Here is a 42,395-nt window from a genome sequence, read left to right as displayed (position 1 = left end):
GTGGTGGTTGTGTCGTCCCATGTCGGTTTCCTCCCCGACCTACTCGCTCACTCCGTTCGCTCCTTGAGGTCGGGGGCTCCACCTCGAAAATGCTGAAGACTGCGTCTCGGTCACCCGCTCGGGAGAACATAAAATAGTGACCGCTCCAAATCACCTGTATGGCTGTGCCACGCCTCGTTTACGACGATGAGTGCGGTTTCTGTATGTACATGATTCGGTGGTTGGTGCGGTTTGGCAGGTTCGATCCCGTGGGGTTCAGCGAACTCACGGCGGATCAGAAGGCCCGGCTTCCGGACGGATACGAGACCTGTATGCACCTGTTGACCGACGAAGCCGTGTACTCCTGCGGTCGAGCGCTTGAAGAGTGTGTCAGCCGCTGTGGGATCGTCGGTCGATATCTCGTTCACACGGCGCGTCTGCTTCCGTATTCGGGATGGATTCGAGAACGTGGCTACCGATTCGTCGCCGACCGCCGATCGATCTGGGGACGGTTTCGGTCCTGCGAGCACGTCGAGGGGAGTCTTTCCAGTTCTCGATCCGAATGAAAAGCCGTTCTGCCCCGTACACCTCCGGAGCTCACACGCGGTTTCTGACATGACGTGGATCGGTCGGTGTTCTCCTGCGGGGTTCAACTAAAGCGGTAGCGCGGAGTCCCCTTCCTCAAGGAGCGACTATCGGGAGCGAGTAGGGAGGGGAGGAGCGCGTTCGTATTGCTTACAACCATCACCAAAGCCGAGGCGGCATATTTCGAGACGGTGAGCGGTGCGAGGGCGACTGGCGACCGCGGCCCGGACCGATGGAGCACTTTTTATCGGTCCCGCGAGAGCCCTTGCCCATGGTTCTGGCTCCGATCGCGAGGTCGAAAGACGATGACAGCGGGGGCGGAACGAGGTATCCGCGACGATGACGCTCGACAGGTTTCGAACGATATCGAACCGGGCGATCACGCCGTTCGTCTCCGTCGCCGACCGCCTCGGACTGTCGCCGAACGCGGTGACCGTCGCGTCCATGGGGGTCGCCGTCGCCGCCGCAGTCGTCCTGGCGATCGCCGGAGGCGACCCGTCGTGGTACCTGCTGGGCGGTGTGTTGGTGTTGTTCAACGGCTTTCTGGATATGCTCGACGGAGCCCTCGCCCGCCAAACCGACAGCGCGACGCCGGAAGGGGATTTCCTAGATCACCTGGTCGACCGCTACGCCGACGTGGTGATACTCGGCGGGCTCGTAGCGGGGATCGGACGCTTCGACATCGGCTTCGTCGCGATCGTCGGGATCCTGTTGAACGCCTACGTCGGCACGCAGGCGCAGGCCGTCGGGCTCGGTCGGATGTACGAGGGGCTCATCACGCGGGTCGAGGTACTGCTCCTCGTCGGCGGCGTGAGCATCGCCGCCGTGTGGATCCGGGCGGAGTACCTCGGATTGACGATCGTCGGATGGCTGATCGTCTTCTTCATGATCGCGAGCAACGCCACCGCGCTCCAGCGGGCGGTTCTCTCGTGGCAGCAGCTTCGAGACCGGGAGTGATGTGGTCCACAACGCCGACGTGGCTTCGACTCTGTTCCGGCGTTCGGCGGGTTCCCCGTCGATCCATTCGAACCGATGTAGGCGATACAGCTCACGTCAGTTACCCACGACTGAGGTCGTGGGCTTCCTCTCCGTGAGCGAACCGATCGACGAGGCGGTCGCCGGCAGTTTGATTACCCAACCGGCAAAACCGTCCGGTAGAACGGACTGGATCGAGGGGCGCGGTGGCCCGAGGAGGCTCGCGAATCGCGTCTTCGTGGGGTGCCGTGCCCGTCGATCGGTGATGACACATGAACCCTCGAACCGCACTCACCTTCGCACGGGCGGCGGTCCGCTCCGTACAGTACCTCCTCACCGGCCGTGTCCGGTTCCCCGGTGATCGGATCGGACACGTCCTCGAGACGCCGGACGGTGACTCGTTCGTCGTCTATCGCGAGACGGAACTCGACCGTCCCGACGGGGACGCAGTGGACGACGGCGTGATCCTCGTCTTCGAGGTCGACGTGCCGAACCGGGCGAAGGGTGTGGCGCTCCGCGAGGTGCTTTTCGACCCCTTCGCGAACGTGGCGACCCCCTTCTTTACCGGCATGCCGGGGTTCAGACGGAAACTCTGGCTCGCGGGCGACCGACCCGGCGAGTTCCTCGAGCTGTACGAGTGGGCGACCGCCGAGGACGCGGAGCTGTTCGCGGACGTGCTCGGGTCGCTGCTCGAACCGTTCGCCTTCGCGGGACGGGCGTCGTTCGAGGTCGTCGCGGACGACTCCATCGACGAGTACGTCGCCACCCGGGCGACGACGTGGCGCGACGGGAGGACGGACCTCGACCCGGAGGCTGGTTCGGACGTCGACGGGGACGAACCCAGACGCTCGAGGACGTGGCGTGCGGTCGGCGGCGGTCTGCTGTTCTTGGCGCTCGTCGTCGTGGTCGTTTACCTCGCGGTACGCCGCGCGGACGAGAGGGATCGATAACCGTCCCCAAGGAATGGGGGTTTAAGAGCTTTATATCCGTATATGCGGCCATGCGTGTTACTGACTGGCTCACCAAGACGGACTGGCTGTGGACGGTCATCGGGGGGTTCTACCTGGTGGCGTACCTGTTCTGGTACATCCCGGTATTGAAGGGTCTCCCCGACAGCGTCGGCGACCCGCCCGCGCCGTATCCGTGGCACTGGCCGCTGGACTTCGTCGCGACCGGACTGGCCGGTAGCGTCCTGTTGTTCCTGGGCTTCCGACGGGCGGCGGAGCTGACGTGGACGGCGAACGTCGAGACGATCACGCCCCTCGAGGCTCCCGGAACCGACGGAGCCGTCGCGAGCAAATGAGCCGCATCGGTCGCGTCCTGGCCCGGCTTCCGTGGACCCGTCTCCAGCACGGCTTCCAACATCGGATCCGTCGGCGATTCTTCCGTCTCGAGGGTGCCCCTCCGTACCAGCTCCTCGATTCGGATCGCCAGCACGTCAGGGAGGTGCTCGCCCGGAATCACTTCGCGACGTGGCACGTGATCTCGTACTACTACGTCCACGACGCGTTCGGCGAGGAGGTGCTCAATATGCGGCGCATCGAGTCGCTCGACCGTGAGGGGCGCTTCTGGCAGACCCACGTGCGCGGATTCTCGCACCCGGACGGGTTCGTCGTCTGCCCACACTTCGAGCTGTGTCCGGTCGAGCAGCCCGCCAGCCACCTCGACAAGGTCGGGCTCGACGTCCCCATCGGGATGCGAAAGGCGGCGGAGCTCTGGGAGGCGAACGGCATCGAGGTCCTCGAGGAGTCGACATCGGAGGGATCGACGTCCGGGGTGCTGGACTCGCCCCCGTGAACTCCGTCGCGAAAACCCCTTATCCGTCGTTTTCCGGCGTGTGACCCGACGTTCGACCGGTCGTCCGAAACAGCTATCAATTTGCTCATTGTTGACACACAACATGACTCGTGGTGGCGTCATCCATAGGGTGCGAACGTTCCTTACGGCGAAGGTGAGCTGGCTTCGCACGGTCGGCCGGCGCGTCCTCGGTCGCACGCACGGCGCCTCCTCGCCCGGGGATCTCCACGCGCGCGTGACGTTCCGTGCCTGCGTGGACGCCGTGATACCGACCACGCCGGAGTTGGCGGACGAGCTGGGTCCGGAGCACGTTCCCGGGGGCAACGACGTGGAGGTCGCGGAGTTCCTCGGCGTCTACGTCGACGATCGGGTACAGATCGGGTTGCCCAACATCCGTCGCGACGTGGACGTCGTGAAGCCGATCGCGAACGTCCTCGACTCGGCGGCGCTCAAGCTCATCGCGCGCGGCGACAACGAGGACGAGCCGAACGAGGAGCGTCCCGTGGCGTTCTTCGAGGGAACCGACGTCTCCGCCGATCGGATCCGGGACGTCGCCGGCCCCTTCGCCAGGCTGTCGCCGCGGGACCGGCTCCGGGCGATCCACGTGCTGGACGAGATCGAGGCGAAGATCACCCTTCCGGACGGCCGGTTCGTGGAGTTCGACGGGGGGCTGGTCGGTCAGCTCGTCGTCGGGTTTCCGAAGCTGATCTACTACAGCGAGTGGGACGGGTATCCGGATCCCGAACGCATGCCGTTCGGACAGGACCATCCGAACGACCCCGCGTCAGTTCAGGGGTGGCAACAGACCGGGTTCCCCGGGTTCACGAACGGCTACGCGTGTCTACGCGGGTACCTCGGGACGGAGGACGGGACGCTCGGTTCCGAGGACGTGTGGACGACGATCGACGACCACGACGGACCGCCAGTCGGCCTGTTCGCGTCGCCCGGCCGGTTTCGGGAGAACGAATACGACACCGACGGCTACGTCGAGCCGTACCCCGAGGGAGGTGCGTGAGATGGTCGACCCCGAGTACGACGTCGTCGTCGTGGGGGCGGGCGGGGACGGACCCGTCGCGGCTTGGAAGCTCGCTGAGGCGGGGCTGTCCGTCCTGATCCTGGAGGCCGGGCCGTTCCACGGCAACGAGAAGTGGCCCGACCCACACGGGGACCCGGGGGCCGAGGCTTCCTCGGACGTCGACGACCTGAGCGGCGAACTGCTCGACGAGCAGTTCACGACTCGCGAGTTCGAGATGGTAAACCAGCTCTTCTTCGGGCCCGCCGACGAGGATCGAGGCATCTGGACGCGGAAGTTCCCCGGCGACGGCGCGATCCTCCAGTGTGCCGGCGTCGGCGGCACGACACTCCACTACACCGGCTGTCACCCGCGGGCGTATCCCGCGGCCATCGACGAGCAGGGCCACTGGCCGATCGACTACGCGGACCTGCTACCGTACTACCGGGACGTAGAGGAACTGTGCGACGTACAGCCGGCCCCTGTCACCGCCAAAGAGGAGCTGTTCTTTCGGGGTGCGGCGGCCGCGGGATGGGAGCTCATCGACGAGATGAACGTCACGTCTCCCGGCTACCGACCCCAGCCCAACGCGATCAGGCGCCCGGACCAGCGCCTCCACGTCGACGGCGACTACGACGGGGAGTTCACGTATCCGGACGTGACGGGTCACACCCTCGGGCTCGGCGAGATCGCCGGAAATCCGCATCCACGGGGCGCACCCTTCGAGGAGAAGGCCAAACGCGCGAGCAACGTCAGTTTCGTCCCGGCCGCGATGCGTACCGGCAACGTCACCGTCCGCCCGAACGCGTTCGCCGTCGACGTGACGACCGAGACTCCCCTCGGCGACACCCCGACCGCCACGGGCGTGACGTTCCGGGACACCTGGTCGGGAGCGACGACGACCGTCGAGGCGGGGGTGGTCGTCCTCGCGGCCGGTGCCATCGAGACGCCACGGCTCTGGTTGAACGCCGACCTCCCGGACGAGGAGTGGGTCGGCCGCGGCCTGACGATCCACTTCGGGGACAACGTGATGGGGCTGTGGGACGCCGACGATCTGGAGACGACGCTCGGCAAGCCCACGGTCGACCAACACGAGGGACAGAACATCGCGGCCCGGTTCGACTATCCGGGGCTCGGCATGCTCCAGACGGTCGGAACGACGCCGGGCGTCGGTGCGATCCTCGGGTTCGGCGCCAGCGCGTCGGGGTTCGCCTTCCAGCACGACACCGAGGACGCGCCCTGGGACACGATGGGTCGGCTCGCCGGACCGGATCTCAAGCGACTCCTCTCGGACTACCGCCGGATGCTCCCGGTGCTCGTCGTCAGCGACGACCGTCCCCTGAAACGAAACGGCGTGACCGTCCAGAACGGCGCGGAGGACGAACACGGCCCCATCCCGCTCGTCAACTACACGCCGAGCGAGGCGGACCGAAAGCGACGCGACGAACTGGCGGAGATCGCGGCGGAGATCCTTCGCGAGGCGGGGGCGTCCCACGTCCACCGCGCCGATTCCCCGCCGACGGCGCTCCATCTCCACAGCACGATGCGGATGGGAAAGGTCGTCGACGAGGCGTGTGAGGCCTACGCGGTCGACCGCCTGTTCGTCGCGGACCACAGCGCCCTCGCCAACGGCGTCGGCGGGCCGAACCCGACCAACACGGGACAGGCGCTAGCAGCCCGGACCGCCGAGAGGATCGTGGAGCGCCACTTTTGATCGTCTCCGGGCGGTTCCCGTTTTGACGCGGATCCGTCCGTCCGTACACGTCACGTCTCGGTGACCCGCGTCGCGAACTGGCGAAGCTCCCGGTCGAACCGCTCCGGGTCCTCGAGGAACGGCGAGTGGCCGACCCCCTCGTAGACGGAGACCTCGCCGTCGGGTACGAGGTCGGCGTGCTGTCGGGCGGCCCGTGGACGGACGACCCGGTCGGCGGATCCGTGGACGAACAGCGCCGGGACGTCCAGTTCGCGGAGCGTCGCAGCGTTCGAACCGGTCCGGGCTTGCAGCGCCTCCCGAACCCGCGGCGGACACCGCGCGTTGTACCCGAGCATGAGGTGGTACTCGCGCGGCGGCACCGGTTCGGCGGTACAGATGTCGAGGAACCGGCCGAGCGCGTCCACGCTGGCCTCGGCGTCGCGGGTCTCGAGGTCGTCGAGCATCCCGGCGAACTCCTCGCCGGCGATCTCGGCTGCGGCGTCGGTCCCCTTCTCCGTGATCGCTCCCACGAAGACGACCCCGGCCACGTCGTCGGTCCCGTCGACGGCGAGATAGTCGGAGACGACCAGCCCGCCGTACGACCAGCCGACGAGGACCGGATCGTCGGTCGCCAGCTCGTCGATCACGGCGCGCAGGTCCGCAGCCCAGCGCTCCGGGTCGCGGTATCGGTCACTGCCGGCCGGCTTCCCCGAGTCGCCGTGACCGCGGAGGTCCGGCGCGAGCAGGCGGAACTCGTCGGCCAACGCCCCGTCGAACTGTTCGTACCAGCAGAGCCGCGACTGCGAGTAGCCGTGAACGAGCAGGATCGTCGGTGCCTCCGACTGTCCCGCGGCGTCGACGCGTAGCTCCGTCCCCCCGCCGCCGTCGACCGTGTGTGACTCCATGCCGATGGATGTGTGTACGGAGGGATATACGTTGGCGGCCGGCGGCCGCGCGGTCGGCCGCTACCGGCGACGGAGGACGTGTCCGAACAGCATCGGCGCGACGAGCAGGGTCACCGGGACGACGATCCACACCTGCCCCGCGAACACGTCGTACTGTCCGAGCGTCACCGAAACGGGCGTTCCCTCCACGTATCCGACGAGGAACTCGAAACCGACGGTCAGGACGGTCCAACAGACGCCGACGGCTACGAGTTCCTTCGGCCGGTAGTCGGTCGACGTCGACCGGAAGAAGCCGTACGCGACGAGGAGGATCACAGCGACGAGGAGAGCCGTGCTGAGGAGGTGTGCGACGCGATGGCCGAACCGAGACACGAGAACGGTCTCCCTGAAGCCGCCGTTGAGGACGGCGAGGATCGCCATGAGGACCCAGACGACGAGCGGGCGACGGAGCACGCGGAGCCGCACTCGATTCGGCCGATCGCCGCTCTCTCCCGTGGCTCGTGAACGCATTTCGGTCTCCGTTTCTCTGCGCAGGGAAAAAACGTGTCGAGGACGGTCGTCCGGGGCGAGAACGGGCTCGGAACCCGAGATCAGGCTGCCTCGACGGCCTCGAGCAACGCGTCGTAGTCGGGTTCGTTCGTCGGGTCGTCGGAAACCCACTCGTAGGTCACCGTCCCCTCCTCGTCGAGGACGTACACCGCCCGGTTGGCCACGCCGTAGAGGCCGAGGTCGGCGATGTCCAGCGAGAGCCCGTACGCCCCGATCGTGTCGCCGTCCATGTCGCTCACGAGATCAAACTCCAGGTCGTACTCCTCGGCGAAGGCCCCGAGCGAGAACGCGGAGTCGGCGCTGATCCCGAACAGAGTCGCGCCGGCCGACTCGAAGTCGTCGTACCGTTCCTGGAGCGCCACCATCTCGTTGCTACACGGCGGCGTGAACGCGCCGGGGAAGAACGCTAAGACGACAGGGCCGTCGCCGAGGTGATCCTCGAGGTCGAACGTCTCGTGGTCGGAACCCTTGTACGCCGCCGTGAACGTCGGTGCGGTGTCGCCGGTCGAGACCATACCCGATCGAAGGCCTGTGGCGTCCTAAAACCTGTCGCGGTCGTGGTCGGCCGGGGGGTCGACGGACCGATCAGCTGGAGGGTCGACGGACCGATCAGCCGGCCGGACAGTCGTGTTCGATCACGATCTGTCGGCCGGGATCCTCGTACTCCCCGTCGATCGGGCTCGACTGGTACACCTGGTAGACGGTCACGCTGTCGACTGGCGCGTCGTGGGACTCCTGGGCTCGCTCGCACACCCAGTCGGCGTAGCTCTCCGCGATGGACCCGTCCGGTCCGGAGCTGTCGACCGCCGACATGAATTTCCGGTGTCGGAAGTTCGGATACTCGGCGGCCGGGTCCGGCGGCCGGTCGAAGGTGAGCTCCCCACCGCCGAACGCGTTCGTCGTCGAGCCGTTCGCGAGGTACGCCCGCGAGGGGTACCAGCTGTACGACTCGCTGGGGTCTGGCGCGTACAGCCCCCACTTCTGTTGATCGAGGTGGTCGTAGTCGATCTCGGCGGGCACGTCGTAGTCGCCGACGGTGGCCGCGCTGAACACCAGCATCCAGACCAGCACGCAGAAGCCGATCACCGTCAACAGCGACCGACCGTACGCGATCGTGTAGTCGGACGCCTCCCCGTACCAGCCCTCCCGGTCGGGGTCGAGGACCCGACGCTCGATCGGGGGTCGCCCGAGCGGACCGAGTGCCGCCGCGACCGCCGACGTCGACGGGAGTCGCTCCGTCCACGCCGACGGCACGCGGCGGGAGCACGTCTCCCAGAAGACGGCCGGCATGAAGGGGAGCATCGACGTCATCAACAGTAACGGGAACAGCCCGACCGCCATCGTGAGCAACATCCCGACGAACGCGCTGGTGTACACGAGCGCGGCCACCATTCGGACGCGGCCGACGGTGGCCAAAAGGAACAGCGCGGAGCCGGACAGGAGCGTCACCCAGCCGTAGTTGAGGAGCGTCAGGAGCGTCGGGAAGTCGGCGAGGACCTTGCCGAGCGCGGTCGTCATCACCTCGTTGTGTAAGGCGATCGTGAGGCCGTCGCCGGCGTACCACTCCTCGCCGGCGTGTTTCGCGATCGCGTTCGAGGTGAACACGACCACCGGTTGGGCGAGAAGCGCTGCGGTCCCGAAGCTCGCGACGGCCGTCCGGGCCGACCCGCGCCGGAGCGCGTCGACGGACCACCGCTCGCCGAGCGGCGTGACGAGCGCGACGGCCAACAGGACACGGAACAGCCGGTCGCCGCCGTTGAGGAGTGCGGGGTTGCGCGCCTGAAGCGAGAACAACAACAGCAGCGAGACGACGCCGACCAGCCGCGTGCGGTAGCCGAGGAGGAACGCGACCGCGAACGCGCCGGCGACGACGAACAGGAGCCCTTGGAACCAGAGGTCGCCCGAGAGCGCGTGGAGCGACATCCCGGTGTACTGGCCGTACGTCGCCTCGTAGGCAGCCACCGGGTACACGCCCGCGTCGGTGTAGAACAGCGCGAGGTCCTGCGAGCGGTGGAGGAGGTCGAGCAGGATGACGAGTCCGAGCGCGATCCGGACGGCGGCGAGCGAACGGGTGTCGACCTCGAACCGCTTCCGAACCCGGTCGAGAACCGGCGACAGCCGTTCCCACGCGCGTTCGAGCCCGTTTCCTGAGGTGACGGTGGCCTCGTCGCTTCCGGCGGTGACGGCGTCGTCGCTGTCGACGAACCCTTCGGGCTCGTCGCCGGTCGATTCGACGTCGTCGCCGACGGCGGGCGCTTCCGGATCGGCGTCGCGGTCGTCGTCGGGTGCGGAGTCTCGTGACGGCATTCGGTGTGGGGTGGGGGACCCGTCGAGGGCCTCGACGGGATCCGCCCGACTGGCTGGAACGTGGCGTAGACGGTATGTATATTTGTTGGGACCGCAGTCGTGCGTTCCCGTCCCGTCAACCGGTCCGGTCGCCTCGCCGCGTCCGAACCCTTTTTCACCGGTCTTCGCCATCCGTTGTCATGGAACTCGAAGCGGTGACGGAGGCGGTCGAGGCCCGGCGAGACGAGCTCACGGACCTCGCACGCGACATCTGGGAACACCCGCAGACGGCGTTCGAGGAGACGTACGCGGCGGATCGACTGATCGGCGTCCTCGCCGAGCGCGGCTTCGACGTCGAGGTCGGCGTCGGCGACGTCGAGACCGGCTTCGTCGCCCGCTACGGCGAGGGCGACCCGGTCGTCGGCACGATGGGCGAGTTCGACGCGCTTCCCGGCCTCTCACAGCGCGCGGGCGGGACGAGAGAGCCGATCGAGGAGGGCGGAAACGGCCACGGCTGTGGGCATAACCTCTTCGGGGTCGGCTCGCTCGGGGCTGTGCTCGCGGTCGCCGACGCGATCGACGCGGGCGTCGAGGGGTCGGTCGTCTACGTCGGCACGCCCGCCGAGGAGGCGGGGTCCGGGAAGACGTACATGGCCCGCGCGGGCGCGTTCGACGACGTCGACGCGGTGGTCTCCTGGCACCCCGGCTGGTACAACGCGCCCACGAAGGGGTCGTGTCTGGCCGTGGACAGCTACGAGGTGACGGTCCGGGGGGAGTCGTCCCACGCCGCCGCCTCGCCCGAGGCGGGGCGGAGCGCGCTCGACGGGCTCCAGCTCCTCAACACGGCCGTCGAGTACATGCGCGAGCACGTTCCCGACCCGGTCCGACTCCACTACGTGATCACCCGAGGCGGCGACGCCGCCAACGTCGTCCCGCCGGAGGCGACCGGCGAGTACCTCGTGCGCGCGCCGAGCCGCGACCTCGTCGAGGAGGTGAGCGACTGGTTCGAGAACGCCACAGCGGGGGCGGCGCTGATGGCCGACGTCGACGTCGAGGTCACCCAGACCAGCGGGATCTACGGTGTCCGACCGAACGAGACGCTCGGCGACGCGATCCGCAGTACGATGGCCGAACTCGGCTCGTTCTCGGTCGACGACCCGATCGCCGACGAGCTCAAGGCGTCGCTCGGCGACGTCTCCGACCAGATCGCCGAGCTACCCGAGGAGTACCGCGACCGCGCCGCCGAGAACGCCTACTTCACCGAACCGATCGACGCGCTCGACGCGGGCGAGACGGGGTCGTACTCGACCGACTCCGGCGACGTCAGCCAGCTCGTCCCGCTGGGGCGGATGACGACGGCGACGTGGCCCGCCGGGACGCCCCCGCACTCCTGGCAGGCGGTCGCCGCCAGCGGCTCGACCGGAACCGAGGGCATGCTCTACGCCGCGAAGACCATCGGCGGGACCCTGCTCCGCCTGCTCACCGACGAGGAGCTACGCGCGGAGGCCGTCGCCGAGTTCGAGGAGCGCGGCGGTGCGGACTACGAGTCGCCGATGCCCGACGACGCCGACCCCTACGAGCTGCTCGGCGTCGAACGGCCCGACTTCGAACCCTCCGTTGACGTCGAGCGGACGCCCGCCGGAACCGCGGACGACGACTGAGGACCCCGCGGGGGTCACTCCGCGACGGTCGCAGCGACGATCCCGAGGGTCTGGCCGACGCCGACGACGCCGAGGGCCACGGCGGTTGCGGTCGGCGAGCCGGCGACTGCGACGCCGACCGCCCCGACGACACAGCAGGCTGTGCCGACGTCGTAGGCGCGGGCCGATCGCCCGACCCGCCGGCCGGTGTCCGCCAGCCCGACTGCCGGGAGCAGTATCCATCCGTACAACGCGATCGACAGCAACGGCCTCGCGGGGAGCGCGAGCACGCCGTCGAGCGCGAGGAACCCGAGAACTCCCGCGAGCGTCACCGGCGTGCCGGCGAGGATGACGAGCTTCCAGACGCGGAGGGCACCCGACCCCATCTCGCCCCACGATCCGACGAGGAACGCGACGAGCAGGACGCTCATGACGACGTGGGCGACGAACAGTGCGTGGGTACTGACGACGCCCAGGACGGCGCTCGCAGCCACGGTCCACGCGGCCGGAACCAACAGTGCGGGGCCGTTCTCGCGGAGGGGTCGGAACACGGCCGTCGGCTCGGGGTGCTCGTACATAAATCGACGGGCATGCCGGAAACCGACGGTCCAGTCGGTTCGATCCGGTAGGATCGACCGTACGTTCACCGGATCCGGGTACTCAGGCCGATAACTCACACGATCGTCGATCGATGGTCGTGTTAACTGTACACTCGAAAGTCTTATCCCGTCAACCGGCGTGTGTTTATTCGCAATGGCGACAGGAAAGGTTGATTTCTTCAACGACACTGGCGGCTACGGTTTCATTTCGACTGAGGACGAGGACGACGACGTGTTCTTCCACATGGAGGACGTTGGCGGTCCGGACCTCGAAGAGGGTCAGGAGCTCGAGTTCGACATCGAGTCCTCGCCCAAGGGTCCCCGCGCGACCAACGTCGTTCGGCAGTAAACCGGATACCGAAGCGGGTCGTCCGGCTGACGCCGAACACGGCTCTGACACGCGAAAACGAGTTTCTTTCCCGCGGTGCGGACTCACGTCCGTCGCGGGCTGTTATCGACCGTTCAGCGACAGCTACGACGGCCTAGATGTGCTGGCCCCAGAGGCCGCTACCCTTCGTCACCTCGACGTCGCCCTCGACGCGGGTCTGACACGCCAGCCGGACGTCGTGGCTCGGGTGGTGTGGCGGGAGCCAGAGTCTGGCCTCCTCCCTTCGGCTCGGCTCGCTGACTTCGCCGTCGACCTGGACGGCACAGGTGCCGCACTGGCCCAGCCCGTGACAGTTGAACGTCCGGGTGGACCCGTTGTGTACCGAGAGGCCGGCCTCCTTCAACACGTCGCGTAGCACGTCACCCTCCTCGCACTCGATCTCCTCGCCTTGGTAGTACACGGTCGGCATGTCTCGTGGTCCCGTACGTGGCCGAACCTCAAAGGTGCTGGTGTGTCGGATCGACGGTCGACGTCGTCAGCCACCGTCGTCTCCCCCGAGCCGATCGCGTCGTGTGCCGGGCGTCCGACGCCGACGGGGCGTTTTTTACCCTCGGCACCGCAGGGTGGTGTAATGGGAATCAGGTGTCTGCTCGGGCACGACTTCTCGGAGCCCGAAATAGAACGCGAGCGCGAGGAGGACGGCGAGGAAGTCGTCACGACCGTCAGGGAGGTGAAGACCTGCGCTCGGTGCGGCGAGACGCAGGTCGTGAGCGAGAACACCGAGGTCACGACGATGGAACAGCTGACCGATCAGGCGACGGCTACTGGGGCGTCGTCGACCGAGCCGACCGGGTCGGCGGACGGGTCCGACGACGCTGTGGCGTCCGCGGAACCGTCGCTCGACGCCGACGTCTCGGACCGGGGTCCCGACATCGACTACGGCGGAACCGTCGGTGGCGACTTCGCGGACGTCGACGGGGACGACGCGGAGATCCTCGACGGGACACCCCCCACAGCGGGCGCGGGTTCGGGAGGCGAGGAGCCGGGGGGAGCGGACCCGGTCAGCGCCGACCCGGAGCGACCCGACCCGACCGACGAGGGGGCCGTCGACGCCGACGGTCCCACGTCCGCGGCGGACGACGAGGGGGCAGAGCTGATCGACGGGGGTTCGGACACGACCGATGCGGCCGACGTCCACGAAGCGGTCGACGCAGCCGACGCCTCCGCCGCCGATCGCGAGCCCGCGGACGAGGACGCCGACGGCGACGCCGCGGCGGACGACGGCGTGATCCTCGACGACGACGGCGACGCCGCGTCCGACGCCGATCGCCACCGGGGTGAGTGGCCCACGGTCGAGGCGGCCGACGACGACGCGACGTTCGAGGCGGCCCCCTGGCCCGAACAGCGGGGCGAGGACGAGGGATTCAACGCCGAGATCGACGGCGACGACGACGGCGTCGAGTTCGGCGGTCTCACGCCCGAAGCCGGCGACGTCACCGGCACCGCCGGGTCGGCTGTGGAGTCCCCGGACGCGGAGTACGTCGAGCCGGCGGACCGGTCGTCGTCGTCCGGATCCCCGGTGACCGGCGTCGGCGGCGCGACCGGCGACTCCGACGACGGGTCGGCCGGCCCCGGTTCAGGGTTCACCCGCGAGGACGCGTCGGCGCTCGAGACTACGGACTCACAGCAGACGCCGACGGAGTACTACTGTCCCGAGTGTGGGATGACCGCCGACTCCGGCGGGAGTTCCATGCGGGCGGGCGACATCTGTCCCGAGTGTAAACGCGGCTACGTCGCGGAACGGCCGCGATAGTCGCCGGGTCAGCGTGCCCAGTTCATCGACGTTCCCTTTCTCGTGGGTTCGAGGCTCGAACCCGCCACGTGGCGCCGATTCCCCGTGACGAAACTGGTTTACGCGCCCCTGTCGAACGGTCGCAGCATGAAGCAGTACAAGATGCGCCGCGGTGAGCATCTCGACGAGCGCATGCCGGACCTCAAAGGCTCCATCGAGGAGTACTTCGGATCGGTCACCGGCACCGAGGAGTACGACGGCCACGAGCTGTACGTGGTGGAGGACCCCGACAACCCCGTCTTCGAGCGGATCGTCGCGGGCGCGGCCGAGTACAGCGGCAAGAAGGACAAGCTCGCGGTTCACTTCGAGGAGCGCCCCGCCGAGGACGTCATCGCCGAGGGGAACGCCGACTCTGCCGCCGACGCGGTCGACGCGAAGAACTCCTTCCTGCTCGAAGCCACCGGCCGTGACGCCAAGTCACGGCGCGATTCGCTGAAACGCGAGGTCGAGGACGACGCGCCCGACTACTGAGTTCCCGACTGCCGAGCTCACCGGACTCCCGGGTTCCCGACTCCCGAATTCCCGACTACCGGCCCCTCCCCGTTTCCGTTCACCCGATATCCCGTCGTCGAGCGATACGACCGCCGCGGAGTCGCGACTTCCTTCTTCCTCGTCGTCGTCGTCGAACCCCGTTCTCGCCGTCACGCTCGCCCGGTTCCCCCTGTCATGAATATTAATTCAATATCGAGTTAAAAATCAGCAAGGTTAAGAGCGCCGGGCGCCAACGGAAGGTATGAGCATAGAAACGATCCTGTTAGCGGTCGGAACCGAAGACGAGGAGCGAACCGAACGGCTCGCCGCGGAGGCTGTGAGCGTCGCGGAGCCCACCGGGGCCACGGTCGTCCTCGCGCACGTGTTCGACGGGGAGGAGTTCGACGAGGTGCGATCGAACCTCGGCGTCGATCCCGAGAGCGAGGCCTCGACGCCGGACGCGGTCGCGAAGCGCCACACGACCACCCGAGCCATCTCCAAGGCGCTCACGGAGGCGGGCGTCGACCACTCGATCCGCGGCGCGGTCGGCGACCACGCCGACGAGATCGTCCGGTTGGCCGAGGAGACCGACGCCGACCGCGTCGTCGTCGGCGGTCGACACCGCTCGCCGACCGGCAAGGCGGTCTTCGGCAGCGTCGCCCAGGACGTGATCCTCTCCGCGCCGTGTCCCGTGACGTTCGTTCGCGGGGAGCCGGTCGAGTCGAAACGCCGCGTCGCGCCCTGAGACCCGCCCGGTAGCGCCGCCCTGAGACCCGCCCGGTAGCGCTCTTCTCGTGCGGATACGGCGACGAATCAGCGACGAACCGCCGAACGTCCCCGCCCAGCGCGACACCCGACGGAACCGTCCCGATTAAGTGGTAACGGGAACCTCCTTCCGCCGATGGCTTACTACGTGGGCGTCGACCTCGGCGCGACGAACGTCCGCGCGGTCGTGGGCGACGAGACCGCGACCGTGCTCGGCTCCGACGCGCGCGGGACCCCCCGTGGCCCGACCGGCATCGCCGTCACCGAGGCGGTGTTGAGCGTCGTCCGAAACGCGTGTGCGGAGGCGGGCGTCGACCCGACGGCTGTCGTCGCCGTCGGCATCGGCTCGATCGGCCCGCTCGACCTCGCAGCCGGGGTCGTGGTGGGACCGGCGAACCTCCCGGACACCGTCGAACGGATCCCCCTCGTCGGCCCGGTCTCGCGACTGCTCGACACCGAGGAGGTCCACCTCCACAACGACACCATCGCGGGCGTCATCGGCGAGCGGTTCCACTCCGAGCGCAACCCCGACGACATGGTGTATCTCACGATCTCCTCGGGGATCGGCGCGGGCGTCGCCGTCGACGGCAACGTGCTCTCGGGGTGGGACGGCAACGCCGGCGAGGTGGGCCACATGACCGTCGACCCCCACGGCTTCATGACCTGCGGGTGCGGGCTCGACGGCCACTGGGAGGGCTACTGTTCGGGCAACAACATCCCGCTTTACGCCCGCGAGCTCCACGAGGAGGACCCGGTCGAGACGGTGCTCCCGATCGAGGACCCCGACTTCTCCGCGGTCGACGTCTTCGAGGCGGCCGGCGAGGACACCTTCGCCGACCACGTGATAGACCAGCTCGCCCACTGGAACGCGATGGGGATCGCGAACGTGATCCACGCGTACGCGCCCCTCGTCGTGAGCGTCGGCGGCGCGGTCGCGCTCAACAACCCCGACCGGATCCTCGACCCGGTCCGCGAGAAGCTCGCGGACATGGTGTTCATCAACGTCCCCGAGATCCGCCTGACCAGCCTCGGCGACGACGTCGTCGTCAAGGGCGCGCTCGCGAGCGCGCTCACCGGCGGGACCGGCGACCGGTCCCACGTCGAGTCGCCACCCTAGGTGGGGACCCGCTACTCCTCGAACTCGTCCCGCTCCGGGGCTGCCTCCGGTCCGCGTCCGTCACCCGTCGCGCCGCCCCCGCTCCCGTCCCCGCGCGTCGCGAGATACACGTCCCGGTAGCGTCGGAGCTTCCGCACCAGGAGGTAGCCGAACGCGCCCTGAAAGACGACCACGAAGACGAAAAGCGCCGGGATCTGCGGGAGTCCGGAGACGGAGGAGATGACGACCGTGGCGGGGCCGACGAGCGTGTTGTACAACGCGTGGATCGTCGCCGCGATCACGAGCCCCTTGATCACGATCGGTCCACGGTTCTCCGGATTGAACTTGGCGAGCCCGAGGTAGTATCCCGCGAACGCCGAGTAGACGACGTGGCCGGGGCCCGCAAGCGCGCGCAACGCGGCGATCCCGTCGCCGGCGCCGAGCGCTGCGAGCCCGAACGCGAGCTCACCGATGTCGACGTTCTGTGCGATGTACAGCAGGTTCTCGATGACGGCGAACCCGAGCCCGGCGATCGCGCCGTACACCGCGCCGTCGATCACGGCGTCGAACCGCGCGTCGTTGTACGCGTACAGCCGCACCGCGAGCAGCTTCACCGTCTCCTCTATCGGGCCGACGATAACGAAAAAGAAGAGCACGAGCCCGAGGAAGCCGAGCGGCTCGAAGAACGGTCGGGCGAAACCGTTGAGGACCGCCGCGAACGTCGCGGTCAACACCGAGAGGAGGAACGTCGCGACCAGAAGCGAGAGCGGCTCGCCCGTCGTGACGTCGGAGGCGTACACGTACACTGCGAGCCCGAACGCCGGGATCGCGGACAGCGCAAGGAGCGCGGCCATCGTCCGATCGACGAGGAGCCCCGCGCCGAACGACCCGAAGATGGCGAGGAGGATGATCCCGGCGAGGAGGACGACGAGCGCCTTCGCCGAGCGGGTGAGAAGCCAGTACAGCGCGACCGAGAGCCCGTCGAGGGAGGTGCGTTCCTCCCATGTGGCGACGTCATAGAGGTCCCGACCCTCGTCGTCGGCCCGCTGAATGGGGTCCGACCGTGAATCCATGCGGTCGAGTTCGGCCCGATCCGACTTAAGCGGTCGCCGTCGTGGCGCTCGTTGCCGCCGGATGCGGACGCTACCGCCCCCGGACCGGGCGTGCTCGCCACCTCGACGAGTTGCGCCCTCGACGAACACCGGAGGTTGAAGCGGTCGGGGCCGAAAGCTCCCCGCATGGACGACGATGGACGGCGTGGGAGCGTCGGTGAGACACGAGCGAGCCGGGGTGAGGCGGCGTGAACGTGCGGGTCCGCGGGATATACGCCACCGCGGTGACGCGCCTCCTGCTCGGGGCCGATCACGACGTCGTCGACGCCTCGCTGCCGATCCGCAGACGGTTCGACGTCGGCTTCCCGACCGCGCCGCCGGACGCGACCGTCTCCACGACCGACGACCGCCAGGGTGTCGGCGTCGCCGGCGACCCCGACGCGGTCGGGACGCTCCGGGACCTGCTCGTCGACGTCGGGATCGACGCGCTCGCCTGGACCGATCCGACACCGGTCGGGGCCGTCCTCGACGGCGAGGTCGCGGAGACGCTCGGCGGCGGCGCGGTCGTCGATCTGGCCGTCGGAGCCGACGATGGCGGCTCTCCGGACGCCGGAACCGGCTCGGGTGACCCCGTCGAGGGATACCTCCCGTACGGAAACGTCGACGCCCGGATCGAGACCGGCGACCGGGTTCGAACCCAGGTGACGGCGTCGGCCGCACCCTGGGCGTCGCGTCGCCCGGAGCTGGACACGGAGTTGCGGGTCGGGGCCGGTCTCGTCACGCTGGAGCCCGGCTCGGGGACCCGTGTCGACGTCCGCGACGACGAGGCAGCCCGCGAGCTGGCCGGGATGACCGACCTCCTCGGGATCGAGCCGCCGGACGGGTGGCGCGCGGTCTGGGGGCCCGCAGCGCTCGACGCCGACATGGACGAACTCGAGGCGGGGCTGGAACGGGCCGTGGCCGACGCCGACCGGCTCGCTGAGGCGGTCGGCTCCGACGCCGGAGGTGACCACGACGCCAGCGAGGTCGGCCTCCTTTCGGACTCGGCGACGATGCGAACCGGGCCGCTCGCGCGCCCGAACGGCGGCGTGTGGGTCTGGTTCGGCCGCGAATCGCGCTTCGCGCTCGATTCGATCCGGCGGGACGTGACCGCGACGATGTCGGGTCACCACCGGGTCAAGGCCGGCTCCGAATCGGCGTCGGCCGGCGTTGACTTCGCCGAGGCGATCTGTGACCCGGACCCGGACGCCGACTTCCCCTTCCCCGCCGTGTGCGACTCCTTCGGTCCGAACGAGGGCGACCGGCTCCGGATCGAACACGGCAAGCCCGACGGTCGGCTGATCACCCTCGGCGAGGGGGCGGTGACCGCGGTCGACGACGACGGGAGCGTGGTCGTCGAGCGGGAGATGACGCCCGGCGGGCGGTACGACGAGCTCGACACCCGCAGGGAGGCCGGCGACGTCGCGGTGACGAGCCTCAAGGAGGGTCGCTGGTGGTACCCCACCACCTACCGGGCCGCCGACGGGACGGTGAAGGGGACCTACGTCAACGTCTGTACCCCCGTCGAGGCCTTCCCGACGGCTGTCCGCTACGTCGACCTCCACGTCGACGTGATCAAACACGCCGACGGGACGGTCGAGCGCGTCGACGACGGGATCCTCGACGCGTCCGTCGAGGCCGGCGACACCCCGGAGCCGCTCGCCGAGAAGGCCCGGAGTGTGGCCTCGGCGCTGGAGAACGCGCTGTAGCGTGGCCTCGGCGCTGGAGAACGCGCTGTAGCGGAGGGCGGATCGTCCCGCGTCGACGGCGACGCGGATCGGTCCGCGTTCAGAAGTGGTTCGAGGGGTCAGTCTCGTGGCGTAGCTCCCCGCCACGGCCGCCCTCGACGGTCGAGGCGCCCTGGTCGCCGGCGGAGGGGACCCGGACCGTGACGTCGGTGACCGCCTCGAAGTCCGTGATGAGGTCGCGGCGGATGTTCTCGGCGGTGATGTTCGAGATCCCACAGCCCGCACAGCCACCGCCGAGTTCGACGACGACCTCGCCGGTCTCCGGGTCGGCCTCGCGCACGACGCTCGTCCCGCCGTGCATCTGGATGATCGGCATCTGGCCGACCATCCACGTCTCGATCTCCTCCGCGAGGCTCTCGTCGCTCATAGCCTCCCCTTCGGGCCCGAACCTTTGGAAGGTTGCGGTTTGCGACCCGTTGCCAGCGCCGAAAGGAACTACGTCACCGTCGATGACGAGGGATCTCCCGTCCGTCGTCCGCCCGCCTCAGCGCTCCGAGCCGGCAACGGCGTTCGGGTCCTCGGCGGTCACGTCGGATCCGCCCTCCGTTCCACCCTCTTCGCGCGCGTCCCCTTCGACAGCCCCGGCCGTCGCGCTCGGAAGCTGCGTCGGGTCCGGGTCGTCGTCGCCGTGAAGCGAGTCGTCGCGCTCGAGCAGGTACAAGAGCGGTCCCAGAGCGACCACCACGAGGACGCCCGGGAGCGGCGCGTCGGGGACGAGCACCGCCGTCGCCACCCCGACGCCGGCCGTGAGGGCGACGAGTCCGGCCCACGCCCCCGGCGATCCGACGTCGACGCCGACCCGGACCGCGTCGCGGTAGACGAACGCGACGGCGAGCGCGACGACGACCGCGCCGCCGGCGACGAGACCCGTGGTGACTGTCATACGAACGGTTGGGGCGAGACCCGAAAAAGGATGTCGCGACGCGGACGGCCGTCGGCGCGGGCGCGTCGATCGGTCCGCGGGGCGCGTGCCACGCGTCCGAGCTCCCCTCGCTGGGCCGTCACGACGAAGGCGCGGGAACGCACACGCGGAAAAGCGGACTCGACGGGTCGGACCGCGCGCCGTCTACGGCGCCTCGCCCGTCTCGATGGTGAACGAGTCCCGGGGGTACGCGACGCAGGTGAGCGTGTACCCGTCGTCGAGTTCGGCCCCCTCGAGCATCTGCTGGTTGTCGTGTTCGACGAAGTCTTCGGAGGGGCCGTCGGTGATCCGGCCCGCACACGAGACGCACTGGCCCTGTCGGCAGGCGTACGGGAGGTCCCACCCCTGCTCTTCGCCCTGGTCGAGGATCGGCTCGTTGTTCGCGAGCTCGACGGTCTCGCCCTGCTTCGCGAACTCGACCTCGAAGTACTCGACCTCGTCTTCGGGGATGTCGCCGGGGCCGGACCCCCCCGAACCGCCCTCCTCCAGTTCGCCCTCGCCGCCCTCGCTGCCGGCCGGGATCGCGCCGCCGCCACCGCCGCCGGCGCCGATCGCGCGGTTGCCAGGCTCGGGAAAGCCAGTCTCCGGGAGGGAGTTGGCGCGTCGTTCGACGATCTCGTCGGCGATGTCCTCGGTGGGCTCCCACCCCGTTCCCTTCAACGTACTGACGAGAACGACCGTCAGCGTCGCGATCGCTGCGAGCGCGATCGGCAGTGGGTCAAGCATACCGACGACTATGGAGAGGTGGTTTAATACCGTTTTGATCGGGCCAACGCTCCGGGAATTCGGGTCGGCGAGGCGACTCCGCGACGCGTGGCGTCGGTGGGACGGACGGGTTGCTGTGGTGGAGCGGGCCCTTTATCGGCGTGCCGACCGATCGGGCGGTCATGCGAGTCAAATCCCGCCACCACCTCCGAAGCGACGATATCACGGGGATCCGCGAGGCGATCGCCGACCACCTCGGCGTCGACATCGACGGGGAGACGTTCGAGTTCGTCGAGTTCGTCGACGCGAACTACGAGTTGGTCCTCGTCGACGGCGACCCGGCGGTCTTCTACGTCGACGACGACGAGCCGTTCCTCACTGTCCGGGGCGCGAACGATTACGAACCCGAGACCGGCGTCGTCACCGTGGACGCGGGCGCTATCTCGTTCGTTTCCGACGGCGCGGACGTGATGCGGCCGGGCATCGTCGAGGCGGATACGGCGATCCGCGAGGGCGACCTCGTCGTGATCGCCGAGGAGACCCACGGGAAGGTGCTCGCGGTCGGCCGCGCGCTCGTCGACGGCGACGAGATGGTCGGCGACAGCGGCAAGGTCGTCTCCTCGATCCACCACGTCGGTGACGAGCTGTACGAGTTCTCGGCTTAGTCCTCCAGTTCGAACGCGACCTCGACTTCCGCCTGGTACTCCCGCTCCGGCGCGTTCTTTATTTCCACGCCGAACTCCTTCACCTCCGCCCAGTAGACGTTCTCGAGAGTGGCCTCGGCCCGGTCGATCGCGTCGTCGGCGGCGGCGTCGAAGTTCTCCTCGCTCGTTCCGATCAGCGTGATTTTCTTGAACACCATGGACGTGATAGTTGATCGCACGTCGTTATAAAACCGCCCACGGGATCCGTGCCGGATCGGAGCGCTCGGACGGGTCAGGGACTCCCCGGCGCACCCTCCATCACGGAGAAGTCGTCGCCGTCGGAGTCGACACCGATCACCGCCCAGTCGTAGGGGGGTTTGACCGACGTGAGGTGCTGTTGGAGGTCGTCCGCGTGCTCCCGCCACGTGACGAAACAACGGAGTCGCGGCGTCTCCCCACCGTCCGCGAGATACGGATCGAGGTCCTCGTCGTCCATACACAGCGCCGTGACGAGGACGCGTCGCCACTTCCGCTCCGCGACGAACTCGCGTCCGCCCTCGGAGACAGTGTATCCGAGCTCACGAAAGACGTCTCTGGCCTCCGTCGTCGGTGGGATGCTCGCAGGGGCCATCTGATCGACCGTTGATCGGGATCCGTGATAAAGTTTCTCACGGTTCTCGGGGTCGGATACCGCGCGGTCTGGGGTCGGATACTGCGCGGTCTGGGGTCGGATACTGCGCGGTCTGGGGTCAGATACTGCGCGCCCCGGGCTCGAATACACCGTCTCACTCGTGGGCGGCGTCCCACTCGTCGGGCTTGCGGAGGTTGCCGCAGTCGGTACACTGGATCCGCCCCATCGTGTCCATCGCGGTGTCGAGCGAACCGCAGTTCCCGCAGGCGAAACCCCACCGCTCGTCGGCGTCTGCGTCCGTAAAGACGAGATAGAACGGTCCCTCCGCCCCGCGTTCGGCGCGTTTCCGGTCGATGTACACCCGCTCGCCGTCCGCGGTCGTCGACGCGTCGAGTTCCATACCGGCGGCTACTCGGCCGAGCGACTTAAGGACGAGAACTCGGGGACGTCCTACGTCCGGAACGATTCCCCGCAACCGCACTCGGAGACGACGTTCGGGTTCTCGACGTGGAAGCCGGCGGCCTGAAGCCCGCTCTCGTAGTCGAGTTTGCTCCCGCCGATGTAGTTCCGGCTGGCGGGGTCGACGAACACCCGAAGCCCGTGGTGTTCGACGACGAGGTCGTCCGGTTCGGGTTCGTCGTCGAACCGCATCCCGTAGGAGAGCCCCGCACAGCCGCCCTGCTGGACGAACAGTCGGAGCCCTGCTTCGTCGGTGTCGAGCCCTTCGCCCTCCAGAAGCGAGAGCGCTTCCGCGGCGGCGTCCGGCGTCACCTCGATCGCCGGATCGTCGCCACCCCCTTGAACCGATTCGGTGCTCATACGACGTCGTACCCGCCGCAGGAGGAAAACCCTGACGGTGTGAACGAATGACACGCGTTCCCCGGGCGGTCCGTTCGACCTACTCCGGTCGGGTGGCCCCCCCGTCCCGGTCGCCGCGGAGGGCCGCACGAAGCCCCGCTTCGGCGACGTTGACCCCGTACTCGGCCGTGCGCCTGATGCTGTCGAGGACCGTCGCGAGCACGTACCCGTCCGCGAGGTCCCGCTCGTAGAGCGCCCGGTCGACCCGGCGGATCTCCTCGACGAGGTCGTCGGTGTCGGCGACGGTCGCACCGAGCGCCCGCGGATCACACTCCCCGACCGTCTCCGCGAACGCCCGCTCGACGGCCGTCCGCGCCTCGCTCGCGAGCCGGTCTACGTCCACAGCGACCGCCTCCGACGGCGGCTCCTCGATCGCAGTCGCGGCCTCCGCTATCTTCTCGGCGTGGTCGGCGACCCGTTCCAGCTGTCTGGCGACGGCGTAGTGGTCGAACGGCGTGAGACCGTCGGCGGCCGGAGGGACCTCGACGAGGGAGCGCTGGAACTCCCGCGAGAGGAGGCCGAACAGCCGGTCGACGTCGTCGTCCTGTTCACGAACGCGCTTCCCGGCCTCCGTGTCGCCGGCGAGCGCGGCCGTGACGGCCTCCTCGTGCATCGTCAGGGTCCGGTCCGCCATCCGCCGGAGCGTCCGCGACGGCGGCAGGTCCGTCACGTCGAGCATCGTCCGGGCGACCACCGTCTCCGCCGTCTCCTCGGCGATCTCGATCCCGACCAGGCCGGCGACCGCGTCGCGGACGGCCGCCCGCTCGGCACGCTCCGGGGAGCCGTCGACGCGGACGACGTCGGCGCCGGCGACGTACCCAGCGGCGACGAGTCGCTCGATCCCGGTCGGGTCGTGTCGGGCCGCGGAGATCGACACCGTCCGGCGATTCCCTCCCGTCTCCGGTCGTGCGAGGAGTAGCCGGTCGCCCCTCGGATACAGGTGGAGGGTGTCGCCGGTGTCGAGCGACCGATCCTTCGCCCAGCCCTTCGGGATCGAGACCGTGTACGTCGTCCCGCCGGTGAGTTGGAGCTTCCGCTCGAACGGGTCCGTTCCGTTACTCATCCCGGATCGATCCGGCCGCGAGTCGATCGGCGTTCCGTCCCGCCGTTCCCGTCCGTTCTCGATTCCGATCGGGTACCATGTCGTCCGATACCGAACCGACGATCATGTACCCTGCTATGTGGGGTACGTGCCGGTCCGTTCCGCGATTGAACGCTCCCGTGACCTCATATCCGTCCGGAGCGCTCGATAGGGATATATAGCTACGCCCGGAACCGCGGCGAGTCGAGGGTTGGCGGCTCCGCCGGGGGCGACGCGGTATCAGTTCGCGTCGCCGTCCCGGTCGGTCTCCGCGCGAACTCGACGGCCGTCCGGCGTCTCGGTGGGAGCGAGTACGTCGACGAGCTCGTGGAGGCTTTCGATCTCGGCGGTCGGCTCCACGCCGAGATCCAGCGAGGCGTTGTGCTCGCGTCTGAGGAGGACGCTCTCCAGACCCGCCCTCTCGGCGGCGACGACGTCGGTCGCGCGGTCGCCGACGTAGATCCCGCCCGACGCGCCGAGCTCCTCGAGCGCCTCGTTCAGGTAGTACGGGTCCGGTTTTCGGCGCTCGAAGCCGTCGGGCCCGAGGTCGCGCCCGCGGGCGTACCCGAACTCGGTCAGCCGGAAGTGGTCGACGACGAACTCGACGGTCGGGTCGTAGTTGTTGCTCACCAGTCCCAGGGTCGTGTGCTCCCCGATCGCTTCGAGCGCGTCGACGTCGGGACACAGCGTTCGGACGCCCGCCGCCAGCCGCGAGACGGATCGCTTCGCGCTACGCTCCTCCCGTGCGCGGAAGAACTCCGCGGGATCGACGCCGAGCCGGTCGCAGGCGGCCCTGAAGTCCTCGTCGTACTCGTAGGTTCCTAACGCCCGTCGGAGGTCGTCCTCGACGACCGCCATGTCGCGGTCGTCGAGCACGTCCTCGAGGGCTCGGGCGTGGACGACTGACTCGGTTCCCCATCCCTCGAGGATGACGCCGTCCATGTCGAAGAGGACGACCTCGTCGTTCGTCCGATCGGTTCGTCGCTTCGGGTCGTGTGTCGTCGTCATGTGTGGTATCTCTCCGTTCCCCGATCGGCTACCCGAACCGCTCAACGGACCTTCCTCCGTGCGTATGCGGACACGGCCTCGCTCACGAGGACGACGCCGAGGATGGCAACGAGCAGGGCGGACACCGTCCGCCAGGCGAACGAGTCGATCGCCTCGAACAGCTGGACGCCGATCCCGCCCGCGCCGACGAACCCGAGGATCGTCGCTGCCCGCACGTTGATGTCCCACCGATACACGCTGAGCCCGACTAAGGCGGGCTTGATCTGCGGGACGATCCCGTACACGAGCAGTTGGACGGGGCTCGCGCCGGTCGCGCGGACCCCCTCCACCTGCCCGAAGTCGATCTCTTCGATCTCTTCTCCGAGGAGCTTCGCCAGGAACCCGATCGACCGGACCGCGGTCGCGACGGTGCCGGCGAGCGCGCCCGGCCCGAACATCACGACGAAGAGTAGCGCCCAGACGATCGTGTGGACCGACCGCGAGACGGTGACGATGAGCTTCCCGAGCGCGTACGTGCCCCGGTTCGGCGTCGTGTTCTCGGCGGCGATGTACGCGACCGGGGCCGCCATCGCCACCGCCGCGATCGTGCCGACGACGGCGATCTGTATCGTCTCGGCGAGCGGGCCGACCGCGTTCGGTAGGTACCCCCAGTCGGGCGGGTACATCCGTCCGAGGAGGTCGCCGACCTGCGCCGGCGCGGTGGTCACGTACTGGAGGCTCATGTCGAGCCACTCCCACGAGGCGACCACGACGGCGACGGCGACGAGCACACTGCCGACCCGGAAGAGCCGCTCCCGCGCGTCGAACCGGCTCCACTCGCGCGTGGCCCCCGCCATCACTGGACCCTCCGTCTGACGACGGCGCTCACGAACTCGGCGACCAGGACCACGGCGATGATCGCGATGAGAATTGCCGCCACGTAGTCGTACTCGTACCGTTGGTAGGCCCGCTGGAGGAGGACGCCGATCCCGCCGGCGCCGACGATCCCGACGATCGTCGACGACCGGATGTTGATGTCCCAGCGGTACACGGCGAGCCCGGCGAAGCGCGGAACGACCTGCGGGACGACCCCGTAGACGAGGCTCTGGAACCGAGAGGCGCCGGTCGCCCGGACTGCCTCGACACCTCCCATGTCGATGTCCTCCAAGTCCTCGGCGAACAGCTTCGAAAAGAAGCCGATCGTCTTGAAACTGATCGCGACGATCCCCGCGAGCGGGCCGAACCCGAGCGCGATGACGGCGATGATCGCGACGATCAGCCCGTCGATGGCGCGCGTGGCGCTGATGATACCCCGACTGAGGTAGTAGGTCGGCTTCGGCGAGATGTTCTCGGCCGCCCCAAACGCCACCGGGAGGCTGATCGCGATCCCGGCGACGGTCGCGACCATCGCCATCGCGATCGTCTCGATCATGCGATCAAACAGCCTGAGCGTGTATTCGCTGCCGGTCTCGGGTGGCAGCATCGAGTCGATCAGCTCGTAGCCGTACCCGATTCCGGAGAGGAAGCGGCTGGGCGTGATCCGCAGGCTCGCGACCGACCACGCGATCAGCGCGAGGACGGCCCCGTACACCGCCCACTTCGTGTACCGGTTCCGGAACGCGGTCGGGCGCCGCCACGTCCGCCGGTCGGCCGCGCCCGTTGACCCCGCCGGCGAGGACGACTCGGTCGCCATGGGTCAGTCCTCCGCGGGCAGGCGGTCGGAACCGGCGTCCTGCCCGTTCCGCGCGCTCGACTCGTCGTCCGGACCCGACAGCCAGTCCGGGTCCGTCGCGGCCGACGCCGGCGGCTCCTCGCCGCGGTAGATGACGCCTTTCGACTCGTCGGTGAGGTCGCTCGCCGGCCCGTCGAAGACGAGCTCGCCGGCGTGGAGCCCGAGGATTCGGTCCGCGTACGCCTCCGCGAGGTCGACCTCGTGGATGTTGATCAGCACGGGCACATCGCGGTCCTCGGCGATGTCGGTGAGCAGCTCCATCACGTCGCGGGAGGTCTCGGGGTCGAGGCTCGAGGTCGGCTCGTCGGCCAGCAGGATCTTCGGCTCCTGGACGACCGCCCTCGCGATGCCGACGCGCTGGCGCTGGCCGCCGGAGAGCTCGTCGACCCGCTTGTCCTCCATGCCGTCGAGTCCGACCAGATCGAGCAGCTCGTATGCGCGCTCGACGTCCTCCGGCGGGAAGTTCCGTCGGAGCGCGGCCCAGTTCGAGACGTAGCCGAGCCGCCCGGAGAGCACGTTCTCCATCACGGTGAGCCGCTCGACGAGGTTATACTCCTGGAACACCATGCCGACGTTCCGGCGCGCGTCCCGTAGCCCGTCGTCGTCCAGCGCCGTCAGCTCCGTGTCGTCGAGGCGGACGCTCCCCGTCGTCGGCTCGACCAGGCGATTGATACATCGGACGAACGTGCTCTTGCCGGCCCCGCTCGGGCCGATCATCGCCACGACCTCGCGGCCGTCGATCCTCACGGAGACGTCACACAGCGCCTCGTCGCCCGTCGGATACGTCTTTCCGAGGTTCTCCGTTTCGAGCATCGTTACAGGTTCCCGCTCTCGTACTCGACGCCGTTGTACCGCTGGATGATCAGGATGTCGTTGAAGACGTTCTTGTAGTCGATTTCGACGTACTCGGCCTCACCGGTGTTTTCGGCGTACTCGGTGTCCGTCCAGTCGGTCCCGATGGTCGCCTCCTTGATCCCTTCGACGATGTCCGGGTGGAGGTCGTATCGGTGGACCATCGGACCCGGCGGGAACGGGTTGCTCGCCCAGACCACCTTGAAGTCGTCGTAGTCGATGTCCTCTGTCGACCCGATGAGGTCATCGACGCAGGTGCTACAGATCGGTCCGGCGTCGTAGTCGCCGGCGGCGATGCCGCGGGCGGTCTGGTCGTGGCCGCCCGAGAACTCCCTCTCGTAGTCCTCTCCGGCCGTCACGTCGAAGGACTGGTCGAAAAGCGCCGACGGCGCCTGATTACCGGAGTTCGACGCCGGCTCGGAGTGCGTGACTGTGACATCGTCGCGCGCGAAGTCGTCGACGGACTGGATGTCGTGCTCGTCGTCGCGGGTGATCGCCAGTAGCCGGTAGCCGAACTGTCCGGAGGGACTTATCGGGACCGCGAACGGAACGACGCCGCCGAGGTTGACCCCGAAGGCGGACGTCCCGGTCGAGATATCGCCCAGATGTCCGCGCCCCGCCCGGAACGACTCGACCGTCGCTGCGTTGGAGTCGACGGGCTGCCACTCGACCGTCCGGCCCGTCGTCTCCTCAAGCCGGTCCAGTAGCGGCTGGATGGTCTCCTGGTACTGCGTCTGGCCGGACTCGCCGGGCTTGTCCACGAAAATGAGCGGGTCGGGGTCGACCCACTCGCTCTCGTCGTCGGGGAGCTCCCTCGGCGGTTCGCCGTGGGCGATCTCGTCGACGTTCTGGTTCCGCATGTTCTCCAGGTCCGTCTGGCTCCCCTGGAAGTAGTCGTTCTCCGAGACCGCCGTCATCAGGTAGTTGTTCTCCTCCCAGTTGGGCTCGGCGGGATCGAACTCCGAGGCGTCCGCGAGCATGGGATCGCCGGACTCGCCGTCGCTCCCGTCGTTGCCGCTCCCGTCGTCGCCGCTCCCGTCGTCGCCGCTCCCGTCGTCATCGCTTTCGAGGCCCGCGCCGGCCTCCTCGCTCCCGTCGCCGCTCTCGCCGCTCCCGCCGGAACAGCCCGCCAATCCGGCCACGCCGAGCGCACTGCCGGTCAGGATGAACTTCCGTCTCGAACTCGTCTCCGTCGGTCCGCCGGTGTCTTCCACCATTACGTCCGACGTATTCGCTATTCGGCGTAAGAAGCCTGCTATGAGGGGTATATGGGGGGTACTGCCGATCCGACCCGCTCCGTACCGCTCCGAAGCGGACCGCAGTCTGCGGGAGACCCCCGTACGGATCGAACCGGTACGTACCGCTCCGGAGTGGACGGTACCGGAACGGATCGGAGTGTACCGGATCGGCGTCCGCGATACGTTTGTATGGCTCGCGGTCCTCCTCGCCCCATGACCGTCCCCTCGGAGAGTGGGTTCGCCCGACGCTACCGGGGGCTCTCCCCCGCCGAGCGACGCGACTTCGTCGCCGCGCTGTGAGCGGCTCGCGGCTGGGAGACGACCCGCGAGGCGGGCGATCCGAACCTCGTCGTCGCCCGTCACGACGGCCACGTCCGGCGCGTCGCGACGGCCACGTACGTCCACGAGCCAACCGACGAGCGCGTTCGGGTCGCGTTCCGCTACGGCCGGCTCGGCGACACCGCCGCCGCTCCGCCGGCGTGGTACGCGGAGGTCGATCCGGGCGAGGACGCGGCCTGACGCTGGCCCGCGGGTCGGTCGCCCGTCTACTCGATTCGGGTTCCGGACGCTCTCCGCGTGTGCCTCCGGCCCTCCGCCCCCGCCACCGTCGTGACCGGTAGCGTTCGACCGACGACGGAAACAAACCGTTTTATCACAGCCGTGGTAGTTAGAATCATGGGCGAACGACGTATCGGACGTATCCGGGGTCATGGCGTGTGGATCCGATGTAGTGGCGTGTGGAGACGGCGCGTCCGCGGCGGGTGGTGGTGACCGTGGACCGCGACGAACTCACGGCGACGCTCGAGGACGCCGGCCTCTCGCCGTACCAGGCGGACGCGTACGTCACCGTCCTCGAACTCGGCGCGGCGCCCGTGACACGGGTCGCCGACGCCAGCGGGGTGCCCGACCCGCGCATCTACGACGTGTTACGGGACTTAGAGCGCGTCGGGTACATCGAGACGTACGAACAGGAGTCGCTGTACGCGCGCGCGAACAGCCTCGACGAGATCCTCGACGACCTCAGTTCGCGGGCGAGCCGCTTCACCGCGGCGACGGAGGAGATCGAGCGACGCTGGAACGAACCCTCCGTCGAGCAGTCCACGGTGAGCATCGTCACGCGGTTCGAGACGGTGATCAAAAACGCCGACGACTTCATCCGTAACGCGGACTCGCAGGTGAACGTCTCGCTCAGCGTCGATCACTTCGACCAGCTCCGCGACGCCCTCCGCGAGGCGACGGCGCGCGGCGTCCGCGTCAACCTCTCGATCCACACGCCTGACGACGCCGAGGCGGCGCTCCCCGACGCCACGGTGTTGAGCGAGGTCTGCTCGGAGGCGCGCCACCGTCGCCTCCCCTCACCGTTCGTGGTAACGATCGACCGAACCAAGACGTGTTTCGCGCCCCACGCGGGCTCGACGAACGAGTACGGCGTGCTCGTCGACGACCGAACCCACACCTACGTGTTCCACTGGTTTTTCCTCACCACGCAGTGGGACACCTGGGAGCCGATATACGCCGCGCTCGACGACGAGCCACCGATCGACTACATCGACATCCGCTACTGCGTCCGCGACGTCGCCCCGCTACTTCGCGACGGCGCGACGGTCGAGGTACGCATCGAGGGGACCGACACGGAGACCGGCGACGACCGCGTGGTCGAGGGGACCATCTCGGAGGTCGTGGTCACGGGGTTCGACGACGGCGCCGACGCGGAAGTCGTCGCGAGCTTCGGCGGCCAGGTCGCGCTCGTCGTCGAGACCGCGGACGGGCCGGTCGAGGTCGGCGGCTGGGGGGCAATGGTCGAGGCCGTCGAGGCCCACCGGATCGCCGTCGTCGACGTGACCGAAGCGACGGCTCCGTAGGCACAGGAACGGCCGAAGCGACGGCTCCGTAGGCACAGGAACGGCCGAAGCGACGGCTCCGTACACGTGAAAAGGACCGACGCGGGCCGGTATCCTACTCGAGCGAGTGGGTGATCGCGTCGCCGCTCTCGCGGTCGAACAGGTGGACGTTCTCGCGGTCCAGCACGACCCGGACGTCGTCGTCCTCGACGATCCTCGTGTCTGGTTCGAGGTTGATCAGGAGCTGTCCCTCTCCGCGCCCCTCCGCGCTCGCCTCGACGTCGCGGTCGAAAAGCAGGTACGCGTTCACCTCCTTGCCGATCGGTTCGATGACGTCGACGACGGCGTCGAACGCCTTCGTCGGTGCGTCCGCCTGGTCGGCGTTCCGCTCGAGGTGGACGTCCTCGGGGCGGATCCCCACGGTGACGTCCTGGCCGGGGGTGACGCCGTGTGCGTCCGGGTCGAAGTCGATCTGGGTGTAGGTGGACTCGACCCCGTCCTCGGTGGCCTCGCCCTCGATGAAGTTCATCGCCGGCGACCCGATGAAGCCGGCGACGAAGCGGTTCGCCGGCTCGTTGTAGCACTCGAGTGGCGGCGCGACCTGCTGGAGCACGCCGCCGTTGATGACGACGATCCGGTCCGACATCGTCATCGCCTGCGCCTGGTCGTGCGTGACGTAGACGATCGTGGTGTCGAGCTCGCGGTGGAGCCGCTGGAGCTGGGTCCGCATGTGGACGCGTAGCTCCGCGTCGAGGTTCGCCAGCGGCTCGTCCATCAGGAACGCCTCGGGCTTGCGGACGATGGCGCGGGCGATGGCGACGCGCTGGCGCTGCCCGCCGGACATCTCGCTCGGCATCCGGTCCATCATCCCCTCGAGCTGGACGACGTCGGCCGCCTCCTCGACGCGCCGGTCTATCTCCTCCTGGTCGTACTTCCGGAGCCGGAGCCCGAAGGAAATGTTGTCGTACACGTCCATGTGGGGGAACAGCGCGATGTTCTGGAACACCATAGAGATCCCCCGGTCCTTCGGCGGGAGGTCCGTCACGTCGCGGCCGCCGATCTCGATCGTCCCCTCGGTGGGGAGTGTGAGCCCGGCGATCGTCTCCATCGTGGTCGACTTCCCGCACCCGGAGGGGCCGACGAAGGTGACGAACTCCCCGTCGTTTATCTCCAGGTTCATGTCGTCGACTGCCGTTACGTCCTCGTACCGTTTCGTGATTCCAGATAGTTTGACTGATGCCATGGTTACTCCTTGACCGCGCCCGTGGTGAGGCCGCTGACGATCTTCTCCTGTGCGACGACGACGAGGATGGCGACGGGCAACACCGCGACGATGCTGGCGGCCGCCATCAGGTTGTACAACACCTCGAACTCGCCCTGGAACCGCAAGATCCCCTCCAGCATCGGTGCCCAGTTCTGTGGGCGGCCGTCGGTCATCAGCGAGCTGAAGAAGTACTCGTTGTACACCGAGATGAACGTCAGCACGCCGGCGGTCGCGACACCGGGCGCGGAAAGCGGCACGATGACGCGGAACAGCGCCCCGAGCCGGGTCGTCCCCTCGACGCGGGAGGCGTCCTCGAGCCCGTCGGGAATCTGCGAGTAGAACGTCATCAGGATGAAGATGGACAACGGCAAGAAGATCGCCGACAGCGGGATGAAGATCGCGTACGGCGTGTTGTACAGCGACCCCGCCGATAGCAGCGGCCGCAACACGTCGACGTTGGTGTTGAACAGCCGGTTCAGCGGGATGAAGAAGGCCGCGGGCGGGAAGAAGGACGTTACCAACACCAGAAGCAACAGCGGGCTGCGCCCGCGGAAGTCGAGCCGCCCGAACACGTAGCCCGCGAGGCTGCCGACGAGAAGCACCGCGACGGTCGCGACCGTCGCGATCAGGAAGCTGTTGAACACGTACCGGTGGAACGGTAGCGTGGTGAATATCTCGACGAACGCACCCGGGTTGAAGCCGGCCGGGATGAAGACGCCGACGTCGGAGAGGTTGTTCCGGGGCGTCACCGCGACGACGAACAGCCAGTAGAACGGGAACAACGTCGTGACGAGGAAGAAGACCGTCGCGACGTAGAACGTCGCGCGGTACGCGCGCTCGGGGTTCGTGATCATCTTCGCCGCCCACGCCTCGATGATCCCCCGGTCGAGGTCCGGCTCGTTGGCGGTCGGGTCGATGACCTCCTCGGTCGCCCCTCCTGCGGACGGGTCCGTGACGCCGCCGTCCGTGGCGTGAGCAGTGCCCGGGACGCTCGCTGTCGGCCCGTCGCCCGCGGCCGCGTTCTCCGCTGCCGCGTCGACGCGGTCGTCTCGGGTCATGCGACACCTCCGCTACTGTTGCGTAACGCGAGCAGGTACACCACCACGAAGCCGCTGATGACGACCGCGGTCAGGAACGCCACCGCGGAGGCGGTCGCCCACCGGCGGCTCTCCTGGAGCGCGATGATCACGAGACAGGTGAGCGACGGGACGGTCTCACAGCCCGCCGTCGAGTCGATGAGCCCGTAGATCCGCATCGCGTCCATCGTCCGGAACAGCATCGCGACGAGTAGCGCGGGCGCGACGAGCGGTAGCGTGATGTACTTGAACCGCTGCCACGGCGAGGCACCGGAGACCTTCGCGACGTCGTAGAGCCCGCGGTCGATGCTCTGGAGCCCCGCGAGGATGAGCAGCGCCATGAACGCCGTCGTCTTCCAGATGTCGGCGACGAGGACGATGAGAAACGAGTCCGAGCTGCTCGACAGCGGGTTGCTCCCGAAGACGCCGAGCCACTGCATGAACTCCGCGCCGAACCCGATGGTCGGATTGAATATCAAAAAGAAGATCATCCCCTGGATGACGATGGGGATGGCCCACGGGATGATGATCGCCACCCGGACCCACCGGCGCCCGTAGAAGTCCTGGTCGAGCACCAGCGCCTGTCCGAAGCCGATCAGCGTCTCGAAGAACACGCTGATGATCGCGAACGCCAGCGTGACGAAGATCGCCTGCTGGAGGAACGGCGCGCCGAAGTCGACGAAGGGGAACGAACTCGACAACGAGACGGAGATGAACTGCTGTGTGAAGTTCGTGTCGCCGGTCAGCAGGGCGATGTAGTGGTCGAGGCCGATGAACTCGCCGAACGGGTCGGCGGAGGCGACGGCGTCGGCCAGAAGCGAGAACCGGAACGTCTCGATCAGCGGGTAGAACGCGACGACAGCGAGCAGCAGGAAGGCGGGCGCTAACAGGACGTACGCGTAGACCTCTTCGCTCTGGGTCTCCAGCCAGTTGAGCGGGCGGGCGAGCAGGGATCCGCCCCCCCCGTCCGCTCGCGTGTCGGTTGACATCTCATACCCCCCTTACGCGAGTTCCTCCTCGACGGATTCGATGGACTCCGCGAGGTCGGCCATCGCGTCCTCCGGCGACTTCTCGGCCTGGTAGGCGGCCGAGACCTCGGAGGCGACCTGGCTCTCCTGGTCGGGCCAGGCCACGGTGACCGGGCGCGGGACGGTGTTCTGTCCGGAGATGGCGAGCGTGTCGACGAAGTCCCCCAGCGCGCCGACCGCGTCGGGATCGGCCGACTCGGTGACCGACGGGTCCGGGGGCAGGTACCCCCCCTCGGCGAAGTTGTTCAGCATGACGTCCTCGTTGGCGAACGCCTCGAGCACCTGGATGGCGTCGTCGAGCCGTTCCGAGTTCGGGTTGATCGTGAGGTGCCAGCCGCCGAGGGCGGCGGCGGGGCCGCCGGTGCCCTCGTGGTTGCCCTCGCCCGCCTCGACGCCGTACGGTAGCGGCATCACGTCGTAGTCCTCCGCGTCGAAGTCGTCGGAGTCGAGGTTGATCGGGATCGCGTACGGCCAGTTGCGGTGGAAGATCGCGTTCCCGCCCGTGAACGGCTCGCGGGCCGGCTCCTCGGTGAACGACAGCAGGTCGGTCGTCGAGATCTGCGGGAAGTCGGGATGGGCGTACTCCGCGTCCGGTCCCTCCATGAACGACCGCATCATGCGGATCGTGTCGTAGACGGGATCCTCCTCGACGGTGATCGGTCGGTCGCCGATCGGCCCGAAGAGGTTCTCGTGGTCGCCGAAGTAGGCGCCGCCGAAGGAGGTTATGGTCTCGCTGAACGTACAGCAGGCGAGCCCGACGTAGTTGTCAGCCTGGGTGGTGAACCCGTAGTCGATCTCGTCGCCGTCGGGGCCGCCGTTCTGCTCCCACACGTCGGCGGCCACCTCGGCGAACTCCTGCCAGCTCAGCGGCTCCGTCGCCCAGTTTTCCCCCTCCGGGTCGTAGCCGGCGTCCTCGACGAGGTCCTTCCGGTAGTGCATCACCGGGTAGTCCGGGAACAGCGGGAGCCCGAACAGGTCGCCCGACTCGGGGTCGCTCGCCGTGCCCACGGCGCTCCCGAGGTAGTCGTTCTGGACGTACTCGAGCGTCTCCGAGGAGAGTTCCTCGCTCAGGTTCACCAGCTGTCCGCGCGCGATGAACGGGATCGTCCACCCGGAGTCCATCATGAAGATGTCCGGGCTCGCGCGCCCCGCGTCCAGCGCCGACGTGAACTCCGAGCGTCGAGCGCCCGACTCGAAGTCGCCGGGGAGGATCTCGACCTCTATCGACTCGTCGAGCCCCGCCTCGTACAGGCTCTCGGTCACCGAGTCGCTGATCCCCTCCCACTCGCCGTCCATGGTGATCTGGACCGGATCGCCGCCGTCGCCGCCGCCGCCACCACAGCCGGCGAGCCCGACCGCCGCGCCCGTCGCGCCGGCCGCCTCCATGAAGCGCCGCCGTGATACCCCCACGCGTCCGCCGTCCGTGTCGGAGCCACTGTCTACCATTACAGGTGTTGTTACAAAATACACTCGTATATAACTATTGATGCTAATAGTCTCCAAAACTGATAGGACAGCGCGTGACGGGGCCGACTGGCGTGCCGGACACGGTCGCGCCTCGCCGAGCGGCCGGCGCGTTCCGACCGCGACGGAACGGCTTTGAGTCCCGAGCGCCGAGTGGGTCGACGATGGGAACCACCGGGGCTGTCGTGGGTCGGATCCGTGACGGTGTGGTACAGTGGCTCGAACGGGTGTTCTTCGGCGGCGCGGAGCTGTCCCTGCTGTCGACGCCCGCGTTCGTCGCCGTCCTCCTCGTACAGGGGCGGTACCCGGACGCGATCCCGATCGCCGGGCTCTTCGCGATCGCGACCGGGAGCGTCGGCCTCGCGCTGTTCCGCGCGGGCGTCGTCGACGTCGGGGACTGGCCTCGACGCGGCGAGCTGATGACGCTCCCGCTCCGGACGGCGTACTTCAGTCTGGTCTTCCTTTCGGCGGCAGTCGGGGTCGGGATCCTCGCGATCGAGGTCGTCGGATCCCTGTGGGTCGCGTCCCTCGGCGGCGTGGTCCAGCCGGCCGGCCTGGCCGCGTTCCCGACGGTCTATCGCGCCGTCCACGGCGAACCGGTTCGACGTCCGGCGGTGGTACCGTGATCGACGCGATCCGCCGGGCGATCGACGTCGTTCGGGACGCGACGACCGCCGTCTCGCGTCCGGAACACACGGGCGAGAACCGATGTCTCCCCTGTACCGCGGTCAACGCGGTCGGCGTCGCGGTCGTCGCCGTCCTCCTCGGCCGACGTCGTCGCGCGCTCGGGCTCCTCACAGCCCTCGGCGGCGCGTCGGCCATCTGGCTTCGCGGGTACGTCGTCCCCGGAACGCCGGGGTTCGCGCCGCGGCTCGTCGAACCGCTCCCGGTCTCGTTCGGCCCCGACCGCGACGACGGCGCCGGCTCCGGATCGCTCGCGGACGGTCCCGGGTCGTTCACGACGGACGACACGGAGGGCGCGGGCACCGTCGAAGCGACGGCCGGGCGAGTCGACGTGGAGGGGAACGAAGGCGAGACCGCGGTCGACGCTCCCGACGCCGGCCGGGAGGACCCCGACGGGATCGACGACGGCGGCCCAGCCGACTCGGACGTCGGCCCGACGGTGGTGATGGAGTCGCTCCTCGACGCCGGCGTACTCGTCGACGACGCCGGAACGCTCCGGCTCGCCGACGACTTCCGGACGGCGCTCGGCGAGCGGATCGGGACGCTCCGGGACGGCACCGATCGCGAGCTCGCCGAGCGCGCGGCCTCGATCGCCGGCGAGGACGTCACCGGAGCGGTCCACGACGGTCGGGTCCTCCTCGACGGGCGCCGGGACGCGTGGCTCAGCCGGCCGATCGCGCTCGCGGAGACCGCGCTCGGCGAGCTCCTCCTCGAACGCGATATCGACGCCGCCGTCGCGCGGGCTTCGGCCCGTCCCCTTCGGGCGTTCTTGGAGACCTGTCCGGCCTGCTGCGGGCCGATCCGCGATACGACCCTCCGGAACTGCTGTGGCGGCCCCGGCGGCGTCAGCGGGAACCCGGAGCGCGCGGTTCGCGCCTGTGCCGACTGCGACGCCGTCGTGTTCACCGACCGTAGCGCGGACTGAGGCGCCGCGGCCGTCCCTCCGGAACGCGGCGTCCGCGACCGCACGGCGACAGACATACCACCGAAGAGTGCTACCAATACGCATGGACACGGTCGGCGGCCTCGCGCTCGCCTGGCGGCTCGGCGTTGCCGCCGTCGCGATCGCCGGGCCGACGGTCCTGTACCTCGGACTGTGGCGGTTCCTCGCGTGGCTCCGCGACGACGCGCTCGTCGACCGACTCGCGGCGCGCGGCGCGGTCGAGACCCCGAACCCCGCTCCTGCCGACGTCCTCGCGGCCGCGACCGAGGGTGTGGGCGGGTGCCGGTGTCCGGACTGCGGAACGACGGTCGTCGCCGGCGCGACGCGGTGTCGAGCATGCCGGCTGGTCGATGGGGTCGACGCCGTACACGCGGACGGCCCCGGTTCCGAGCCCGACTGACGGGACGCGCGCCGTTGCCAGGGGACGGCTACTCGAACCGCTTCCGGACGCTCTCGGCGTGTGCCTCCAACCCCTCCGCCTCCGCCAGCGTCGTTATCGTGTCCGAGAGATCGGCGAGCGCCTCCCGGTCGAGCCGTTGGACGGTCGACGACCGCAGGAACGTGTCGACTGAGAGCCCGCCGTACCGCTTCGCGCCGCCGTTCGTCGGCAGGACGTGGTTCGGGCCGGCCGCGTAGTCGCCCGCGGCCACCGGCGAGTGTGCCCCGAGGAAGACGGAGCCCGCGTTCGAGATCCGGTCGAGCAGCGCCTCGTCGTCCTCGGCCACGATCGAGAGGTGTTCGGCGGCGTACTCCTCGGCGAACAGCACCGCCTCGGACATCGACCGCGCGTGGAGGACGCCCGAGGCGTCGTTGTCGAGGGCGGCCCGGACCGTCTCCTCGCGCTCGCGCTCGGCAGTCTGCTCGTCGACCGCGGCTGCGACCGCCGCAGCGAGGTCGGCGTCGTCGGTGACCGCGACCACGGAGGCGTTCGGGTCGTGTTCGGCTTGTGCGACCAGGTCGGCCGCGACGAGCGCGGGATCGGCGTCCCCGTCGGCGAGCACCAGCACCTCGCTCGGTCCCGCGAGGAAGTCGATCTCGACGTCGCCCTGGACGATCGCCTTCGCTGCCGTCACCCACTTGTTTCCGGGACCGACCACCTTCTGTACGGTCGTCACCGTCTCCGTCCCGTACGCCAGCGCCGCGATCGCCTGTGCGCCGCCGACCTGGTACACGGCGTCCGCGCCCGCCTCGTGGATCGCCGCGAGCGTGACCGGGTTCGGATCGTCCGCGGGCGGGGTCACGACGGAGACGTGGTCGACGCCCGCCACGACCGCCGGGATCACGCCCATCAGCGCGCTGGAGGGGTACGCCGCCGCGCCGCCGGGAACGTACACGCCCGCCCGGTCGATCGGCCGGAAGCGGCGACCCAGCTCGCGGCCCTCGAACGACTCGTTCCAGTCCGTCGGTCGCTGGCGCTCGTGGAACGTGCGGACGTTCTCGGCGGCGTCGCGGACCGCTTCGAGCACCGGGTCGTCGGCGTCCTCGAGTTCGGCGTGTGCGCGGGCAACCTCGTCGGTGATGTCGAGGTTCCCGACCGTCACCCCGTCGAACTCCTCGGCGAACTCGCGGACCGCCACGTCGCCCTCCTCGCGCACCCGGTCGACGATCCCCTCGACGTCCCCGCGGACCGCCTCGATACCCGCGTCGCGCTCGAAGAGGGCGCGCCGCTCGGCGGGCGAGAGGTCGGCGACGGCTCGTACGTTCATACCCCCGCTCCGGGACGACGGGAAAAGGGCGTTCCGGCTCGCGCCAGCACGACGAACGGGGCGTTCCGGCCCGCAGCGGTCACTCCACCGGGCGGATCCCGGTCACGTCCAGCGTCGCGACCACCACGAGGAGCACGAGGAGCCCGACGGCGGCGAAAAGTAGCGGCGCGGAGAGCGCGACGGCGGCCTCGTAGGACGCGAGCAGTCGCGTCGTCCCGCGGACGACGAAGCCGGCGAACCCGAGGCCGAACGCGAGGGCGGCGAGCTGGACGAACCGTGCGCGGTTCATCGGGACTGCGTTCGGTTCATCGTTCAGTCGGTCCGGAGGGCCGTGTGATCGTGCCGGCCGTGGCCGTGGCGACCGTGGTCGCGGTCGAACCCGTGGCTCATCTCGTAGAAGACCGCCTCCGGGTCGGGGTTCCACTGCCACTTCCAGCGGGTCCGGACGAGAAGCGAGAGCTTCCGGACGAGCGAGAGCTCCGGCGTCGTCGAGACGGTGTCGTACCCGAGCTTCCTGATGAGCCGGTGGTGGTCGGCGTACAACACCGCCGCCAGCAACACCGCGAGCTGGCAGTCCTCCGGGAGGTACTTGATCCCGGCGACGCCCTCCTCGTAGAGTCGCTCGGTCCGGACGAGTTCCTCGCGGATCGCTGTGGCCACGTCGTCGTCGAACTCCAGGTCCAGTACCTGCTCCTCGCTCACGCCGTGTCGCCGGAGCGTCTCGAGCGGGAGGTAGATCCGGTCGCGCTCGATCACGTCCTCGCGGACGTCCCGCAGGAAGTTCGTCATCTGGAACGCCTCGCCGAGCCTGGTCGCGTGCGGTAGCGCCGTCGCCTCGGCCGCCGGATCGAGGTCCATGATCGCGGTCATCATCCGCCCGACCGCGGACGCGGAGCCGTCCATGTACGCCTCCAGGTCGGCGTACGTCTCGTATCGGTCGGTGTCGATGTCGCTCTCCATCGCGTCGATGAAGGCGTCGACGTCGCGGTCGTCGATGCCGCGTTCGGCCCGAACCGTGGAGAACGCCTCGAGCACCGGGTCGTCGGTCGGCTCCTCTCCGAGGGCGGCTCGGCGGAGGCGTTCGAGTTCCGCGCGTTGCTCGTCGGGCGGGGCGGTCTCCTCGGCGTCGACCACCTCGTCAGCGACCCGGAAGAAGCCGTACAACACGTAGGTCGGGTGCCGGATGTCCTCGGGGAGCAGGCGGGTGGCGACGTGGAACGTCTTCCCGGTGCGACGCTGGATCCGTTTGCCCCGGGCAACCTGGCGTTTCTCTACCATGTCGACCCCGGTAACTCGCTGGGGAGGGTCGAGAGCGGGTCGCCAATCATGTATACCAACAGATCGGTCCGCAGAAGTATAACAGTTCCCTCAGGAAACTGCGGACACGACGGCGCGTTTTCGTCTCGGCGCTGGAGAGTTCCTGAGGCCGCGACTCGCCGCCGATCCCTCTCAATAGAAGGTGTCGCTACAGTCGTAGACGACCCCGTGGACCGGACAGACGTACTTGCAGTGTCTGTGGATCATCGCTTCCCCACAGCGGGGACACGGGCGTCCCCCGTGGTCCGTGGTGGCCCGGTCGGCGCCGTCGTCGGTCCGGTCGCGCGTCTCGCTCACGGCCGCACCGAGGCACGCAGTGGTGATAAATCGCCCCCCTCCGCAGGGCCGGGTTTCGGCCGCGGTCACTCCGCCGACAGCGAGCCGTACACCGACTCCGCGGTCCCCGCCGACTCGAACGGTAGCGTCAACACGCCGCTCCACTCCTCGTCCGACAGCGCTGTCACGGTCGGTTCGTCGAGGTCGACGTGGCGGACCTCCTCGCCGCCGAGCGTCATCGACACCGCGAACGGTCCCGGATCGTCGATCGCGCCCGACGTCTCGAGCCGGTCGCGGAACGACTCCCGTCCCGCCTCCGAGAGCGCGACGTACACGAGGTGTTCGCCGTCCTCCTCGCGGACCCCCTGAACGTACTCGAGACCCGCGGCGTCGAAGAGCCGGTCCCCGGACTCCCCGTCGTCGCCCGACCCGTCCCCACTCGACCCGTCGTCCGACCCGTCCTCGTACAGCAGTCGGGCCTCGAACGGCGCGTCCGGGTCGACGGCGACCGACGTCGCGTCCGACCCCTCGGCGTCCTCGCCGGACCCGTCGCTTCCCGCGCCGTCGCCTCCCGGGCCGTCGCCGTCGCTTGCCTCGGTCGTCGCGCCGTCGCCGTCGTCATCGACCGCCACTGCCCCGGCGAAGCCGACGGCCCCGAGCCCGACGACCCCCAGCCCGCCGATCACCCCGCGTCGAGAGAGCTCCATGTACCCGCGTCCCGGTCGTGCGTAAAAAGGATTGTACGCCGATTCACGCGGCTGATAATCGCGGACGGCGGGCGGGAGCTGACCGACCCGTCACCCGCCGTCGAACGCGACCGCGTCCCGCGTCGTCGTCTCGCCGAACAGCCAGTCCGCGTGGTCGACCGCGTACTCGCGATGCTCCTCGGTGATGTAGCCGAGCGCGTCCTCGACGACGACCGGGCGGTAGTCGCGGAGCCCGGCGCTGCCGGCGGTGTGGAGCACGCAGACGTTCGCGAGCGTCCCACAGATCAGGAGGTCGCGGACCCCGTGTGCCTCGAGGAACCCCTCGAGGTCGGTTCGATAGAAGGCGTCGTAGGTGTGTTTCTCGACGACGTGGTCCGCCTCGCGGACGTCGAGGTCGGCGACGAGTTCGGCGTCCCACGTCCCCTCGACGACGTGTTCGCCCCAGCGGTCGAACTCGTCGTAGTAGTGGGCGTCCTCGAACTGCTCCGGGGGGTGGACGTCGCGGGTGTAGACGACCCGCGCCCCGGCGTCGCGCGCGCGAGCGACGAGGTCGTTCACGGGCCCGATCGCCGCCTCGCTCGGCTCGGCGTAGAGGCTCCCGTCGGGGTGACAGAAGCCGTTCTGCATGTCCACGACGACCACCGCGGTGTCGGTCGGATCGTACGGCATGGTCGACGGTTGGGGGTCCGGATACAAAAGATCGAACCCGGAGGCGGGGGCGTGCCGTCCGAACCGACGGCGCACGTCTCGTACGGGAGTCGCCAAACGATCGCGTCGGGCTCGGTCAGTACGGACGACGGAGTCAGCAACCGATACCGAATCCGGTCAGTCGTTCGTGGAAGCGGTATTTAACAGCGCTTCGGGAAGCCGGAACCCGGTTTCGTCCTGTTCGAAGGGGAAGATCTCAGCGACAGGGTCCAGCGTTAACGGGCCATACACGTGGGGAAACGCGCTTTCACCGTCTTCTCCATCCGTCTCATATCGAACTGGTGGATCGATTCTGGCTTCTTCCAGTGAACTACCCCACCCTACCGCTCGGGCTGACGCCCTCGCGCTTGAGGGTGTCGT

The 42,395-nt window shown here is 68.7% G+C and carries 50 protein-coding genes; 19 read left to right on the top strand and 31 right to left on the bottom strand.

The genetic code is table 11. From position 1 onward, the window contains the following. Window positions 1-158 precede the first annotated feature (158 nt). The 7 genes from DQW50_RS15570 to DQW50_RS15540 all read left to right on the top strand — a co-directional run bounded on the left by DQW50_RS15570 (window position 159) and on the right by DQW50_RS15540 (window position 6,062). Window positions 159-545, top strand: a complete 387-nt coding sequence (locus tag DQW50_RS15570; protein ID WP_112080179.1) for a thiol-disulfide oxidoreductase DCC family protein — start codon at window positions 159-161, stop codon at window positions 543-545. A gap of 358 nt (window positions 546-903) precedes the next feature. Further along, window positions 904-1,521, top strand: coding sequence for a CDP-alcohol phosphatidyltransferase family protein (locus DQW50_RS15565; protein WP_112080178.1), 618 nt, complete (start codon window positions 904-906; stop codon window positions 1,519-1,521). Window positions 1,522-1,811: 290 nt separating this feature from the next. Beyond that, complete coding sequence (locus DQW50_RS15560) at window positions 1,812-2,489, top strand: hypothetical protein (RefSeq protein WP_112080177.1); 678 nt, start codon at window positions 1,812-1,814, stop codon at window positions 2,487-2,489. 50 nt (window positions 2,490-2,539) lie between these two features. Then, entirely contained in the window at window positions 2,540-2,842 is a 303-nt protein-coding gene (locus DQW50_RS15555) for a hypothetical protein (RefSeq protein WP_112080176.1), read from the top strand. Next, the gene (locus DQW50_RS15550) at window positions 2,839-3,336 is read left to right on the top strand and encodes a hypothetical protein (RefSeq protein ID WP_112080175.1); all 498 of its coding nucleotides are present in this window, start codon (window positions 2,839-2,841) and stop codon (window positions 3,334-3,336) included. Before DQW50_RS15555 ends, DQW50_RS15550 begins: the two co-directional genes overlap by 4 nt. A gap of 103 nt (window positions 3,337-3,439) precedes the next feature. Beyond that, window positions 3,440-4,351 carry a hypothetical protein gene (locus DQW50_RS15545; protein ID WP_127341352.1) on the top strand — a complete coding sequence of 304 codons (912 nt, stop codon included), beginning with the start codon at window positions 3,440-3,442 and terminating at the stop codon, window positions 4,349-4,351. A 1-nt stretch (window position 4,352) separates the two neighbouring features. Beyond that, window positions 4,353-6,062, top strand: a complete 1,710-nt coding sequence (locus tag DQW50_RS15540) for a GMC oxidoreductase (RefSeq protein WP_112080173.1) — start codon at window positions 4,353-4,355, stop codon at window positions 6,060-6,062. 50 nt (window positions 6,063-6,112) lie between these two features. Here the strand turns inward: DQW50_RS15540 and DQW50_RS15535 are convergent, their stop codons facing one another. The 4 genes from DQW50_RS15535 to DQW50_RS15520 form a co-directional block, all read right to left on the bottom strand. Further along, window positions 6,113-6,946, bottom strand: a complete 834-nt coding sequence (locus tag DQW50_RS15535; RefSeq protein WP_112080172.1) for an alpha/beta fold hydrolase — start codon at window positions 6,944-6,946, stop codon at window positions 6,113-6,115. A gap of 60 nt (window positions 6,947-7,006) precedes the next feature. Continuing rightward, window positions 7,007-7,456: a hypothetical protein gene (locus DQW50_RS15530; RefSeq protein WP_112080171.1), complete on the bottom strand. Its 450-nt coding sequence runs from the start codon at window positions 7,454-7,456 to the stop codon at window positions 7,007-7,009. An 80-nt stretch (window positions 7,457-7,536) separates the two neighbouring features. Continuing rightward, window positions 7,537-8,010, bottom strand: a complete 474-nt coding sequence (locus DQW50_RS15525; protein ID WP_112080170.1) for a redoxin domain-containing protein — start codon at window positions 8,008-8,010, stop codon at window positions 7,537-7,539. A 94-nt stretch (window positions 8,011-8,104) separates the two neighbouring features. Further along, on the bottom strand, window positions 8,105-9,802 hold the full coding sequence (locus tag DQW50_RS15520; protein ID WP_112080169.1) for an HTTM domain-containing protein: 1,698 nt from the start codon (window positions 9,800-9,802) through the stop codon (window positions 8,105-8,107). A gap of 179 nt (window positions 9,803-9,981) precedes the next feature. Between DQW50_RS15520 and DQW50_RS15515 the strand changes: the two genes are divergently transcribed. Continuing rightward, a complete protein-coding gene (locus DQW50_RS15515; RefSeq protein WP_112080168.1) occupies window positions 9,982-11,442 on the top strand; it encodes an amidohydrolase in 1,461 nt (486 codons plus the stop codon). Between the two features lie 14 nt (window positions 11,443-11,456). Here DQW50_RS15515 and DQW50_RS15510 read toward each other — a convergent pair whose 3' ends face one another. Further along, complete coding sequence (locus DQW50_RS15510; protein WP_112080167.1) at window positions 11,457-11,999, bottom strand: hypothetical protein; 543 nt, start codon at window positions 11,997-11,999, stop codon at window positions 11,457-11,459. 175 nt (window positions 12,000-12,174) lie between these two features. Here DQW50_RS15510 and DQW50_RS15505 point away from each other — a divergent pair, with 175 nt between their 5' ends. Then, complete coding sequence (locus tag DQW50_RS15505) at window positions 12,175-12,369, top strand: cold-shock protein (protein ID WP_023499165.1); 195 nt, start codon at window positions 12,175-12,177, stop codon at window positions 12,367-12,369. 133 nt (window positions 12,370-12,502) lie between these two features. Here the strand turns inward: DQW50_RS15505 and DQW50_RS15500 are convergent, their stop codons facing one another. After that, complete coding sequence (locus DQW50_RS15500; protein WP_112080166.1) at window positions 12,503-12,817, bottom strand: 2Fe-2S iron-sulfur cluster-binding protein; 315 nt, start codon at window positions 12,815-12,817, stop codon at window positions 12,503-12,505. A 162-nt stretch (window positions 12,818-12,979) separates the two neighbouring features. Here DQW50_RS15500 and DQW50_RS15495 point away from each other — a divergent pair, with 162 nt between their 5' ends. The 4 genes from DQW50_RS15495 (at window position 12,980) to DQW50_RS15475 (ending at window position 16,553) form a co-directional block, all read left to right on the top strand. Continuing rightward, a complete protein-coding gene (locus tag DQW50_RS15495; protein WP_112080165.1) occupies window positions 12,980-14,161 on the top strand; it encodes a hypothetical protein in 1,182 nt (393 codons plus the stop codon). A 126-nt stretch (window positions 14,162-14,287) separates the two neighbouring features. Next, window positions 14,288-14,671 (top strand): DUF5611 family protein, encoded by a 384-nt coding sequence (locus tag DQW50_RS15490; protein WP_112080164.1) that lies wholly within the window; start codon window positions 14,288-14,290, stop codon window positions 14,669-14,671. 262 nt (window positions 14,672-14,933) lie between these two features. Next, the gene (locus DQW50_RS15480) at window positions 14,934-15,416 is read left to right on the top strand and encodes a universal stress protein (protein ID WP_112080162.1); all 483 of its coding nucleotides are present in this window, start codon (window positions 14,934-14,936) and stop codon (window positions 15,414-15,416) included. Window positions 15,417-15,572: 156 nt separating this feature from the next. After that, a complete protein-coding gene (locus tag DQW50_RS15475) occupies window positions 15,573-16,553 on the top strand; it encodes an ROK family protein (RefSeq protein ID WP_112080161.1) in 981 nt (326 codons plus the stop codon). Between the two features lie 11 nt (window positions 16,554-16,564). Here DQW50_RS15475 and DQW50_RS15470 read toward each other — a convergent pair whose 3' ends face one another. Then, on the bottom strand, window positions 16,565-17,605 hold the full coding sequence (locus DQW50_RS15470; RefSeq protein WP_112080160.1) for a PrsW family intramembrane metalloprotease: 1,041 nt from the start codon (window positions 17,603-17,605) through the stop codon (window positions 16,565-16,567). 227 nt (window positions 17,606-17,832) lie between these two features. On the opposite strand from DQW50_RS15470, the gene DQW50_RS15465 reads away from it, so the two are divergent. Then, complete coding sequence (locus DQW50_RS15465; RefSeq protein WP_112080159.1) at window positions 17,833-19,332, top strand: DUF402 domain-containing protein; 1,500 nt, start codon at window positions 17,833-17,835, stop codon at window positions 19,330-19,332. Between the two features lie 79 nt (window positions 19,333-19,411). Here DQW50_RS15465 and DQW50_RS15460 read toward each other — a convergent pair whose 3' ends face one another. From DQW50_RS15460 to DQW50_RS15450, 3 genes are all read right to left on the bottom strand, one after another. After that, the gene (locus tag DQW50_RS15460; protein WP_112080158.1) at window positions 19,412-19,738 is read right to left on the bottom strand and encodes a NifU family protein; all 327 of its coding nucleotides are present in this window, start codon (window positions 19,736-19,738) and stop codon (window positions 19,412-19,414) included. Window positions 19,739-19,855: 117 nt separating this feature from the next. Further along, a complete protein-coding gene (locus tag DQW50_RS15455) occupies window positions 19,856-20,254 on the bottom strand; it encodes a hypothetical protein (protein WP_241964458.1) in 399 nt (132 codons plus the stop codon). A gap of 183 nt (window positions 20,255-20,437) precedes the next feature. After that, complete coding sequence (locus DQW50_RS15450; RefSeq protein ID WP_112080157.1) at window positions 20,438-21,019, bottom strand: 2Fe-2S iron-sulfur cluster-binding protein; 582 nt, start codon at window positions 21,017-21,019, stop codon at window positions 20,438-20,440. A 161-nt stretch (window positions 21,020-21,180) separates the two neighbouring features. On the opposite strand from DQW50_RS15450, the gene DQW50_RS15445 reads away from it, so the two are divergent. After that, window positions 21,181-21,663, top strand: coding sequence for an RNA-binding protein (locus DQW50_RS15445; protein ID WP_112080156.1), 483 nt, complete (start codon window positions 21,181-21,183; stop codon window positions 21,661-21,663). Here DQW50_RS15445 and DQW50_RS15440 read toward each other — a convergent pair. The 10 genes from DQW50_RS15440 to phnD form a co-directional block, all read right to left on the bottom strand. Further along, window positions 21,660-21,860: a dodecin gene (locus DQW50_RS15440; RefSeq protein WP_112080155.1), complete on the bottom strand. Its 201-nt coding sequence runs from the start codon at window positions 21,858-21,860 to the stop codon at window positions 21,660-21,662. The two genes, DQW50_RS15445 and DQW50_RS15440, sit on opposite strands and share 4 nt — an antisense overlap. Before the next feature lie 74 nt (window positions 21,861-21,934). Beyond that, window positions 21,935-22,273, bottom strand: a complete 339-nt coding sequence (locus DQW50_RS15435; protein WP_112080154.1) for a hypothetical protein — start codon at window positions 22,271-22,273, stop codon at window positions 21,935-21,937. A 154-nt stretch (window positions 22,274-22,427) separates the two neighbouring features. Then, the gene (locus tag DQW50_RS15430) at window positions 22,428-22,673 is read right to left on the bottom strand and encodes a DUF5816 domain-containing protein (RefSeq protein WP_112080153.1); all 246 of its coding nucleotides are present in this window, start codon (window positions 22,671-22,673) and stop codon (window positions 22,428-22,430) included. 50 nt (window positions 22,674-22,723) lie between these two features. Then, window positions 22,724-23,092 (bottom strand): iron-sulfur cluster assembly accessory protein, encoded by a 369-nt coding sequence (locus DQW50_RS15425; RefSeq protein ID WP_112080152.1) that lies wholly within the window; start codon window positions 23,090-23,092, stop codon window positions 22,724-22,726. Window positions 23,093-23,171: 79 nt separating this feature from the next. Continuing rightward, complete coding sequence (locus tag DQW50_RS15420; RefSeq protein WP_112080151.1) at window positions 23,172-24,194, bottom strand: phosphate uptake regulator PhoU; 1,023 nt, start codon at window positions 24,192-24,194, stop codon at window positions 23,172-23,174. Between the two features lie 258 nt (window positions 24,195-24,452). Beyond that, window positions 24,453-25,220 carry an HAD family hydrolase gene (locus DQW50_RS15415; RefSeq protein WP_112080150.1) on the bottom strand — a complete coding sequence of 256 codons (768 nt, stop codon included), beginning with the start codon at window positions 25,218-25,220 and terminating at the stop codon, window positions 24,453-24,455. Between the two features lie 41 nt (window positions 25,221-25,261). Further along, on the bottom strand, window positions 25,262-26,056 hold the full coding sequence (gene phnE / locus DQW50_RS15410) for a phosphonate ABC transporter, permease protein PhnE (RefSeq protein ID WP_112080149.1): 795 nt from the start codon (window positions 26,054-26,056) through the stop codon (window positions 25,262-25,264). Further along, window positions 26,056-26,892: a phosphonate ABC transporter, permease protein PhnE gene (phnE, locus tag DQW50_RS15405; protein ID WP_112080148.1), complete on the bottom strand. Its 837-nt coding sequence runs from the start codon at window positions 26,890-26,892 to the stop codon at window positions 26,056-26,058. Before phnE (DQW50_RS15405) ends, phnE (DQW50_RS15410) begins: the two co-directional genes overlap by 1 nt. A 3-nt stretch (window positions 26,893-26,895) precedes the next feature. Next, on the bottom strand, window positions 26,896-27,744 hold the full coding sequence (phnC, locus tag DQW50_RS15400; protein ID WP_112080147.1) for a phosphonate ABC transporter ATP-binding protein: 849 nt from the start codon (window positions 27,742-27,744) through the stop codon (window positions 26,896-26,898). 2 nt (window positions 27,745-27,746) lie between these two features. Further along, window positions 27,747-29,000, bottom strand: coding sequence for a phosphate/phosphite/phosphonate ABC transporter substrate-binding protein (gene phnD / locus DQW50_RS15395; RefSeq protein ID WP_112080146.1), 1,254 nt, complete (start codon window positions 28,998-29,000; stop codon window positions 27,747-27,749). Window positions 29,001-29,788: 788 nt separating this feature from the next. Here phnD and DQW50_RS15390 point away from each other — a divergent pair. Continuing rightward, on the top strand, window positions 29,789-30,883 hold the full coding sequence (locus tag DQW50_RS15390) for a TrmB family transcriptional regulator (RefSeq protein ID WP_198664706.1): 1,095 nt from the start codon (window positions 29,789-29,791) through the stop codon (window positions 30,881-30,883). 94 nt (window positions 30,884-30,977) lie between these two features. Here DQW50_RS15390 and DQW50_RS15385 read toward each other — a convergent pair whose 3' ends face one another. The 4 genes from DQW50_RS15385 to DQW50_RS15370 are packed head-to-tail and all read right to left on the bottom strand — an operon-like array spanning window position 30,978 to window position 35,676. Further along, the gene (locus DQW50_RS15385; protein ID WP_198664705.1) at window positions 30,978-32,105 is read right to left on the bottom strand and encodes an ABC transporter ATP-binding protein; all 1,128 of its coding nucleotides are present in this window, start codon (window positions 32,103-32,105) and stop codon (window positions 30,978-30,980) included. A gap of 2 nt (window positions 32,106-32,107) precedes the next feature. Beyond that, window positions 32,108-33,184 carry a carbohydrate ABC transporter permease gene (locus DQW50_RS15380; protein WP_241964457.1) on the bottom strand — a complete coding sequence of 359 codons (1,077 nt, stop codon included), beginning with the start codon at window positions 33,182-33,184 and terminating at the stop codon, window positions 32,108-32,110. Further along, window positions 33,181-34,191: a carbohydrate ABC transporter permease gene (locus DQW50_RS15375; protein ID WP_112080145.1), complete on the bottom strand. Its 1,011-nt coding sequence runs from the start codon at window positions 34,189-34,191 to the stop codon at window positions 33,181-33,183. Before DQW50_RS15375 ends, DQW50_RS15380 begins: the two co-directional genes overlap by 4 nt. A gap of 12 nt (window positions 34,192-34,203) precedes the next feature. Further along, a complete protein-coding gene (locus DQW50_RS15370; protein WP_112080144.1) occupies window positions 34,204-35,676 on the bottom strand; it encodes an extracellular solute-binding protein in 1,473 nt (490 codons plus the stop codon). Window positions 35,677-35,858: 182 nt separating this feature from the next. Here DQW50_RS15370 and DQW50_RS15365 point away from each other — a divergent pair, with 182 nt between their 5' ends. The 3 genes from DQW50_RS15365 to DQW50_RS15355 all read left to right on the top strand — a co-directional run bounded on the left by DQW50_RS15365 (window position 35,859) and on the right by DQW50_RS15355 (window position 37,721). Continuing rightward, complete coding sequence (locus DQW50_RS15365) at window positions 35,859-36,320, top strand: hypothetical protein (protein ID WP_112080143.1); 462 nt, start codon at window positions 35,859-35,861, stop codon at window positions 36,318-36,320. Continuing rightward, complete coding sequence (locus DQW50_RS15360; RefSeq protein ID WP_112080180.1) at window positions 36,320-37,303, top strand: hypothetical protein; 984 nt, start codon at window positions 36,320-36,322, stop codon at window positions 37,301-37,303. Before DQW50_RS15365 ends, DQW50_RS15360 begins: the two co-directional genes overlap by 1 nt. 82 nt (window positions 37,304-37,385) lie before the next feature. Further along, window positions 37,386-37,721: a hypothetical protein gene (locus DQW50_RS15355; protein WP_112080142.1), complete on the top strand. Its 336-nt coding sequence runs from the start codon at window positions 37,386-37,388 to the stop codon at window positions 37,719-37,721. 28 nt (window positions 37,722-37,749) lie between these two features. On the opposite strand, the gene hisD is transcribed toward DQW50_RS15355, so the two are convergent. From hisD to DQW50_RS17695, 7 genes are all read right to left on the bottom strand, one after another. Then, window positions 37,750-39,027, bottom strand: a complete 1,278-nt coding sequence (hisD, locus tag DQW50_RS15350) for a histidinol dehydrogenase (RefSeq protein WP_112080141.1) — start codon at window positions 39,025-39,027, stop codon at window positions 37,750-37,752. Between the two features lie 79 nt (window positions 39,028-39,106). Continuing rightward, complete coding sequence (locus DQW50_RS15345; RefSeq protein WP_112080140.1) at window positions 39,107-39,316, bottom strand: hypothetical protein; 210 nt, start codon at window positions 39,314-39,316, stop codon at window positions 39,107-39,109. A 23-nt stretch (window positions 39,317-39,339) separates the two neighbouring features. Next, window positions 39,340-40,305, bottom strand: a complete 966-nt coding sequence (locus tag DQW50_RS15340) for a phytoene/squalene synthase family protein (protein ID WP_112080139.1) — start codon at window positions 40,303-40,305, stop codon at window positions 39,340-39,342. A gap of 171 nt (window positions 40,306-40,476) precedes the next feature. Continuing rightward, window positions 40,477-40,641 (bottom strand): HVO_2523 family zinc finger protein, encoded by a 165-nt coding sequence (locus DQW50_RS18265; RefSeq protein ID WP_198664704.1) that lies wholly within the window; start codon window positions 40,639-40,641, stop codon window positions 40,477-40,479. Between the two features lie 65 nt (window positions 40,642-40,706). Then, window positions 40,707-41,327, bottom strand: coding sequence for a hypothetical protein (locus DQW50_RS15335; protein ID WP_112080138.1), 621 nt, complete (start codon window positions 41,325-41,327; stop codon window positions 40,707-40,709). Window positions 41,328-41,417: 90 nt separating this feature from the next. Next, window positions 41,418-41,996, bottom strand: coding sequence for a cysteine hydrolase family protein (locus tag DQW50_RS15330; RefSeq protein ID WP_112080137.1), 579 nt, complete (start codon window positions 41,994-41,996; stop codon window positions 41,418-41,420). A gap of 156 nt (window positions 41,997-42,152) precedes the next feature. Further along, window positions 42,153-42,395, bottom strand: a 243-nt coding sequence (locus tag DQW50_RS17695) for a DUF952 domain-containing protein (protein ID WP_127341351.1), incomplete at its 5' end; no start/stop codon positions are given.

The organism is Halorubrum sp. 48-1-W (assembly GCF_003287355.1).
GTDB lineage: Archaea > Halobacteriota > Halobacteria > Halobacteriales > Haloferacaceae > Halorubrum.
Note: the sequence above shows the minus strand (reverse complement) of the source record. Positions and strands in the feature narration are given on the sequence as shown.

Coding starts and splice junctions, on each gene's coding strand:
- DQW50_RS15500 (WP_112080166.1), bottom strand. CDS start 12,817: ATGCCGACCGTGTACTACCAAGGCGAGGAGATCGAGTGCGAGGAGGGT.
- DQW50_RS15540 (WP_112080173.1), top strand. CDS start 4,353: ATGGTCGACCCCGAGTACGACGTCGTCGTCGTGGGGGCGGGCGGGGAC.
- DQW50_RS15570 (WP_112080179.1), top strand. CDS start 159: ATGGCTGTGCCACGCCTCGTTTACGACGATGAGTGCGGTTTCTGTATG.
- DQW50_RS15450 (WP_112080157.1), bottom strand. CDS start 21,019: ATGCTTGACCCACTGCCGATCGCGCTCGCAGCGATCGCGACGCTGACG.
- DQW50_RS15455 (WP_241964458.1), bottom strand. CDS start 20,254: ATGACAGTCACCACGGGTCTCGTCGCCGGCGGCGCGGTCGTCGTCGCG.
- DQW50_RS15415 (WP_112080150.1), bottom strand. CDS start 25,220: ATGACGACGACACACGACCCGAAGCGACGAACCGATCGGACGAACGAC.
- DQW50_RS15510 (WP_112080167.1), bottom strand. CDS start 11,999: ATGTACGAGCACCCCGAGCCGACGGCCGTGTTCCGACCCCTCCGCGAG.
- DQW50_RS15520 (WP_112080169.1), bottom strand. CDS start 9,802: ATGCCGTCACGAGACTCCGCACCCGACGACGACCGCGACGCCGATCCG.
- phnC (WP_112080147.1), bottom strand. CDS start 27,744: ATGCTCGAAACGGAGAACCTCGGAAAGACGTATCCGACGGGCGACGAG.
- DQW50_RS15435 (WP_112080154.1), bottom strand. CDS start 22,273: ATGGCCCCTGCGAGCATCCCACCGACGACGGAGGCCAGAGACGTCTTT.
- DQW50_RS15495 (WP_112080165.1), top strand. CDS start 12,980: ATGGGAATCAGGTGTCTGCTCGGGCACGACTTCTCGGAGCCCGAAATA.
- DQW50_RS15490 (WP_112080164.1), top strand. CDS start 14,288: ATGAAGCAGTACAAGATGCGCCGCGGTGAGCATCTCGACGAGCGCATG.
- DQW50_RS15515 (WP_112080168.1), top strand. CDS start 9,982: ATGGAACTCGAAGCGGTGACGGAGGCGGTCGAGGCCCGGCGAGACGAG.
- DQW50_RS15480 (WP_112080162.1), top strand. CDS start 14,934: ATGAGCATAGAAACGATCCTGTTAGCGGTCGGAACCGAAGACGAGGAG.
- DQW50_RS15420 (WP_112080151.1), bottom strand. CDS start 24,194: ATGAGTAACGGAACGGACCCGTTCGAGCGGAAGCTCCAACTCACCGGC.
- DQW50_RS15505 (WP_023499165.1), top strand. CDS start 12,175: ATGGCGACAGGAAAGGTTGATTTCTTCAACGACACTGGCGGCTACGGT.
- DQW50_RS15385 (WP_198664705.1), bottom strand. CDS start 32,105: ATGGCATCAGTCAAACTATCTGGAATCACGAAACGGTACGAGGACGTA.
- phnE (WP_112080149.1), bottom strand. CDS start 26,056: ATGGCGGGGGCCACGCGCGAGTGGAGCCGGTTCGACGCGCGGGAGCGG.
- phnD (WP_112080146.1), bottom strand. CDS start 29,000: ATGGTGGAAGACACCGGCGGACCGACGGAGACGAGTTCGAGACGGAAG.
- DQW50_RS15565 (WP_112080178.1), top strand. CDS start 904: ATGACGCTCGACAGGTTTCGAACGATATCGAACCGGGCGATCACGCCG.
- DQW50_RS15545 (WP_127341352.1), top strand. CDS start 3,440: ATGACTCGTGGTGGCGTCATCCATAGGGTGCGAACGTTCCTTACGGCG.
- DQW50_RS15530 (WP_112080171.1), bottom strand. CDS start 7,456: ATGCGTTCACGAGCCACGGGAGAGAGCGGCGATCGGCCGAATCGAGTG.
- DQW50_RS15440 (WP_112080155.1), bottom strand. CDS start 21,860: ATGGTGTTCAAGAAAATCACGCTGATCGGAACGAGCGAGGAGAACTTC.
- DQW50_RS15475 (WP_112080161.1), top strand. CDS start 15,573: ATGGCTTACTACGTGGGCGTCGACCTCGGCGCGACGAACGTCCGCGCG.
- DQW50_RS15375 (WP_112080145.1), bottom strand. CDS start 34,191: ATGTCAACCGACACGCGAGCGGACGGGGGGGGCGGATCCCTGCTCGCC.
- DQW50_RS15355 (WP_112080142.1), top strand. CDS start 37,386: ATGGACACGGTCGGCGGCCTCGCGCTCGCCTGGCGGCTCGGCGTTGCC.
- DQW50_RS15525 (WP_112080170.1), bottom strand. CDS start 8,010: ATGGTCTCGACCGGCGACACCGCACCGACGTTCACGGCGGCGTACAAG.
- DQW50_RS15365 (WP_112080143.1), top strand. CDS start 35,859: ATGGGAACCACCGGGGCTGTCGTGGGTCGGATCCGTGACGGTGTGGTA.
- DQW50_RS15345 (WP_112080140.1), bottom strand. CDS start 39,316: ATGAACCGCGCACGGTTCGTCCAGCTCGCCGCCCTCGCGTTCGGCCTC.
- DQW50_RS15370 (WP_112080144.1), bottom strand. CDS start 35,676: ATGGTAGACAGTGGCTCCGACACGGACGGCGGACGCGTGGGGGTATCA.
- DQW50_RS15535 (WP_112080172.1), bottom strand. CDS start 6,946: ATGGAGTCACACACGGTCGACGGCGGCGGGGGGACGGAGCTACGCGTC.
- DQW50_RS15330 (WP_112080137.1), bottom strand. CDS start 41,996: ATGCCGTACGATCCGACCGACACCGCGGTGGTCGTCGTGGACATGCAG.
- DQW50_RS15425 (WP_112080152.1), bottom strand. CDS start 23,092: ATGAGCACCGAATCGGTTCAAGGGGGTGGCGACGATCCGGCGATCGAG.
- DQW50_RS15550 (WP_112080175.1), top strand. CDS start 2,839: ATGAGCCGCATCGGTCGCGTCCTGGCCCGGCTTCCGTGGACCCGTCTC.
- DQW50_RS15430 (WP_112080153.1), bottom strand. CDS start 22,673: ATGGAACTCGACGCGTCGACGACCGCGGACGGCGAGCGGGTGTACATC.
- DQW50_RS15460 (WP_112080158.1), bottom strand. CDS start 19,738: ATGAGCGACGAGAGCCTCGCGGAGGAGATCGAGACGTGGATGGTCGGC.
- DQW50_RS15555 (WP_112080176.1), top strand. CDS start 2,540: ATGCGTGTTACTGACTGGCTCACCAAGACGGACTGGCTGTGGACGGTC.
- DQW50_RS15335 (WP_112080138.1), bottom strand. CDS start 41,327: ATGGAGCTCTCTCGACGCGGGGTGATCGGCGGGCTGGGGGTCGTCGGG.
- phnE (WP_112080148.1), bottom strand. CDS start 26,892: ATGGCGACCGAGTCGTCCTCGCCGGCGGGGTCAACGGGCGCGGCCGAC.
- DQW50_RS15340 (WP_112080139.1), bottom strand. CDS start 40,305: ATGGTAGAGAAACGCCAGGTTGCCCGGGGCAAACGGATCCAGCGTCGC.
- DQW50_RS15445 (WP_112080156.1), top strand. CDS start 21,181: ATGCGAGTCAAATCCCGCCACCACCTCCGAAGCGACGATATCACGGGG.
- DQW50_RS15560 (WP_112080177.1), top strand. CDS start 1,812: ATGAACCCTCGAACCGCACTCACCTTCGCACGGGCGGCGGTCCGCTCC.
- hisD (WP_112080141.1), bottom strand. CDS start 39,027: ATGAACGTACGAGCCGTCGCCGACCTCTCGCCCGCCGAGCGGCGCGCC.
- DQW50_RS15380 (WP_241964457.1), bottom strand. CDS start 33,184: ATGACCCGAGACGACCGCGTCGACGCGGCAGCGGAGAACGCGGCCGCG.
- DQW50_RS15470 (WP_112080160.1), bottom strand. CDS start 17,605: ATGGATTCACGGTCGGACCCCATTCAGCGGGCCGACGACGAGGGTCGG.